This window comes from Streptomyces sp. NPDC033136 (genome assembly GCF_055578235.1).
In genome coordinates, this window is the sequence record NZ_JBVIPD010000029.1 from 1 (window position 1) to 42,155 (window position 42,155).

Sequence of the window (42,155 nt, forward strand, 5' to 3'; positions counted from 1 at the left end):
TACTCATGTTGCTCTTGCTACTCACTACCTGTGACTGCTTCCTCCGGGACCATCCGTCCCAGTATCAAGCTGTCCGGCTGGCAGGGGGAGCCTCACCCTGACCTGCGGGGCCGGGTGATTCGCGGGTGAGGCTTTCCAGGGTTTGGAAGATCACTTCCCGCAGGCTGCCCGTCCACGGTCAACTGCCGTGCCGTAGGGCGAGACCTAGCTCGACGCCTGCTTCACCAGCGCGGCGATCCGCTCCTCAACCTCTGGCGTCACCTCGGTCAGGGCGAAGGCTGTCGGCCACATCGGGCCGTCGTCCAGCTGCGCCGGATCGTTGAACCCGAGCGTGGCGTAGCGGGCCTTGAACTTGGCCGCGCTCTGGAAGAAGCAGACGACCTTGCCGTCCAGCGCGTAGGCAGGCATCCCGTACCAGGTCTTGGGTGTGAGGTTCGGGGCGTTGGCGGTGACGATGTGGTGGACGCGCTCGGCGAGGACCCGGTCCTCGTCGGGCATCTGGGCGATCTTGTCGAGCAGGTCCTTGAGCGCCAGCGCCGCTTTGTCCGCGCGTGAGCTTCGACGCGCGGCCTTCTTCTCTTCCTGGGCGTGCTCCTTCATCGCGGCCCGCTCGTCGGTGGTGAATCCCTCGTAACCGCTGTTGGTCCTGCTGCTCATCTGTCGGTCTCCCTCAGGTGTGTGTGGGTGTGCTGGGTTTTGGCGGGTCAGGCGGCTGCGGTCTCCCAGGTGAAGCCGTCCAGGTCGGTGAAGGTCTCGGCGGCGCCGCCGAGCACGATCCGGTGCGATCCGTCGCCCTCCTTGGTCACACCGCTGTCCTTGGCGAGGGCGTGCCGGGGGTAGAGGGCCAGCGTGATGTGGGACGACGGGGTGTCGAACTCGACGTACTTGCCGCCGAAGCTCTTGGCCACGGCCAGGCCGCGGTCGACGTAGAAGCGCTTGCTCGCCTTGACGTCGTCCACGCCGAGCAGCAGGGCGAGTTGCTCGATCTCCCGGACGGCCGGGCCGGAATTCTTCTTCTTCGAGGAGGCGATCTTGCAGATCGTTCCGTCCGGGGCCTGGACGACGCCGCCGTAGCCCCAGAAGCTCTTGGCCGCGGGCTTCAGCGTGGTCGCCCCGGCCTCGACCGCGGCGACCATGAACGCGTCGACGTCGGCGGGCTGGGATGTCACGAGCGACAGGGCGAAGCCGCGGAAGCCTGTGGTCGGCTCCTGCGAGGCACGGACATTCACGTGCTGGCTCACGCCGAACGCCTGATAGAAGGCGGCTGCGGCCGTGGGGTCGGAAACTTCCAGGGTGACGGTCTCGAACGCGGTCATGATGGGTTCCTTTCGTGTGGGAGTGCGCCGGCTGGGAGGCGTGGGGGTTCAGTGGTCCTGGATCAGGCCCAGGACGTTGCCGTCGGGGTCGGTGACGGTGGCGACCACCCGGCCGGCGCCGACTTCGTGCGCGGCCTCCTTCACCACGGCGCCAGCGGCGGTGAGGTCGGCGAGCTTCGCCTCGATGTCCGGCACGTGCCAGTAGGCCACCGGCGAGGTCATGCCCTGCGGCCCGCCGTCCGGCACCAGGCCAATGTGCTGGCCGCCGGTGTCGAAGCCGACGTAGTAGGGGGTGTCGGTCTGCGGTGGGCCACCGAGGAGGGCGGCGTAGACCCCCTTGGCCTTCGCCAGGTCGGACACGGGGTGCAGCACGGTCCTGATGCTCTGGTGGGAAACGTCGCTCATCGTCACTCCTGGGGCCGGTGCCTGTCGTCGAAGTGCTCTCAGCTTCGCTCTCCTGCTGGTAGGACCACATCCGTGGTGACCACGGAGCCGACCACGGAACGCGGCACGGAGCCGGTAGTCTGCCGGTCTCCAAGGGGTACGCAGGGGGCGTACCGCAGGGCGGGGGGCAGCGGTGACGACGATGGTGGACACGGAGATCTCGCCTCGGGAGGCCGATGTCCTGGAGCTGATCGGCGAGCACCTCAGCAATGCCGAGATCGGGGCGCGTCTGTTCATCTCCGTGCGGACGGTGGAGAGCCATGTCTCCTCGATGCTGCGGAAGTTGGACGTGCCGGATCGGCGGGCGCTCGCCGCACGGGCCGCGGCCAAGCCGGTCGCGGCCGGGGGGATGGCCGGGGCCGGGCACGCCATGCCGGTCCTGCCGGCGCCGTTGACCTCGTTCGTCGGCCGGGTCGGCGAGTTGGACGAGCTGACCGAGCTGATCAGGACCTCGCGGCAGGTGACCGCGGTCGGCCCCGGCGGGGTGGGTAAGACCCGGCTCGCGCTATCGGTGGCGGCGGATGCGGCCGGGACGTACACCGACGGCGTGTGGTTCGTCGACCTCGTCCCGGTCACCGGCCCGGAACTGGTCGCGCCCGCGGTCGCCGGTGCGCTCGGTCTCGGCGAGCAGCCCGGTCAGGACCTGACCGAGTCACTGATCTCCGCGCTGGCCGACCGGCACGCCCTGCTGGTCCTGGACAACTGTGAGCAGGTCCGGGACGGGGTGGCGCTGTTCCTGGAGCGGTTGCTGGCAGCGTGCCCGCGGCTGGCGGTGCTGGCGACCAGCCGGGCACGGCTGATGGTGCCGTTCGAGCGGGTGTACCAGGTGCCGCCGCTGTCACTGACCGCCGGCGGCGAGTCGGACGCGGTCGCGCTGTTCATGGAACGGGCGGCGGCAGTCGGCCGGCCGCTGGACCCTGCGCAGCGGGCCCAGGCAGCCGTGATCTGCGACCGGCTGGACGGGATGGCGCTGGCGATCGAACTGGCCGCCGCCCGGTACCCGACCCTCGGCCTTGACGGCCTCACCGCCGCCCTGTCCCACCCGCTGCGGATGCTGACCGGCGGCTCCCGCGCCGAGGACCGGCACCGCTCGGTGCGGGCCGCGCTGGACTGGAGCCACGCCCTGCTGGAACCGGCCGACAGTGCGCTGCTGCGCCATGTGTCGGTGTTCGTGGCGCCGTTCACTGTCCCGGCAGCGGCGGAGGTGGCCGGGGTGGACGAGGGAATCGTCGCCGACGGGCTGGCCCGGCTCGCCGAACAGAGCCTGCTGGTGGTGACGGCCACTCCCGGCGGGACCGGCTACCGGGCGCTGGAGACCATCCGGCAGTACGGAGCCGAGCGGCTCGCTGAGGCCGGTGGGTCCGCCGAGACGCGGTCCCGGCATCTGCGCTGGTGCCTGGCCAGGGCCGCCGGGCTCGCGGCGGTGGGCCCGGACTGGCGGGCCGACTTCGACGCGGTCGCCGATGACCTGCGCGCCGCCTTGGCGTGGGCGGCCGGCCAGGCGGAGCACCGCGCGGGCGCGCACCGCCTCGCCCGTTCGCTGGCGGAGATGGCCTTCACCCGTCACCTGGTCGGCGAGTCGCAGGCCCGCTTCGAACAGGCCGCCATGCTCGCCGAAGACCCGACCGCCACAGCGTCGATGCTCCGGCAGGCAGCCGCGGTGGCCGGGTGCCGGATGCGCGGCGAGGACATGTACCGCCTGCATCGCCAGGCCGCACAAGCCGCCCGCCGCACAGGTGACACAGCGGGTGCCGCCGTGGACCTGGCGACGGTCGCGACGACGGCGTTCCGGTTCTCCAGCAAGTTCGTCCGCACCCCACCCCGCGAGGAGACCACCGCCCTGATTGCCGAGGCCCGCGACCTGGCCGGGGAATCCCAGGCCGGCCAGGCGGCAGTGGCCCTGGCCGAGGCCGGAATGGCCCTGTTCGACGCCTTCGACAGCGCCCAGAGCGGTGCCGAAGTTCCACGCGGCGCCGCGCTCACGGAGACGATGGCGCGAGCCGAGCGGGCGATGGAGCTCGCACGGCGGACCAATGATCCGCTCGTCGAATCCGCCGCTCTGGACACCTTCGCCGCCGTCCAGAGCTGGGCCGGGGATACGTTCGGCGCGGCCGAGACGGTCCGGCGCCGGGTGACGCTACTGGCCGCCGTTCCGAACACCCCGGCCGGCACCCACGAACTGCTCGACGCCCTCGCCGAGGCCGGCGAGGCGGCGCTCGGCACCGGCGATCTACCCGGTGCACGCCGGTGGGCCCAGCAGCTGGCGGATCATCCGCTGCTGGCAGAGGTCGGGCACCGTGCGACGAGTCTGCTGCTGGTGGCCGACACACTGGCGGGCAATGTCGAGGACGTACTCACCAACAGTGTCCGGTTCCTGGACGCCTGGCGGCGCGGTGGCGGTCGGGACACCCCGGTTCTCGGCGCTGCCGCGGCCGGGGTCACGATGCTCCACGGCCTCCGCCAGGACGACGAGGCCCGACGCGAATGGCAGGAGATCCTGAGCTGGCCCGGGGCCTCATCGGAGCACGCCCACGGCTACGCCGCGGTCTTCGACGCGATCCGCCTGCTCCACAACGGCCAGGCCGCGCAGGCGCTGGAGCGGATGGCGCCCGAGCCCGCCGAGGTCTGGCGCTGGATCACGTGGACCTGGCTCCACTGGTACGTAGCTCTACGTGCCGAGGCCGCCGTCCTCGCCGAAACCCCCGGGGCACGCGATCGGCTCGCCGACGCGCGGACCGTCGTGAGCGGCAACCCGGTCGCCACCGCCATAGTGGAACGAGCCGAGGCCCTGCTCGACAAGGACCACGAGCGCGTGCTCCTCACGGCGCAGGCGTTCGAGGCTGCCGGTTGCCGCTACCAGTCCGCCCGAAGCCTGATACTCGCCGGCGGCGAGCACACCGCCCACGGCGCGGTCGCGGTCGCCGGCCTTGGCCTGGCGCCTATGTCCGAGCCGACGGACCGAACATGGTGAGCGATCGTTTGGGCTCCGTAGCGGCGGCGAAATCGACCGGGGCACCGCTTACACCATCAGGTAAGAGCAGGTTGAGGGGTCCCGCCGGTGATGTTGCTGGGTTGAACGCTAAGGGATGGCCATGAGCATGGGGCAGCTCGTGCCCACGATCCGGAGTGTCGTCAAACGACCGTCTGCCGACACTCAGACCCGTGATGACAAACCCACAGGTGGGCACTGTCGGCAGCTCGCGCCGGAAATCAACGTCGGTGAACCGTCCCGCCGATACCCGAGTTCGACAGTTGGCGGGCACACAGCAGGGCTGAATCTGTGGGTTGACCTGCGGCGATGGGCATGAGGAGGCTCCGGGGTCGTGTGCCCACGGCTCCGGAGTGCGTTTTCCCAGGTCAGCGGCTATTCGGGGGGCTTGAGGCCGCTCATCTTTGGCGGGAGCGGGATGCCGCAGTCCTTGAAGAGTTTGGTCTGGGTGTCGGTGAGCCGGGTGGTCTGCTGGAGACTGCCGGCGGGGCCGGTGAGGGTGACCTGGTGGATCCGGCCGAGCTCGGCGGCGATCTTGGGCCAGATCTGCTCGGTGCGGCGCTCGGCGACGCGGATCAGCAGCAGGGCGAGCCAGCACAGCAGCACGTGGGCGCGTATCCGCTCGTCGAGGCGGTGGTAGACAGGCCGCAGGTCCAGCGTCGACTTCATCGTGCGGAAGGCACGTTCGGCTTCCAGCAAGTTCTTGTAGCCGAGCGCGATGTTCTCGGCGGACAGATCCGGGTCGCTGGTGGCCAGCAGGTACTTGCCGTCCAGGCGGGCCTCGGCGGTGACCTTGGCGGCGTCGATGGACAGCCGCCCGGTGGTGGGGTGCTGCTTGAGCCAGCGGCCCAGCGCCGGATGGTCGCGCAGCGCGCACTCGGCCTTGCGGTGCGGCGCGTCGGATGGTGCCGCGGGGCGCTTGCCGGTCTTGGCGGCCTTGGCGGCCTTGGCCTTCGCCTTCTTCGCGTCCGCCTCCCGTGCTGCCTTGATGCGTGCCAACTCGGCTCGGACCGCCACGAGTTGGTCTTCCCGGCGGGCGGCGTCGCGTTCGGCTTCGGCTGGGTTGTGGCAGATGATGAAGCGCCTGCCCTCGTCGCCGTCGAGGCGGACCTCCTTGACGCGCAGGTTGTCGCGCACTTCCTGGTAGCGGCCCTGGCGGGCCAGGGCCTGTTCGGCTCGGTGGGAGCCTTCGCGCATCTTGATGCCGGTGATGTAGTGGCCGCCGGCCCGGCGCAGGTATGCCTGGTTGGCTTCGGAGGAGAAGCCGGTGTCGCAGACGGTGATCACCCGGCCGAGCCGCCAGTCGCGCAGGCCGTCCTTGACCTCGGTGATCACAGTCTGGTCGTTGGTGCCGCCGGGCCAGGTCCAGCAGCGGACCGGGATGCCCTCGCGGGTGACGGCCAGCCCGATGACGATCTGCGGCAGGTCCTTGCGGTGGTCCTTCGAATGCCCGTACTGGCGCAGGCTGGTGCCCTCGCCGGCGGGGTCGTCGGCTTCGTCGCGCTCGAAGTAGGTGGAGGTGGTGTCGACCGACTACGTGCGGCTGACGCCGGGCGACGTGGTGGCGCAGGCCGCCAATCCCGCCTTCGACGCGGTCACCTTCGAGATCTGGTCGACGCTGGCCGCCGGTGCCCGGCTGGTCGGGCTGACGAAGGACACCGTGGTCGATCCGGCCCGCTTCGAGGGCGCGGTCGCCGAGCACGGCCTTTCGGTGATCTTCCTGACGACCGCGTTGTTCAACCTGATCGCGCGGGAGCGCCCGGCCGCGTTCGCCCCGCTGCGCACGGTGCTCTTCGGCGGCGAGGCGTGTGATCCGCGGCGGGTGCGGGAGGTGTTCCGGGCGGGTCCGCCCGAGCGGCTGCTGCACGTGTACGGGCCGACCGAGACGACGACGTTCGCGACCTGGCACGAGGTCGCGGAACCGGCCGAGGGCGACCGTACGATCCCCATCGGCCGTCTCATCGGCGCGACCGTCGCCGTCGTGGTCGGCGAGGACGGTGTCCCGGTCGCTCCCGGCGGCACGGGTGAGCTGCTGCTCGGCGGGCCGGGGCTGGCCACCGGGTACCTGGACCGGCCGGAGCTGACCGCGCAGCGGTTCGTGCGGGACGAGTTCACCGGCGGTGAGGGCCGGCTGTACCGGACCGGTGATCTGGTGGTGCTGCGCGAGGACGGCGCGATCGAGTTCACGGGGCGGGTCGACGACCAGGTCAAGCTGCGCGGTTTCCGCATCGAGCTCGGCGAGATCGAGTCGGTGCTGACCGCCCACCCCGCCGTGTCCGCGGCCACGGTGTCCGTGCACACGGCCGCGGACGGCGACCGCCGCCTGGTCGCCCATGTCGTACCGGCCGCGCAGCCCGCGGCGGCGGAGGGTGAGCAGATCACCGAGTGGAAGGAGATCTACGAGGCGCTCTACGACGACGCCGGGGCCGCCGAGTTCGGCGCCAACTTCGCGGGTTGGAACAGCAGTTACGACGCGCAGCCGATCCCGTTGGAGCAGATGCGGGAGTGGCAGGCGGCGACGCTGGAGCGCATCCGTGAGCTGGGGCAGCGGCGTGTCCTGGAGATCGGGGTGGGCACCGGGCTGCTGATGGCGCACCTGGCCCGGGCCGAGGAGTGCGAGGAGTACTGGGCCACCGATTTCTCGCCGTCCGTCGTCGCGGCGCTGCGCGCCCAGACGCAGGGCGACGCGGTGCTGCGGGAGAAGGTGCGGCTGAGCTGCCAGGGCGCGGACGACACCGGCGGGCTGCCCGTGGGGTACTTCGACACGATCGTCGTCAACTCGGTCGTCCAGTACTTCCCGGGCCTGTCCTATCTGCGGACCGTGATCGAGCGGGCGCTGCCGCTGCTGGCGCCGGGGGGCTCGCTGCTCCTGGGCGACCTGCGCAACCTCGACCTGGCGCGCTGCTTCCAGACCGGCGTGGAGCTGGCCCAGCCGGGCGCGGACACCGAGGACCGCGAGGCGGTGCGCCGCGGCGTCGACCGGCGGGTGGCGGGCGAGACCGAACTGCTGCTGTCGCCCGCGCTGTTCGCTGCCCTTGCCCGGGAGCTGCCCGGGGTGCGTACGGTCGATGTACGGGTCAAGCTGGGCGTCCACCACAACGAGCTGACCCGTTTCCGGTACGAGGCCGTCCTGTCCACCGCGGCACCCGTCGCCGATCTCACCGACGCGCCCGTGGTGACCTGGGGCGAGGTGCCCGCCGCGCTGGAGACGCTGCTGCGGCCGCTGGCCCGCACCTGGGCGGCGGAGCCGGGGCGGCTGCCCGGAACGGGGTCCGTGCTGCTGGCCGGGACCTACGCGCAGTTGCACGGGGACGAGGTGCAGCAGGTCGTGGCGGACGCGTATGCCGCGGGGCGGCCGCTGTTCCTGCTGACCGGTCGTGACGTGCACAGTCTGAGCTGGGTGGTGGCCAAGCAGTACGCCCGGGTGGTGCCGGGCGCGGCGGTGGGGGTCGTCTCCGAGCTGGACGCGGCCGAGCCGGTGCCGGGCGCGGACGTGTGGTGCGGCGCCGACGACGTGCGCCGCCTCGACATCAAGGAGGTGGCCCTCGGCCGGGTGTGGCGGCGGGTGCTCTTCCACGGCAACGGCAAGGACGACCAGCTCAACCTGGGCCAGTTCACGCTGTGCGGGGCGAGTCCGGTCGCGGCCCTGCCCGGTGCCGCCGGCCCCAAGTGCGCCTACGGGCTGGGCTGCACCAAGCCGATGGACAAGCTGATCCCGGCGCGCGGCATCCGCGCCGCCGAACTGGTCCTCGCCAACTGCTTCAGCGGCGCGCTGGCCGGGCACGCCATGTACGACCCGAAGTACCTGATCCTGCTGGACGCGCTCGACGGTCCCGCGCAGACCGTCGTCGCCACGCTCACCGCGTGCGACGGGCAGCGCCCCGAGAACCTGGCGTGGCTGACGTCGGCGGCCGCCGCGGGCAGCGCGGCCGGCGCCGTCAACGACGTGCTGCGCGACATCAACCCCTATCCGTCGTTCGCCCAGTTCGGCCTGTAGTCCTCGGGCCTGGAGGAGGAGGCGGCGGAGGCGGGAACGCAGCCGTCCACGGCGGAGCCGGTCCCGGCTCCCGAGCCGCACACGCTCGGTGCGCGGCTGGCGGGTCTGCTCGACAGCGGGCTGCTCGGGCCGGACTACCCGCTGCGGCCCCGGCTGCGGGCCCTGGCGGACACGCTGCTGCACGACGTGGTGCGCACGGTGGCGCTGGCACCGCCGGACGCGCGGCGGTCACTGGCGGCGATCGCCAAGGAGACCACCTCCCTGGATCTGGCGCTCGCCCACCGCTTCGCCAAGCACCACGACGATCCGGTGCTGCGGTTCCCCACCTACTTCGGTGAACGCAGCGTCGCCGACGCGCCGGTTGCCCTGGACTCCTCGTGCGCCTGCGGCCGGCCGCTCACCGCGTACCGGCGCCGCGGCCGGGTCCCCGTGATCACCGACACCGTCCAGGTGGTGTGCGCACGCTGCGGCGATGTCGCCAACTCCCTCGCCGGCGCGGCCGGGCTGACCGTGAAGGCGCCGGCCGAGACCGCCGTCGGCAGTGCCCTGCACGTGGTGGTGGAGGCGCGGGCGCGACGGGCGGGGACGGTGAACCTGGGTATCGTGCTGCCGCTGTACCTCGACGCGCGGGTCGGCCCCGTGCTGCGCCGCGTCGAGGCCACGCGCCCCGGCGAGCGGGTGCACGCGGAGTTCACCGTCGCCATCGCCCCCGGGGCGACCCCCCAGGCGTACTACTTCTGCCCGTACGCCGTTCAGGACCTGGGCATCTCGGTGTCCCGGGTGCACTTCACCCTGCGGCCCCCGGGCCCGGACGAGAGGGAGCGGCCGGCACCATGACGGACACCGACGCGCACGGCACGGCCGGCGCACAGACGTGGGCACCGCTGCGCCACCGCTCCTTCCGGCGGCTGGCAGGGGGGCGTCTGCTGGTGTACTTCGCCAACGCGATGGCGCCGGTGGCGCTGGCCTTCGCGGTGCTCGACGCGACGGGTTCGCTGACCGATCTGGGGATCGTCGTCGGTGCGCGTTCGCTGGCCAACGTGGCGCTGCTGCTGGTGGGCGGGGTGGTCGCGGACCGGGTGCGGCGCACGGTGGTGCTGCAGGGTTCGGCGCTCGCGGCGGCGGGTGTGCAGGGCGCGATCGCGGTGAGCGTGCTGCTGGAGGCGGTGTCGATCCCGCTGCTGGTGCTGCTCAGCGTCCTCAACGGGGCGCTGGCCGCGCTGTCGTTGCCGGCGTCGGCGGCGCTCACCCCGCAGACCGTGCCCGCGTCCCTGATCCGCCCGGCCAACGCGCTGATGCGCATGGGCACCAACCTCGGCGCGATCGCGGGCTCGTCCCTCGCCGGGATCGTCGCCGCCGTGTTCGGGCCCGGATGGGGGCTCGCCGGGAACGCGGTGGCGTTCTGCGGGGCGGCGGTGTGCTTCCTCGGGGTGACGGCGGCGCCGGTGGCCGCGACCGGGGAGCGGACCCGGCCGCTGCGCGAACTGCGGGAAGGATGGCGGGAGTTCACCGCCCGCAGCTGGGTGTGGATCGTGGTGGTGCAGTTCGCGGTGGTCAACGCCGTGGTGGCGGGGGGCATCCATGTGCTGGGGCCGGTCGTCGCCGACGACACGTTCGGACGCGGGGTGTGGGGCGTGGTGCTGGCGGCGCAGATGGCGGGGGCGGTGGCCGGCGGTGTCCTCGCCGCGCGGTCGCGGGCCCGGCGCGCGCTGCTGATCGGGGTGGCGATGGTGGCGGTGGAGTCGCTGCCGCTGGTGGTCCTCGCCCAGGCGCCTGGGGTGCTGCTGCTGGGGGTGGCGATGTTCCTGAACGGGGTCGCCCTGGAGCAGTTCGGGGTGGCCTGGGACGTGTCGCTGCAGCAGAACATCCCGCCGGACAAGCTGGCCCGCGTGTACTCGTACGACGCGCTGGGGTCGTTCGCCGCGCTGCCGCTGGGCGAGATGGCCGCCGGTCCGCTCGCCGCGCACTTCGGGGTGCGGGGCACCCTGCTGGGCGGCGCGGCGCTGGTGGTGTGCGCGACGGCGGCGGCGCTGTGCAGCGGTCAGGTGCGTGCGCTGACGACCGTGGCACCGGCGCGGGAGCCGAAGCCGGTGCCGGCGGCGGGGTGACCCTGCCGGGGCCGCCCCGCCGTCCGGCCGGCTCCTGGGTGCCCGGCAGGCAGCGTGTGCCCGTCGAGGAGCGGGTCCGGGCGGACGGCGGGACTTTGCGGAACGGCCCAGCGGGCTCCCGGGCTCCCGGGCCGCGGGCCGCGGGCCGCGGCGAACCGCGCGTCGATTCTGTTCCAGCGTGAACGGCCGAGTGGGGCTGGGCCCCGGGTGGGGGCCGCCGGGGCCGGTCGCGGCGGCGGTCAGGGCCGGGCGGCGGTGCCGTCCGGGGCCGTTTCGGGTTTGGTGTGCAGGACCTCGCGGGCCTGTTCCGCGGCGCGAATGGTGCTCTCCTGGACGAAGTCGAGGAAGCGGGCGGCGTTCTCCAGGCGGGTGGCGGCCGGGGTGCCGGGGCCGAGGACGCCGACGCCCTGCCGGGAGACCTCGACGACCTGGGTGAGGGACCGGGCGCTGGCGATCATCGCCTGGTACCAGACGTCGTCGTCGACGGCATAGCGCTCGCGGCGGCGTTCGTCGCGCGCCCGGCGGACCATGCCCTGGCTCTCCAGAAACGTGACCGCTTTGGAGATGGACGCCGGGCTGACCTGGAGGCGCTGGACGAGTTCGGATGCGGTGAGGCTGCCCTCGTCGGTGGTGTAGAGGCAGACCAGCACCCTGGACATCATCTTGGGCATGCCCGAGGCCATGAAGACGGTGGTGAGGGTCTCCTCGTACTCGCGCACGGCCTCGGCGTCGCGTCCGTGGGGCTGCTGGGGCGTCCGCTGTCCGCCCCGGGGCGCGGCCTGCCGGCGGCGGTGGGCGCGGCGTTCGGTGGCGCGGTGTGCCAGGTCGGCACGGTAGGCGGTGGGGCCGCCGTTGCGCATCACCTCGCGCGTGATGGTGGAGGTCGGGCGGTCGAGGCGCCTGGCGATCTCCGCGTAGGGGAGGCCGTCGGCCAGTCCCAGCGCGATCTGCTGGCGTTCCTGCTGGGTGAGTCTGCCTCCCGGCATCGCGATCTCCTTCGTGGTCCGTGATGCGGGCCAGCATAGCGTTCACCCCCACTCCATTGCAACGAGTCGACGTGCGGAATGTTGCGTTAATTTTGGATCCAGTGCAACGATTTCTCGGCTCTGAGCTGCGTTTTTAGGCATTGAGCGCAACGAGTTCGTTGCTAGATCTGTGAATGCAACGTAGCGTTTCTGTCATCGGAAACAACAAGCCGAGTCTAGGAGCCCGCGATGCAGAAGACCCAGAGCACGACGCGCACGTTCGACGCCCACGCCCCCATCGCTGCCGTCGTGGACGTCTCGGCGGGGCGCATCCGGTTCATCGCCGCCGACCGGGCCGACACCACCGTCGAGGTGCTGCCCGCCGACCCCGCCAAGAGCCGGGACGTGAAGGCGGCCGAGCAGACCACGGTCGACTGTCGCGACGGTGTCCTGCGGATCGAGACCCCGGTGAAGAACCAGTACTTCGGCCCCTCCGGCGCCGTCGAGGTCACCGTCCAGCTCCCCGCCGGCTCCCGCGTCGAGGCCAAGGCCGCCAGCGCCGAACTGCGCGGCGTGGGGCGGCTCGGCGACGTGACCTTCGAGGGCGCGCAGGGCACGGTCAAGCTCGACGAGACCGCGAGCGTCCGTCTGGCCGTCCAAGCCGGTGACATCACCGTGGGCCGCCTGAACGGCTCCGCCGAGATCAGCACGCGCAAGGGCGACCTGAACGTCGCCGAGGCCGTGCGCGGCACGGTCACCCTGCGCGCCGAGCACGGCGACATCACCGTCGGCACCGCCCGTGGGACCTCCGCCACCCTCGACGCCGGCACCAGCTACGGCCGGATCCACAACTCCCTCACCAACGCCGACGGCCCCGCGGCCGGCCTGACCATCCACGCGACCACCTCCTACGGCGACATCACCGCCCGCAGCCTGTAAAACACCCCGCCAGCACCCGGCCCTCGAGGAAGGACGCCGCCATGAAGTCGCCGCTCGCACACCAGCCCGATGTGGCGACCGAAGCCGGCCCCGGCCCCCTCGCGTCCTTCCTCCGGTTCGCGGCCCTCGGCGGCGGCGTCGGAGTCCTCTCCAGCCTCGCGGTGCCGCTGCTGGCCGTGACGATGCCCTGGGCGCTGGCGAACGCGGTCGTCACCGTCGTCTCCACCCTGCTGTGCACCGAACTCCACGCCCGCATCACCTTCGCCAAGGGACGCGGCGCCGGATGGCGTGAGCACTGGCAGTCGGCGGGCTCGGCGACGGCCGCCTACCTGGCCACCGGCATCGCCGTGTGGGTGCTGCACCTGCTGCAGCCCTCCCCCGCCATGCTGACCGAGCAGATCGTCTACCTCGGCGCCTCCGGACTCGCCGGCGCGGCCCGCTTCCTCGTTCTGCGCTGCTACGTCTTCGCCACCCGCAGCGGCTGGCCGGAACTGATTCCTCCACTCGACGTTCGCTTCAGGATCAGTCTCGCTCCGCCGGAGAATCCGGCCGTTTGACGGGCCTTTGGGCCACCGTGTGTGCATGTCAGAAGCCACCGCCCTGTTCTGATGCCGGGGCGGCCGGCCCCCTACGTTCCTCTGCCCCCCCACTCGATGGAAGTGCGGTTTTCCGTGGCTACCTTCCTGTACAAACTCGGCCGCTTCGCCTTCCGGCGACGTGGCCTCGTGACCCTGCTGTGGGTGCTGATCGTCTGCGGCGTCGGTGCCGCTGCCTCCAGTGCTCCCACCCCCCCGACCGAGCAGTTCTCCATGCCGGGCACCGAATCGCAGAAGGCGTTCGACCTCCTGGAGGAGAAGTTCCCGGACGCCGGCGCCGACGGTGCCACCGCCCGCGTCGTGATCCGCGCGCCCGAGGGCAAGAAGATCGCCGATGAGAAGGCGGCGATCGGCGAGCTCCTCGGCGAGCTCGGCAAGGCGCCCCAGGTGTCAGGCGTCGCCGACCCGTTCACCGCCGGCTCGATCAGCGAGGACGGCCGTACCGCCTACGCCGTGGTGACCTACGGCGTCGCCGCACCCGACCTCACCGACGAGGCGCACGACGCGCTCACCAAGGCCACGGACCGGGCCCGCGACGGCGGCCTGACCGTCGAGGCCGGCGGTGACGCCGTCGCGATCGAACAGACCATGTCCGGCACCGGTGAGCAGATCGGTGTGCTGATCTCGGCCATCGTCCTGTTCCTCACCTTCGGCTCGGTGCTCGCCGCCGGTATGCCGCTGCTCACCGCCCTGATCGGCGTGGGGGTCGGCGTCTCCGCCATCACCGCGCTCGGCTCCACCTTCGGGCTGTCGGCCACGACGTCGACGCTGGCGATGATGATCGGCCTCGCGGTCGGCATCGACTACGCCCTGTTCATTGTCTCCCGCTACCGCGCCGAGGTCGGCGAGGGGCGCACCCCGCAGGAGGCCGCGGGCATCGCGACCGGCACCGCCGGTTCGGCCGTCGTCTTCGCCGGGCTCACCGTCATCATCGCGCTGGGCGGCCTCGCCGTCGTCAACATCCCGATCCTCACCAAGATGGCTCTCGCCGCGGCGGGTACGGTCGCCGTCGCCGTACTGATCGCGGTCACCTTGGTGCCCGCCCTGCTCGGCTTCGCGCCGCGCCGGGTGCTGCGGGTCGCGGACCGCCGTCTCGTGCAGACCAAGAAGCCGTTGTCGGCGCGCAAGCTGCGCAAGTCGGAGAAGAAGGCCGCGAAGCTGGCCGCGCGGACCAAGCCGAGCCTGTCCACCCGCTGGGCCTCCTTCGTGGTGCGCCGCCCGCTCGGCGTGCTCTTCCTCGCGGTGGTCGGTCTCGGCGCGATCGCCCTGCCCGCCACCAAGCTGGAACTCGGCCTGCCCGGCGAGGGCACGATGGCGACCGACACCACCCAGCGCAAGGCGTACGACCTGCTGTCCGACTCCTTCGGGCCCGGCTTCAACGGCCCGCTGACGGTGACCGTCGAGGGCAAGGACGCGGCCGCCGCCGGTGACAAGGTCGGCGAGAGCCTGAAGAAGACCGCGGGCATCGCCTCGGTCTCCAAGGCCACCGCCAACAAGGCCGGCGACACCGCCATCTTCAGCATCGTCCCGAAGACCGGCCCGACCGACGGCGAGACCGAGCAGCTGGTCAAGGACATCCGCGCGAAGGCCACTTCGCTCGCGGCGTCCGCGGGGGCCACCGAGATCCTGGTGACCGGCCAGACCGCGCTGTTCATCGACTTCTCCCAGACCCTGTCCGACGCGCTGCTGCCCTACCTGGCCCTGGTGGTGGGCCTGGCCTTCCTGCTGCTGCTCCTGGTGTTCCGCTCCGTCCTGGTCCCGCTGAAGGCGGCGCTCGGCTTCCTGCTCTCGGTCAGCGCGGCGCTCGGCGCGCTGGTCGCGGTGTTCCAGCTCGGCTGGGCCGCCGGCTTCTTCGGCATCGAGCAGACCGGCCCCATCATGACCACGCTGCCGATCTTCATGATCGGTGTGGTCTTCGGCCTCGCCATGGACTACGAGGTCTTCCTGGTCACCCGCATGCGTGAGGCGTACGTCCATGGCGCCTCGCCGAAGGACGCGGTCGTCACCGGCTTCCGCCACAGCGGCCGGGTGGTCGTGGCCGCCGCGATCATCATGATCAGCGTCTTCTCGGGCTTCATCTTCGAGACCGACGACCTGGTCGCGATGATGGGCTTCGGCCTCGCCTCCGCAGTCCTGTTCGACGCCTTCGTGGTCCGGATGGCGATCGTGCCCGCCGTGCACTCGCTGCTCGGCGACGCCGCCTGGTGGCTGCCGAAGTGGCTCGGCCGGCTGCTGCCCAACGTGGACGTCGAGGGCGAGCGGTTGCGGCGACTGCAGGCCGCTCCGCCGTCGCCCGCGCCGCGGAAGACGCCGGATCACGAGGGGGACCTCGTGCACTGAGGCATGCGCGGTCTGAACTGCCGCGGCCCGGTGCGACCTTGTCCAGGTCGCGCCGGGCCGCCGTCCGTGTACGGGCCCGGGGGACACCGCAGCGCCGCGAACGCCGGGGCACCGCGAACGCCGGGGCCCGCAAGACCGCTTGAGAGCTGGTCGAGGTCCGGCCGAGGTCGATGGTCCCGGCCGCGGGCCTCCGGTTCACTGATCCCATGGCGACCCCGACTTCCGGCACCGGTCGCGTCCCGCAGCCGCGCGGCGCGAAGGGCCCGCGCCGCGCGGCACCGTCCCCCACCGGTACGCCGATCCCCCCACCGCCCGGCCGTCCGGCGTCCTCGCCCCGGGTCGGCACCTGCCACGCATGGTCCCTGCCCTGCCGCACGCCGCCCGCCCCGGCCGGATCGCCGCCCGGTGCGCCGGACCTCACCCGCACGCCACGGCCGCCGCGCACGCCGACGCCCTGCTCCGGCTCGACGCCCGCACCCGCCCGGTCCGGTTCCCGCCGGGTGGGTCCTCCTGCCCGCATCGCGGTTCCCCGCGCGCTCCGAGTGTCCCCGGTATAGCGTTCACTCTCTGTTCATTGCAACGGATAGGACGGATGTCATTGCATTAAGCCTAGACTCATTGCAATGATTTATCGAATCTACCTGCATTTATGGCGCAAATAAGCAACAACCGTGTTGCTAGTTCCGTGAATGCAACGTAGCGTTTCCATCATCAGAAACATCGGGACGCAGGAGCGCACACGATGCAGAAGAAGGAGTGCACGATGCAGAAGTTCGACACCCCCGCCCCCGTCGCGGCCGTCCTCGACATCCCCGCGGGACGCATCCGGTTCGTCGCCGCCGACCGGACCGACACCACCGTCGAGGTCCTGCCCGCCGACGCCTCCAAGAGCCGCGACGTGAAGGCCGCCGAACAGACCACGGTCACCTGCGCCGACGGCACCCTGCGCATCGAGGCCCCCACCGGCAAGAACCAGGCCCTCGGCTCCTCCGGCACCCTCGACGTGACCCTCCACCTGCCCACCGGCTCCCGCGTCGAGGCGAAGACGGCCGACGCCCAGCTCCACAGCACCGGACGGCTCGGTCACGTCTCCCTCGACAGCGCCCAGGCCACCGTCGAGCTCGACGAGACCGAAGGCGCCCGCCTCACCCTCGCCGCCGGCGACGTCACCGTCCACCGCCTGGACGGCTCCGCCGAGATCAGCACCCAGAAGGGCGACCTCCGCGTCACCGAGGCCGTGCGCGGCACCGTCACCCTGCGCACGGAGCACGGCGACATCACCGTCGGCGCCGCCCGCGGCACCTCCGCCACCCTCGACGCCGGCACCACCCACGGTCGTATCGAGAACACCCTCACCAACACCGACGGACCCGACGCCGCTCTCACCATCCACGCCACCACCGCCTACGGCGACATCGCCGCCCGCAGCCTGTAGAAGGAGCTCTCCTCATGACCAAGCCGGCCATCGCAGCGAACGGGCTGCGCAAGTCCTACGGCGACAAGACCGTCCTTGACGGCGTCGACCTGATCGTCCCCGAGGGAACGATCTTCTCCCTGCTCGGCCCGAACGGGGCCGGCAAGACCACCACCGTGCAGATCCTGTCCACGCTGATCTCCGCCGGCGGCGGGCAGGCGCAGGTCGCCGGTCACGACATCGCCGCGGACCCGCAGGCGGTGCGTGCCGCGATCGGTGTCACGGGGCAGTTCTCCGCCGTGGACGGTCTGATCACCGGTGAGGAGAACATGCTCCTCATGGCGGACCTGCACCACCTGTCCAAGCAGGAGGGGCGGCGGGTGGCCGCCGAGCTGCTGGAGCGTTTCGACCTGGTGGAGGCGGCGAAGAAGCCCGCCTCGACGTACTCGGGTGGCATGAAGCGGCGTCTGGACATCGCCATGACGCTGGTCGGCAAGCCGCGGATCATCTTCCTGGACGAGCCCACCACCGGCCTGGACCCGCGCTCGCGGCACAACATGTGGGGCATCATCCGCGAGCTGGTCTCCGACGGTGTCACCGTCTTCCTCACCACGCAGTACCTGGAGGAGGCCGACGAACTCGCCGACCGTATCGCGGTGCTGAACGACGGCAGGATCGCCGCCGAGGGCACCGCCGCCGAGCTCAAGCGCCTCGTCCCCGGCGGCCACGTCCGGCTCCGCTTCACCGACCCGGTCGCCTACCAGGCCGCCGCCCTCGCGCTAGAGCAGGCGGCTCGGGACGACGACGCGCTCGCCCTCCAGATCCCCAGTGACGGCAGCCAGCGTGAGCTGCGCTCCATCCTCGACTGGCTGGACTCCGCCGGCATCGAGGCCGACGAACTGACCGTCCACACCCCCGACCTCGATGACGTGTTCTTCGCCCTGACCGGCGGCGCCGGCGTCCCCACCCAGCCCAAGGAGGCTGTCCGATGAGTTCCGTGTCCCTCGCCGTGCGCGACTCGAACACGATGCTGCGCCGCAACCTGCTGCACGCGCGCCGCTACCCGTCCCTCACGCTCAACCTGCTGCTCACGCCGATCATGCTGCTCCTGCTGTTCGTCTACATCTTCGGCGACACCATGAGCGCGGGCATCGGCGGTGGCGGCCGCTCCGCCTACATCGCCTACATCGTGCCCGGCCTGCTGCTGATGACCATCGGTTCCACCGTCATCGGCACCGCGGTCTCCGTCTCCAACGACATGACCGAGGGCATCATCGCCCGCTTCCGCACCATGGCCATCCACCGGCCCTCGATCCTCGTCGGGCACGTCGCCGGCAGCGTCCTGCAGTCGATCCTGAGCGTGGTCCTCGTCGGCGCCGTCGGCGTGGCCATCGGCTTCCGGTCCACCGACGCCACCGCCCTGGAGTGGCTCGCGGCCTTCGGGCTGCTCGCCCTCTTCACCCTGGCGCTCACCTGGATCGCCGTCGGGATGGGTCTGGTCAGCCCCAACGCCGAGGCCGCCAGCAACAACGCCATGCCCCTGATCCTGCTGCCGCTCCTGTCCAGCGCGTTCGTGCCGGTCGACTCGATGCCGGGCTGGTTCCAGCCGATCGCCGAGTACCAGCCCTTCACGCCGGCCATCGAGACCCTGCGTGGCCTGCTGCTGGGCACCGAGATCGGCCACAACGGCTGGCTCGCCGTCGTCTGGTGCCTGGCCCTGACGGTCCTCGGCTACTTCTGGTCCACCTCGACCTTCAACCGCGACGCGAAGTAGTCCGCCCCGTGACAGCGCGGGCCACCGCCCGCGCCCCGGCCGACAACGTCACACGACGAACGCCCGATCCACGAAGGCCCGTCGCCGCTGTCTCCCTGACAGCCGCGACGGGCCTGCCTTCGCTCGGCGTCGTCAGTAGCGGTAGTGGTCCGGCTTGTACGGGCCCTCGGCCTTGACCCCGATGTACTCGGCCTGTTCCGGGCGGAGCGTGGTCAGCCTGACGCCGAGGGCGTCGAGGTGGAGGCGGGCGACCTTCTCGTCCAGGTGCTTGGGCAGCACGTGGACGCCCGTCTCGTACGCGTCGGGCTTGGTGAACAGCTCGATCTGGGCCAGGGTCTGGTCCGCGAAGGAGTTGGACATCACGAACGACGGGTGGCCGGTGGCGTTGCCCAGGTTCAGCAGGCGGCCCTCGGACAGCACGATGATCTTCTTGCCGTCGGGGAAGGTCCAGGTGTGGACCTGCGGCTTGACCTCGTCCTTGACGATGCCGGGGACCTTCGCGAGGCCGGCCATGTCGATCTCGTTGTCGAAGTGGCCGATGTTGCCGATGATCGCCTGGTTTTTCATCCTGGCCATGTCCGACGCCATGATGACGTCCTTGTTGCCGGTGGTCGTGATGAAGATGTCGGCTTGGTCGACGACCTCGTCCAGCGTGGTGACCTGGTAGCCGTCCATCGCCGCCTGGAGGGCGCAGATCGGGTCGATCTCGGTGACGATCACGCGGGCACCCTGGCCGCGCAGCGACTCCGCGCAGCCCTTGCCCACGTCGCCGTAGCCGCAGACGACCGCGGTCTTGCCGCCGATCAGCACGTCCGTGGCACGGTTGATGCCGTCGATCAGCGAGTGGCGGCAGCCGTACTTGTTGTCGAACTTCGACTTCGTCACCGCGTCGTTCACGTTGATCACGGGGAACAGGAGAGAGCCCTCGCGGTGCATCTCGTACAGGCGGTGGACACCGGTCGTGGTCTCCTCCGTCACCCCGCGGATCTGCGCGGCGATGCCGGTCCAGTCGAGCGTGCTCGTCTTCAGCAGGGCGGCCACGGCCGCCAGTTCCTCGTTGTCGGCCGAGGGCAGCTCGCCGGTCTTGAGGTACGCGACGCCCTGGTGGACGAGGGTGGTGGCGTCACCGCCGTCGTCCAGGATCATGTTCGGGCCGCCGGTGGGGCTGTCCGGCCAGGTCAGCGCCTGCTCCGTGCACCACCAGTACTCCTGGAGGGTCTCGCCCTTCCAGGCGAAGACCGGTATGCCGGCCGCGGCTATGGCGGCGGCCGCGTGGTCCTGGGTGGAGAAGATGTTGCATGACGCCCAGCGGACCTGGGCGCCCAGGGCAACCAGGGTCTCGATCAGGACGGCGGTCTGCACCGTCATGTGCAGGGAGCCGGTGATGCGGGCACCGGCCAGCGGCCGGGCCTCGGCGTACTCCTCACGGATCGCCATCAGCCCGGGCATCTCGTGCTCGGCGAGGGTGATCTCCTTGCGGCCGAACGCGGCCAGCGAGAGGTCGGCGACTTTGAAATCCACGAACTCAGGCGACACGAATGCTCCTTGGAATGATGACGTTACGGTGGATGTCCAGGGCCGCGGTGGACCTGTTCAGGGTGATGTAGTGCAGTCCGGGCGCGCCCTCCGCCAGGAGGCGTCCTGCCATGGCGGTGGCGTACTCGACGCCGATGCGGTGGCCCGCGGCGCGATCGTCGCGGGCGGCCTCCAGACGGTGGGCCAGGTCCTCGGGGAAGGCGGCGTCGCTCAGTTCGGCGAAGCGGCGGATCTGGCGTACGTCGGTGGCGGGCATGATCTCGGGGACGATCGGGATGTCGCAGCCGGCCGCGGCCACACGGTCGCGCAGCCGCAGGTAGTCCTCGACGTGGAAGAACATCTGCGTGATGGCGTAGTCGGCGCCGGCGCGGCACTTGGCCACGAAGTGCCGGATGTCGGTGTCCCAGTCGGGCGAGCGCGGATGCCGCTCGGGGAAGGCGGCGACGCCGATGGTGAAGTTGCCCAGGGAGCGGACGAGTTCGACCAGCTGGTAGGCGTGGGTGAAGCCGTCCGGGTGCGGCACCCACGGTCCTCGGGGGTCGCCGGGGGGATCGCCGCGCAGGACGAGGACGTCCTTGATGCCGGCGTCCGCGTAGGCGCCGATGATCTGCCGCAGCTCGGCGACCGAGTGGCCCACGGCGGTGAGGTGCGCGACGGGACGCAGGGTGGTCTCCGCCGCGATGCGCCGGGTGATCTCGATGGTCCGGTCCCGGGAGGAGCCGCCCGCGCCGTAGGTCACGGAGACGAAGTCCGGGCGCAGGGGCTCCACCCGGCGGATCGCCTGCCACAGCGTCCGCTCGCCGGCGGCGGTCTTCGGCGGGAAGAACTCGAAGGAGAAGGTCGTCATGCGCGGCCTCCCGCGTTGAAGTAGTTCGCCTCGGGGTGGTGGACGACGATGGCGTCGGTGGACTGCTCGGGATGGAGCTGGAACTCCTCGGACAGGTGCACGCCGATGCGTTCCGGCCGGAGCAGGTGGGCGATCTTCGCGCGGTCCGCCAGGTCGGGGCAGGCCGGATAGCCCAGCGAGTAGCGGCAACCCTGGTACTCGGTGCGGAGCATGCCGTCCAGCGAGCCCGGGTCGTCCGCCGCGATGCCGAGTTCGGTGCGGACGCGGGCGTGCCAGTACTCGGCGAGGGCTTCGGCGAGCTGGACGGACAGGCCGTGGAGTTCGAGGTAGTCGCGGTAGGCGTCGGCCTCGAAGAGGCGGGCGGTCTCCTCGCCGATGTGGGAGCCGACGGTGACGACCTGGAAGCCGACGACATCGGTCTCGCCGGACTCCTCCGGGCGGAAGAAGTCCGCCAGGCACAGCCGCCGCCCGCGGCGCTGGCGCGGGAAGGTGAACCGGGTGCGCTCATGGCCCGCCTCGTCGAGGACGATCAGGTCGTCGTCCTTGGACACGCAGGGGAAGTAGCCGTGGACCACGGCCGCCTCCAGGAGGTTGTCCGTCTGGAGGCGGTCCAGCAGGCCACGCAGACGGGGCCGGCCCTCGGACTCGACCAGCTCCTCGTACGAGGGCCCCTCGCCGGTGCGGGCCTGCTTCAGCCCCCACTGGCCCTTGAACAGCGCGCCCTCGTCCAGCCAGGACGCGTACTCCTTGAGCTGGATGCCCTTCACGACCCGCGTGCCCCTAAACGGCGGGGCGGGGACCGGGACGTCCGTGGCGACCTCGGACCGGACGTGGCCCTTTTCGGGCCGTTCCTCGATCTCGACGGTGGTGGCACGGACCCGGCGTTGACGCAGTTCGGGCAACTGGGCGCCGGGGACGCCGCGCTTGATGCCGATCAGGGCGTCCATCAGGCGCAGGCCCTCGAAGGCGTCGCGGGCGTAGCGGACTTCGCCGTCGTAGAGCTCGTGGAGGTCTTGTTCGACGTAGGCGCGGGTGAGGGCGGCGCCGCCGAGGATGACGGGGTAGTCGGCGGCCATGCCGCGCTGGTTGAGCTCTTCCAGGTTCTCCTTCATGATCACGGTGGACTTGACCAGGAGTCCGGACATGCCGATGACGTCGGCGCGGTGTTCCTCGGCGGCTTCCAGGATCGCGGAGACGGGCTGTTTGATGCCGAGGTTGACGACGGTGTAGCCGTTGTTGGACAGGATGATGTCGACGAGGTTCTTGCCGATGTCGTGGACATCACCGCGGACGGTGGCCAGGACGATGGTGCCCTTGCCGTCGTCGTCGGTCTTCTCCATGTGCGGTTCGAGGTGGGCGACGGCCGTCTTCATGACCTCGGCGGACTGCAGGACGAACGGCAACTGCATCTGGCCGGAGCCGAACAGTTCGCCGACGACCTTCATGCCGTCCAGCAACGTCTCGTTGACGATGTCCAGGGCCGGCCGCTCGGTCAGCGCCTCGTCCAGGTCGGCCTCCAGGCCGTTCTTCTCGCCGTCGATGATGCGGCGCTTGAGACGCTCGTCGAGCGGCAGCGCGGCCAGCTCCTGCGCCTTGGACGCCTTCAACGACTTCGCGGTGGCGCCCTCGAAGAGCTGCATCAGCTTCTGCAGGGGGTCGTAGCCCTCGCCGCGGCGGTCGTAGATCAGGTCCAGGGCCGTGGTGACCTGCTCCTCGTCGAAGCGGGCGATCGGCAGGATCTTCGAGGCGTGCACGATCGCCGAGTCCAGGCCCGCCTTGACGCACTCGTCCAGGAAGACACTGTTCAGCAGGATGCGGGCGGCCGGGTTCAGGCCGAAGGAGATGTTCGACAGACCCAGAGTCGTCTGCACATCGGGGTGGCGGCGCTTGAGCTCGCGGATGCCCTCGATCGTGGCGATTCCGTCCCTCCGGGACTCCTCCTGGCCGGTGCAGATGGTGAAGGTCAGGCAGTCCACCAGGATGTCCGACTCGTGGATCCCCCAGTTCCCGGTCAGATCGGCGATCAGCCGCTCCGCGATCTCGACCTTCTTTTCGGCGGTGCGGGCCTGGCCCTCCTCGTCGATGGTCAGCGCGATCAGCGCCGCACCGTGCTCCCGCGCCAGCCGCGCGACCTTCGCGAACCGTGACTCCGGGCCGTCACCGTCCTCGTAGTTCACCGAGTTGATCACCGCCCGGCCGCCCAGCCTCTCCAGCCCGGCCCGGATGACCTCCACCTCCGTGGAGTCCAGCACCACCGGAAGCGTCGAAGCGGTCGCGAAGCGGCCGGCCAGTTCCTCCATGTCCGCCACCCCATCGCGGCCGACGTAGTCCACGCACAGGTCCAGCATGTGCGCGCCCTCGCGGATCTGGTCCCGGGCCATCTCCACGCAGTCGTCCCAGCGGCCCTCCAGCATCGCCTCACGGAACTTCTTCGACCCGTTCGCGTTGGTCCGCTCACCGATCGCCAGATACGACGTGTCCTGCCGGAACGGCACCGTCTGATACAGCGACGCCGCACCCGGCTCGGGCCGGGGGGCGCGCTCGGTGGGGCTCAGACCGCGAACGCGCTCGACGAGCCGGCGCAGGTGCTCGGGCGTCGTACCGCAGCAGCCGCCCACCAGGGACAGGCCGTACTCCCGGACGAACGTCTCCTGCGCGTCGGCCAGTCCTTCCGGGCCGAGCGGGAAGTGCGCGCCGTCCTTGGTGAGGACCGGGAGGCCCGCGTTGGGCATGCACAGCAGGGGGATGCGGGAGTGGCGGGCGAGATAGCGCAGGTGCTCGGTCATCTCGGCCGGACCGGTGGAGCAGTTCAGGCCGATCATGTCGATGCCCAGCGGCTCCAACGCCGTCAGCGCGGCACCGATCTCGGAGCCCAGCAGCATCGTGCCGGTCGTCTCGAAGGCCATCGAGACCAGGAGCGGGACCTCGGTGCCGAGGGTCTCCATGGCACGGCGGGCGCCCAGGACCGCGGCCTTGGTCTGGAGCAGGTCCTGCGTGGTCTCCACCAGCAGCGCGTCCGCGCCGCCGGTGAGCAGTCCCTCGGCGTTGGCCTGGAAGCCGTCGCGGACGGTGGCGTAGCCGATGTGGCCGAGGGTGGGGAGCTTGGTGCCGGGGCCCATGGAGCCCAGGACCCAGCGTCGCTGTCCGGTGCGTCGTGTGACCGCGTCGGCTGCCTGGCGGGCGATGCGGGCGCCCGCTTCCGACAGTTCGTGCGCGCGGGCGGCGATGTCGTACTCGGCCAGTGCCGTGTGGTTCGCGCCGAAGGTGTTGGTCTCCACGCAGTCCACGCCCGCCGCGAGGTAGGCGTCGTGGACGGAGCGCACGATGTCCGGGCGGGTGGCGTTGAGGACCTCGTTGCAGCCCTCCAGCTGCTGGAAGTCCTCCATGCTCGGGTCGTGGGCCTGGAGCATGGTGCCCATGGCGCCGTCGGCCACCACCACGCGCGTGGCGAGCGCCTCGCGGAGGGTCTCGCCGCCTGTCGTCACCGCCGGCATGGCGTACCTCCCAGGTGTACGGCGATGGCCTCGGCCGCTGCCGTGCCGTAGGTCTCGGCGAGGACGGCGGTGAGCCGGGCGGGGTCGGGCGTGTAGGCCTGGGATCCCACCTCGGCGAGTGCCAGGGAGGCCACCGCGCAGCCGAGCCGGGCCGCGTGCGGGCTGTCCAGGCCCCACGCGAGGGCCGCGAGGAAGCCCGCGCGGAAGGCGTCGCCGGCTCCGGTCGGGTCGGCGGTGCGGACACCGGCGACGGCGGGCACGGTGAACGCCGGACGGCCGGCGGCCTCGATCCGGACGCCGTCGGCGCCGAGCGTGGTGATCCACGCGCCGACGTGTGCGAGGACGTCGTCGCGGCTCCAGCCGGTACGTTCCAGCAGCAAGGTCGCCTCGTACTCGTTGGTGAACAGCCGGCGCGCCCCGGTGAGCAGCGTGCGGGCCTGGTCGCCGTCGAGGCGGGCCAGTTGCTGCGAGGGGTCGGCGGCGAAGGGGATGCCGAGCGCCCGGCAGCGCGCGGTGTGGCGCAGCATCGCCTCGGGGTCGTCGGGTGCCACGACCACGAGGCCGGGCAGCGGGTCGAGGCGCCCGAGGTCGATGTCGCGGGCCTCGGTCATGGCTCCGGCGTAGAACGCGGCGATCTGATTGGCGTCCTGGTCCGTGAGGCACACGAAGCGGGCCGTCTGCCGCCGGGCGGAGACGTGTACGGCGCCGGTGTCGACGCCGTGTTCCTTCAGCCAGACCTCGTACTCACCGAAGTCGCTGCCGACCGCGCCGACGAGCACGGGGGCCAGTCCCAGCCCGCCGAGCCCGTAGGAGATGTTGGCGGCGACCCCGCCGCGGCGCACCTCCAGGTCGTCGGCGAGGAACGACAGCGACACCCGGTCGAGCCGGTCGGGTATCAGCTGGTCCACGATCCGGCCGGGGAAGGTCATGAGGTGGTCGGTGGCGATGGAACCGGTCACGGCGATGCGCATGGCAACTCCCGTCCCTGTCGGCGCGGCCGGTTCAGTGGCCCGCGACGGCGCGGAGGCGGTCGGCGCGGTCGGTGCGCTCCCAGGTGAAGTCGGGCAGCTCACGGCCGAAGTGCCCGTAAGCCGCGGTCTGGGAGTAGATCGGGCGCAGCAGGTCGAGGTCGCGGATGACGGCGGCCGGGCGCAGGTCGAACACCTCGTGGATGGCCCGCTCGATCACGGCGCGCGGTACCTGTTCGGTGCCGAAGGTCTCGACGAACAGGCCGACCGGCTCGGCCTTGCCGATGGCGTACGCGACCTGCACCTCGCAGCGTTCGGCGAGTTTTGCCGCGACGACGTTCTTGGCGACCCAGCGCATCGCGTAGGCGGCCGAACGGTCCACCTTGGAGGGGTCCTTGCCGGAGAAGGCGCCGCCGCCGTGGCGGGCCATGCCGCCGTACGTGTCGATGATGATCTTGCGGCCGGTGAGGCCGGCGTCGCCCATCGGGCCGCCGATCTCGAACTTGCCGGTGGGGTTGACCAGCAGCCGGTGGCCTTCGGTCTCCAGCTTGATGCCGTCCTCGGCCAGCTGGGCGAGGACGGGTTCCACGACCTGGCGGCGGATGTCCGGGGTCAGCATGTGGTCGAGGTCGATGTCGGCCGCATGCTGGGAGGAGACGACGACCGTGTCCAGGCGTACCGGGAGGTCGTCGCGGTACTCGATGGTGACCTGTGTCTTGCCGTCGGGGCGGAGGTAGGGCATCAGCCCGTCCTTGCGGACCTCGGCCAGCCGGCGCGACAGCCGGTGCGCGAGTTCGATGGGCAGGGGCATCAGGGTGGGCGTCTCACGGGTGGCGTACCCGAACATCAGCCCCTGGTCCCCGGCGCCCTGCGCGGCGAGGTCGTCGTCGGTCCCGCCGAGCCGCTTCTCGTACGCGGTGTCCACGCCCTGGGCGATGTCCGGCGACTGGGCGCCGATGGACACGGACACCCCGCAGGAGGCGCCGTCGAAGCCCTTGGCCGACGAGTCGTAGCCGATGCCGAGGACCGTCTCGCGGACGATCGCGGGGATGTCGGCGTAGGCGGAGGTGGTCACCTCCCCGGCGATGTGGACCTGACCGGTGGTGATCAGGGTCTCCACCGCCACCCTGGAGGCCGGGTCCTGGCTCAGGAGGGCGTCCAGGACGGCGTCGCTGATCTGGTCGGCGATCTTGTCGGGGTGGCCCTCGGTGACGGACTCCGAGGTGAACAGCCGGGTTGCCATGTCTCTCCTAGGCGTGAGCAGTCGTGGTCCAACGTGCCGCCCGTGCCCGCCGTCCGGCGTCGCTCGCCGGGCCGACGGGCAGGCTGAGTGACCGGCGGGCCGCGCCGCCCGGCGCGTACTCGGCGGCACGGTCGTCGCGCGGTACCGGGATCACCGCGCGGCACCGGGGCCACCGCGCGGTACCGGCGTCGGCCCGAGGCAGCGCCGGGCGGCAGCATGTGATGCGAAGAGCGGAGCGAGTGGTTCGCCGTCGGGGGCGGTCTACGTCTTTCCCTGGCGATCTGCGGCGCCACCAGGGTGGGTCTCGCCCGTCGAGGGCGGGTGGAAGACCGCTCGCGCAGTCCGGCGGCGCCCCACGAGCGGCGGTTCGTCGGGTGCCCCCTCCGGTTGTGGGTCCCTTCCTTTTCGGACCGGTTGCGAGGCGGACTTGAGCGGATCCCGAGCGGACCTGCCCATGCTGTCCGGCGAAGCTGGACACGGCGGGAACCGGTGCGGGCGACTGTCCGGGCCCCGGGTTCCGCCGCGACCGCTGGGCGACAAGTACGCGCGACTCCCGTGTCCGGGCCGGCTCACCGGGCTGAGGATCACCGGGCCGAAGACGCGAACGCGGGCCGCGATCGCCGGGCCCCTCGGGGAGCGACCGGGCCGAAGGGTGGAGGGAACATGGGCGGGCTGGCAGGACTGGCGGTGCTCGGATCGGCCGCATCCTGGGCCACGGGCCGTGAGACGGCGGCGGTGGACTCGATACTCGACGCGCTGAACCGCCGGGGCCCCGGCGGACGCGCCGTGGTGCGGGACGGCCCGGCGGTGATGGGATGCGCGTACAGTGCCCACGCGTTCGTGTCGGCGGACGGAAAGATCGTGCTGATGGCGAGCGGCACGGTGCGCAACCACCGGGAGCTGGCCGCCGCACTGCCCGGCGTACGGCTGCGGACGCAGTCGGACCGCGAAATCCTGCTGCACCTCTACGAGGCCGAGGGGCTCGACTTCCTCGACGCCGTGCGCGGGACGTTCGCGCTGGTGGTCCTCGACCGGCGACGGGACGAGATCCTCTTCGCGCGGGACCGGTCCGGCACCGAGGCGGTCCACCACGCGGTGGCGGACGGGCGGCTGGTGTTCGCCTCGGAACCGGAGGCGCTCGCCCACTGCGGCCTGGCGGACGTGGGGGCCGGCTGTGCCACACCCGCCGCGACGGTCGAGCGGGTCGACCTGCGCGAGGGCACGACGTCGTCCCGGCGCTACCGGGACCTGTCCGATCTCGGCGGTGCGGACGGGTGTCCGGACCGGGAGGCCGTCGCCGAGCGGCCCGAGCGCTCCCCGTACGGCAGTGTCCTTGTCCACCGAGCCCAGGGTGTCGCTCCATGACCGAGAACAGCGCCGCGAAGCCGTACAGCCCTCCTACCGTCCTGGACCCGCACCGCGCCCGGTACGCCGCGCGCACCGCGGGCATGACGGCCTCCGAGATCCGGGCGTTGTTCTCGGTCGCGAGCAGACCGGAGGTGGTCTCGCTGGCCGGGGGGATGCCGAACCTGGCCGCGCTGCCGCTCCAGACGCTCGCGGAGCAGACCGCGCGGATCATCGCGGAGGACGGCCTGACGGCGCTCCAGTACGCGTCGGCGCACGGCTCGCCGCTGCTGCGGGAGCAGATCTGCGACGTGATGGCGCTGGAGGGCATCGCGGCGCACCCGGACGACGTCGTGGTGACGGTCGGCTCGCAGATGGGCCTCGACCTGGTGACCCGGCTGTTCTGCGACCCGGGTGACGTGGTGGTGGCCGAGGGCCCGTCGTACGTCGGCGCGCTGGGCTCGTTCACCGCGTACCAGGCGCGGGTCGTGCACGTGGCGATGGACGGGCACGGCCTGGTGCCGGAGGCGCTGCGGGCCGCGCTGCGACAGGCCGCGGACGCCGGGCAGCGCGTGAAACTGCTCTACACGATCCCGAACTTCCACAACCCGTCCGGCGTGACGCTGGCGGTCGAGCGGCGGGCGGAGATCCTGGAGATCTGCCGCACGTACGACGTGCTGGTCGTCGAGGACAACCCGTACGGCCTGCTCGGCTTCGACGGGCAGATCTATCCGGCGCTGCGCTCGCTGGACCCGGACAACGTGGTGTACCTGGGCTCGTTCTCGAAGACGTTCGCCTCCGGGCTGCGGGTCGGCTGGGTGCTGGCGCCGTCGGCGGTGCGGGAGAAGCTGGTCCTGGCCACGGAGTCGGCGACCCTGTGCCCGCCCACCCTGAACCAGACGATCGTGTCGCGCTATCTGGCCACGCACGACTGGCAGGGCCAGATCGAGGTGTTCCGGGAGAACTACCGCGAGCGCCGCGACGCGATGCTGTCCGCGCTGGAGCGGTACCTGCCGCCGGGCTGTACGTGGACGACGCCGGACGGCGGGTTCTACGTGTGGGTGACGGTGCCGGAGGGCGTGGACACCAAGGCGATGCTGCCGCGCGCGGTGGCCGCCCGGGTGGCGTACGCCTCGGGCACGGGGTTCCACACGGACGGGTCCGGCGGCCGGCAGATGCGGCTGTCCTACTGCTACCCGGCACCGGACCGGATCCGCGAGGGGGTCCGCCGGCTGGCCGCGGTGCTGGAGGCCGAGCCGGCGGCCGGGAGGAACGCCGGCCGCGCCGGCCTGGGTGCGCACCGGGCGCGGGAACGGTACGTCCCCGCGCCGGAGGTGGCCTGAGCCTTGCCGGACGGTCCTCGGTCAGTAGGCGTCCGTCGGCACGTACGTGCCCCAGATCTCGCGCAGGGCGTTGCAGACCTCGCCGACGGTGGCGCGGGCGCGCAGGGCGTCCTTCATCGGGTAGAGGACGTTGTCCTCGCCCTCGGCGGCCTTCCTCAGGGCGGCCAGCGCCGTGTCCACCGCCTGCTGGTCGCGCTCGGCGCGGAGCCTGGCGAGGCGTTCGGCCTGCTGGGCCTCGATGGCCGGGTCGACTCGGAGGGGTTCGTACGGCTCCTCCTCGTCGAGCTGGAAGCGGTTGACGCCGACCACGACCCGCTCGCCGGAGTCGGTCTCCTGCGAGATGCGATAGGCGTTGCGTTCGATCTCGGACTTCTGGAAACCGTGCTCGATGGCGCGGACGGCCCCTCCGAGCTGCTCCGTCCTGTCGATGAGTGCGACGATCTCCGCCTCCAGGTCGTCGGTCATCTTCTCGACGACGTAGGAACCGGCGAAGGGGTCGACGGTCGCGGTCACGTCCGTCTCGTACGCGAGGACCTGCTGCGTCCGCAGCGCGAGGCGGGCGGACTTGTCGGTGGGCAGCGCGATGGCCTCGTCGAAGGAGTTCGTGTGCAGCGACTGCGTGCCACCCAGGACGGCCCCGAGACCCTGCACCGCGACGCGGACCAGGTTCACCTCCGGCTGCTGGGCCGTCAGCTGCACCCCCGCCGTCTGCGTGTGGAACCGCAGCATCAGCGACTTCGGATTCTTCGCCCCGAACTCGTCTCGCATCACCCGCGCCCAGATCCGGCGCGCCGCACGGAACTTCGCGACCTCCTCCAGGATCGTCGTCCGCGCCACGAAGAAGAACGACAGGCGGGGCGCGAAGTCGTCCACGTCCATGCCGGCCGCCACCGCCGTGCGCACGTACTCGATCCCGTCCGCCAGCGTGAACGCGATCTCCTGCGCGGGTGACGCACCCGCCTCCGCCATGTGATAACCCGAGATCGAGATCGTGTTCCACTTCGGGATCTCGGCCTTGCAGTACTTGAAGATGTCCGCGATCAGACGCAGCGACGGTTTCGGCGGGAAGATGTAGGTACCCCGCGCGATGTACTCCTTCAGCACGTCGTTCTGGATCGTGCCCGTCAGCCGGTCCGCACTGACACCCTGCTCCTCCGCGACCAGTTGGTACAGCAGGAGCAGCAACGACGCAGGCGCGTTGATCGTCATCGACGTCGACACCTTGTCCAGCGGAATCCCGCCGAACAGCACCCGCATGTCATCGACCGAGTCGATCGCCACACCGACCTTGCCCACCTCACCACTCGCGATCGGCGCGTCCGAGTCATGGCCCATCTGCGTCGGCAGGTCGAACGCGACCGACAACCCCATCGTCCCGTTCGCGATCAGCTGCTTGTAACGGGCGTTCGACTCCGTCGCCGTACCGAAACCCGCGTACTGACGCATCGTCCACGGCCGGCCCGTGTACATCGACGGATACACACCCCGCGTGAACGGGTACGCCCCCGGCTCACCCAGCTTCTCCGCCGGATCCCAGCCCGCCAGGGCATCGGGCCCGTAGACCGGTTCGATGGGCAGCCCGGACTCGCCTGTTCTGGTGTTGTCCTTCATCGTCTTCCGTTTCCAGGGGGCCGGCGTCAGCCGACGACGGTCCAGGTGTCGTTGCCGGCGAGGAGGGTGGCGAGGTCGCCCTTGCCGTTGTGTTCGACGGCGGTGTCGAGCTGGTCGGCCATGAGGGTGTCGTAGACGGGCCGGCCGACGGAGCGCAGGACGCCGATGGGGGTGTGGTGGAGGGTGTCGGGGTCGGCGAGGCGGGAGAGGGCGAAGGCGGTGGTCGGGGACGCGGCGTGCGCGTCGTGGACCAGGACGTCCGCCTCGTTGTCCGGTGTGACCGTGACGACCTTGAGGTCGCCGGTGGCCTGGTCTCGGACGACGCCCTTGGTGCCGTCGGTGCCGAAGCGGATGGGCTGTCCGTGTTCGAGGCGGATGACGGCTTCCTGGGCCCGCTGTTTGTCCTTGAGGGCGTCGAAGGCGCCGTCGTTGAAGATGTTGCAGTTCTGGTAGATCTCGACGAGGGCGGTGCCGGGGTGGGCGGCGGCCTGGCGCAGGACCTCGGTGAGGTGTTTGCGGTCGGAGTCGACGGTGCGGGCGACGAAGGATGCCTCGGCGCCGATGGCCAGCGAGACCGGGTTGAAGGGTGCGTCGAGGGAGCCCATCGGCGTCGATTTGGTGATCTTGCCGACTTCGGAGGTCGGCGAGTACTGGCCCTTGGTCAGGCCGTAGATCCGGTTGTTGAACAGGAGGATCTTGAGATTGACGTTGCGGCGCAGGGCGTGGATGAGGTGGTTGCCGCCGATGGACAGGGCGTCGCCGTCGCCGGTGACGACCCACACGGACAGGTCGCGGCGGGAGGTGGCCAGGCCGGTGGCGATGGCGGGGGCCCGGCCGTGGATGGAGTGCATCCCGTAGGTGTTCATGTAGTACGGGAAGCGGGAGGAGCAGCCGATACCGGAGACGAAGACGATGTTCTCCTTCGCCAGCCCCAGCTCGGGCATGAAGCCCTGCACGGCCGCCAGGACGGCGTAGTCACCGCACCCCGGGCACCAGCGCACTTCCTGATCGGACTTGAAGTCCTTTGCCGTGAGGGTGAGTTCAGTGGCCATCAGTGGCCTCCTTCAGCGCGGTGGCGAGCTGTTCCGCCTTGAACGGCATGCCGTTGACCTGGGTGTAGGAGTAGGTGTCGATGAGGTACTTCGCACGGATGAGGGTGGCGAGCTGGCCGAGGTTCATCTCCGGGACCACAACGCGCTCGTAGCGGGTGAGTACCTCGCCGAGGTTGGGCGGGAAGGGGTTGAGGTGGCGCAGGTGGGCCTGCGCGATGTGGCCGCCCTCGGTGCGGATGCGGCGTACGGCCGCGGTGATCGGCCCGTACGTCGAGCCCCAGCCCAGCACCAGGGTCCGCGCGCCGTCCGGGTCGTCGACCTCCAGGTCGGGGACGGTGATGCCATCGACCTTGGCCTGGCGGGTGCGGACCATGACGTCGTGGTTGGCCGGGTCGTAGGAGATGTTCCCGCTCCCGTCCTGCTTCTCGATGCCGCCGATGCGGTGCTCCAGACCGGGTGTGCCCGGCACCGCCCACGGCCTGGCCAGGGTGTCCGCGTCCCGCTTGTAGGGCCAGAACACCTCACTGCCGTCGTCCAGGGTGTGGTTGGGGCCCTGCGCGAACCGCACCGCAAGATCCGGCAGCTCGTCCGTCTCGGGGATGCGCCAGGGTTCGGAGCCGTTGGCGAGGTAGCCGTCGGACAGCAGGAAGACGGGGGTGCGGTAGACGAGCGCGATCCGCGCCGCCTCCAGCGCCGCGTCGAAACAGTCCGCCGGGGTCCGCGGCGCCACCACCGGCACCGGTGCCTCACCATTGCGCCCGTACATCGCCTGCAGCAGGTCCGCCTGCTCCGTCTTGGTCGGCAGCCCCGTGGACGGCCCGCCGCGCTGGATGTCGACGACCAGCAGCGGCAGCTCCAGACTCACCGCCAGTCCGATCGTCTCGCTCTTGAGCGCCACCCCCGGCCCGGACGTCGTCGTCACCGCCAGCGAGCCGCCGAACGCCGCGCCCAGCGCCGCGCCGATCCCGGCGATCTCGTCCTCGGCCTGGAACGTGCGCACACCGAAGTTCTTGTGCCGGCTCAGCTCGTGCAGGATGTCCGAGGCCGGCGTGATCGGATACGAACCCAGGAACAGCGGCAGGTCCGCCTGCCGGGACGCCGCGACCAGCCCCAGCGACAGGGCCAGGTTCCCCGAGATGTTGCGGTAGACGCCCGGCGGGAACGCCTTCCCGGCCGGCGCCACCTCGTAGGAGACCGCGAAGTCCTCCGTGGTCTCACCGAAGTTCCAGCCCGCCCGGAACGCGGCGATGTTCGCCGCCGCGATGTCCGGCTTCTTCGCGAACTTCGACCTCAGGAACGCCTCCGTGCCCTCCGTGGGCCGGTGATACATCCACGACAGCAGGCCCAGCGCGAACATGTTCTTGCTCCGCTCGGCCTCCTTGCGGGACAGACCGAACTCCTTCAGCGCCTCCACCGTCAGCGTCGTCAACGGCACCGGATGCACATGAAAGCCCTCCAGCGATCCGTCCTCCAGCGGGGACGCCTCATAACCGACCTTCTGCATCGCCCGTCGCGTGAACTCGTCCGTGTTGACGATCAGCTCCGCACCCCGCGGCAGATCACCCACGTTCGCCTTCAACGCTGCCGGGTTCATCGCCACCAGCACATTCGGCGCGTCCCCCGGCGTCAGGATGTCGTGATCGGCGAAATGCAGCTGGAACGACGACACCCCCGGCAGCGTCCCGGCAGGCGCCCGGATCTCGGCCGGGAAATTCGGCAGCGTCGACAGATCGTTCCCGAACGACGCCGTCTCCGAGGTGAACCGGTCACCCGTGAGCTGCATCCCGTCACCCGAGTCCCCCGCGAACCGGATTACCACCCGGTCCAACCGGCGGACTTCTTTGTCAACCGCACCCGGGACAACGGGGGCGGTGGTTTCCACGGACATGAGTGTGTCGGCTCCTGTCGTTGCCGGCCCGCGGGCGGGGCCGGGGCGTCACTGGGGCTGGTTGCCGTGCTTGCGAGAGGGTCGCGCCACGTGCTTGGTGCGCAGCACGGCGAGCGCGTCGATCAGCCTGACCCGGGTCTCGGCGGGATCGATGACGTCGTCCACCAGGCCGCGTTCGGCGGCGTAGTACGGGTGCATGAGCTGGTCCCGGTACTCCTTGATGTACTGCTCGCGGGCGGCCTCGGGGTCAGCGGCGGCGGCGATCTCGCGCCGGAAGACGACGCCCGCGGCGCCCTCCGCGCCCATCACCGCGATCTCGTTGCCGGGCCAGGCCAGCGACAGATCCGAGCCGATGGAGCGGGAGTCCATGACGATGTAGGCGCCCCCGTAGGCCTTGCGCAGGATCAACTGGACGCGGGGGACGGTGGCGTTGCAGTACGCGTAGAGGAGTTTCGCGCCGTGCCGGATGATGCCGCCGTGCTCCTGGTCGACGCCGGGCAGGAACCCCGGCACGTCCACCAGTGTCACGAGCGGGATGTTGAAGGAGTCGCACATCTGCACGAACCGGGCCGCCTTCTCGCTGCCCTTGATGTCGAGGACCCCGGCGAGGGAGGCGGGCTGGTTGGCGACGATGCCGACGGTGTGGCCGTCCAGGCGGGCCAGGGCACACACCATGTTGGGCGCCCAGGCCTCGTGGACCTCGAAGTAGTCGCCGGCGTCGACGAACTCCTCGATGACCCCCCGCATGTCGTACGCGTGTCTGGGCTCGGTCGGCACCAGGTCGTACAGGGCCGGGGTGAGCCGGTCGGGCCGGTCGCCGCAGGGCTGTGCCGGCGGCAGCTCGCGGTTGTTGGCGGGCAGGTAGGACAACAGGTGACGGACGTCGGCGAGGCAGCTCTCCTCGTCGTCGTAGGCGAAGTGGGCGACCCCGGAGCGGGTGGCGTGGGTGTCGGCGCCGCCCAGTTCGTCCTGGCTTATCCGTTCTCCGGTGACGGCCTTCACCACCTCCGGACCCGTGATGAACATCTGCGAGGTGCCGCGCACCATGAACACGAAGTCGGTCAGGGCCGGGGAGTAGGCCGCCCCGCCCGCGCAGGGGCCCATCATGACGCTGATCTGGGGGACGACCCCGGAGTTGCGGACGTTGCGCTGGAAGATGCCGCCGTAGCCGGCGAGCGCGGTCACGCCTTCCTGAATGCGCGCCCCGGCGCCGTCGCACAGGCCCACGATCGGGGCGCCGGCGGTGGCGGCCATGTCCATGATCTTGTGGATCTTCTCGGCGTGCGCCTCGCCGAGGGAGCCTCCGAAGATCCGGAAGTCGTGGGCGTAGGCGAAGACGGTGCGTCCGGACACCCGGCCCCAGCCGGTGACCACACCGTCGGTGTGGGGGCGCCGGTCCTCCAGGCCGAAGCCGGTCGCCCGGTGCCGGCGCAGCCCCTCGACCTCGGTGAAGCGGCCGTCGTCGAAGAGGAGTGAGAGCCGTTCCCGGGCGGTGAGCTTGCCCTTGGCGTGCTGGGCCTCGGTGGCCTTCTCGCCGGGCCCTTCACGCACGGCGATCCGTACGGCCTCGAGCTCGGCGACCGTGCCGCGCCGCTGCCCGACCGGCTTGTCGTCCAGGGCTGTCATGAGGTCCCCTTCCAGCCGTCGTCATGAACCACCGGGAAGCCTCTGTCATGTCGCTCGAAGCCGGATGGAGTGCGGGATGATGCCGCCGCGCGGGCTCTCCACCGGCCTGCGAGCAGCCGTCGAGGGCGGGGCGCGACGCTCGGGTGGTGAGCTCCGATGCGGACGGGCGCGAGCTCTCGCGGGGCATCCGGTCGCCCGTCGGCGCCCCCCACCCCCGTGGGCACCGGCGGGCCCTCCGCGCAGTGCCGGGCCGGTCGGCCGGCACAGACGAAGGGACACACCAACTGTGAACAGCGAGTGGTTCCGGCGCTTCACCACGACGGCGGGGGACGGGCCGCGGCTCGTGTGCTTCCCGCACGCGGGAGGCTCCGCGACGGCGTACACCCAGCTCGCGCGTACGCTGCCGGCGGACTTCGACGTGGTGGCGGTGCAGTACCCGGGGCGCCAGGACCGGTACAACGAAGCGCCGTTCACGGCCCTGGACCGGCTCGTCGAGGCGGTGGCCGAGGAACTGGCCCGCGACGTGGCCGCGGACCCCGGACGGCCGTACGCCCTGTTCGGCCACAGCATGGGCGCGCTCGTCGCCTTCGAGACGGCCCGGCTGCTCCGCACGGCCGGACTGCCGGCCCCCGAGCGGCTGTTCCTGTCCGGCCGGGGCGCTCCGGACGCCGGGAAGAGCGCCCACTACCTCCTCTACGACGACGCCGACGTGCTGGCCGAGGTGCGCAGGCTGGGCGGCACCGATCAGGCCATGCTCGACAACCCCGAGCTCTTGGAGCTGGTGCTGCCGGCGCTGCGGGCCGACTACCGGGCCCTCGCCTCGTACACCTGGCGTGAGGGAGAGCCGCTCGCCGCTCCGATCACCGCCCTGATCGGGGACCGCGACCCGATGGTGACGGTGCGGGAGGCTCGGACATGGCGGGAGCACACCCGTGGTGACTTCGCCCTGAAGGTCTTCCCCGGCGGCCACTTCTACCTCGCCGACCACATCCATCAGATCGCCGTGGTCGTCACCGAGGGGTGGCTCGCCGGTACCGCCGCTGCCTGAGCGCGCGGACCGACGGTCGGGCTCAGATCCTGGCTCGATGCCGTCGGTTGACCCTGACCCAGGGGCAGGGTGGACGCTGAAGCACATGACCACTTCCACCGCTTCGTCCCGGACCGGCATGCTCCCCGTCGACGACACGGCCCTGTCCGTCACCGACACGCGCGGCCCCGGCCTTCCCGTCGTCTACCTGAACGGCTCCTACTGCGGCCACCGGCCCTGGCGGCCCCTGATCGCCGAACTCGGCACCGGATGGCGGCACATCACGTACGACGAGCGGGCCCGCGGCCGGTCCCGGCGGTCGGCGGACTACTCCTTCGAAGCGTGTGTCCGAGACCTCGACGCCGTTCTCGAGGCGACCGGCGTGGACCGTCCGCTGCTCGTCGGGTGGTCCTACGGTGCGGCGCTGGCCGTCCACTGGGCCGACCGGAACCCCGACCGCGTCCTGGGAGTGGTGCCCGTGGACGGCGCCGTGCCGTACGGCATCACCGGCGAGGAGGCCCGTGAGCGGATCCGGCGCCTGTTCCGCCGGATGCGCCTGCTGCTGCCGCTGTTGCGCCCGTTCGGTCTGTCCGCGCGGATGACCTCCGCCCAGCATGCCGAGATCAACATCGAGATCAACGAGATCTGCGCCGCCCTCGGGCCGGTCCTCGACCGCGCGACCTACCCGGTACGGTACGTCCTGGCCACGGACGGCAACCTCGGCGGGGGCCGGGAGGAGATGGAGCGGATGCGGGCCTCGCTCGACCCGGTGCTCGCCCGGAACCCGCACCTGCGGGTCAGCGCGAAGGTCGCGAGCAACCACTCCCGCATTCTGCGCAAGGACTTCCGGGCCGTCGCCGAGGCCGTCCGCGAGATCGCGGCCACGCACGACCAAGGGGCCCACTGAGCAGATGGTGTACGGACTGACGATCGGTCAGGCGGCCGCGTTCGCCGGCGTCACGGTGAAGGCCGTGCGCCACTACCACCGGCTCGGCCTGGTCGACGAACCGGAGCGCGACAGCTCCGGTTACCGCCGGTACGGATCATCCGACATGCTGCGGCTGGTCCAGGTCCGCACGCTCGCCGGAGCGGGTGTGCCGCTGGCCGAGATCAGGGACCTGCTCGACGCGGGTCCCGAGCGGTTCGCCTCCGCCCTGGAGGATGTCGAGCGGCGGCTCAACGACCGGATCGAGGAGCTGATCGCGCGCCGCGCGGCGCTGCGCCGGCTCGCCGCCGGCGACCGGCTCCTGCTGCCCGAGCGCGCCTGTGCGGCCTTGGACCGGCTCGCCGAGCTCGGCTTCAGTGCCGACTACGTGGCCCTCCAGCAGGAAGCCCTGATGCTGGCCCGTACCCTGGTACCGGAGATCTTCGACAGCCTCGTGGTCCAGCTCGAACGCCAGCTCGCCCATCCCCGGTACATCGAGCTGATGAAGCTCTGCCAGGACGTCGAGTCGTGGGATCCGGACGATCCGCGGCTCGACCAGCTCGCATCCGACCTGTCCACCGAGCTGCTGGCCGACCGCGAACTGCTGACGATGCCGGCCGAGTTCCGGGCCAGGCCCGACGCCGCCACCCGCTACGGGCTGATCAACCACCACCGGGAGGAGCAGGCGCCGGCGGCTGCCCGGCTGACCGAGCGGCTCGAGGCGAACCTGCGCGCGGCCGGCGTCGACATCCCGTACCAGTGACGGCCTGCCCGGCCGGGGTGAGCGGCCCGGACCGCCCGGTAACCGGGATCGCCCGGCACCGGGACCTCCCTGCACCCGGCCGACCCGCGTCGCCGGATGTTCCGGAGGTCCCGGTGCGGACAGCGACTCAGAGGACCGCGCCCGCCTTCGTCCGCCTGCGCAGGGCCGGCCTGCTGGACTGGGCGAGGTCGCGCCACATGTCGGACAGGCCGGTGACGGTGCGCGCCGCGAACAGTCTGCGGATGGACACCTCCTGGTCCAGCTCGGCCCGGATCAGGCCGACCAGGCGGATCGCCCGCAGCGAGTTGCCGCCGAGGTCGAAGAAGTCGTCGTCGATGCCCACCCGGTCCAGTTCGAGCACCTCGGCGAAGGCCTTGGCCAGGGCCCGTTCGGTGTCGTTGCGCGGTGCGCGGTACGTCCCGTCGTCGAACCGGGGTTCCGGCAGCGACGCCCGGTCGACCCTGCCCCCGGCCGTCTCCGGCAGGCGCTCCAGCACCATGAAAAGGGACGGCACCATGGACTCCGGCAGCCATCCCGCGGCGAACCGGCGCAGTTCGTCGGCGGTGACGGTCCGGCCGGCCACCGGGACCACGTAGGCGACGAGGCGCTGCTGGCCGGTGGCGTCCTCCCGGACGACCACGACGGACCGGGCGAGGCCGCTGTACTCGGACAGCACCTCCTCGACCTCGGCCAGCTCGACCCGTACGCCGCGCACATCCGCCTGGGCGTCGGCCCGGGCCACGTAGTCGAGGCGGCCGTCGGTGCCCCAGCGCACCCGGTCGCCGGTCCGGTACATGCGCGCGCCGGCCGGACCGAACGGGCAGGGCACGAAGCGCTCGGCGGTCCGTCCGGGGTGTCCGGCGTAGCCGCGTGCCACGCCGGGCCCGGCCACGTACAGTTCACCGGTCACGCCGGCGGGGACGGGTGCCAGTCCCGGGCCCAGGACGTAGAGGGCGGTGTTGTCCATGGGGCGGCCGACCGCGTCCGCGTGGCGCACCGGTTCGCCGGCGGGCAGGCGGTGGCGGGCGGCGAACACGGTCGTCTCCGTCGGGCCGTGGCCGTGGACGATGGTCAGCTCGGGGCAGGCCTCGCGGACCCGGCGCAGCGCCGCCGCGGACACGCGGTCGCCGCCGGTCCAGACCTCGCGCAGTCCGGCGAGGCGCTCGGGGTGTCCCGCCGCGATCTCCGAGAAGAGGCCGGCGGGCAGCCACACGGTGGTGATGCCGTGCGCGGCTCGCGCCTCGGTCAGCGTGTCGGCGTCGAGCTGTCCCTCGGGGGCGACGACCACGCGGCCGCCGTTCAGCAGCGGCGCCCACACTTCGAGGGCGAGGGCGTCACCGGTGTGCGGCGCGTGCCACAGCACGGTGCCGCGGCCGCCGTCCTTCCAGTGCCGGTCGAGGACGAACCGGAGCAGGTTCCGGTGGGTCAGCGAAACCGCTGTGTCCGCGTCGGTCGATCCGGAGCCGTACAGCACGGCCAGCAGGGCGTCCGGGTGGGCGGGCGACGGGGCGGATGCCTCGGGCGTGCCGCCGTCGGCGGTGTCCGGGCGGAGGTCGTCGCACACGAGCGCGGGCACGTCGAGACCGGCGGGGAGGGTACCGGCGGTCGCCGTGTCGGTGAGCAGGAGGCGTGCCGGGCCGGTGCCGGCCTGGGAGCGGATCCGCTCGGCCGGGGACGCCGGGTCGACGGGCAGGTAGGCTCCGCCCGCCTTCACCACGGCCAGCAGGGCGGTGACCAGGCCGGCCGAGCGGGGCATCGCCACCGCCACGACCGTCTCGGGGCCGACGCCTCGCCGGCGCAGTTCCCCGGCGAGGCGGTCCGACCGCTCGTCCAGTTCCCGGTAGGTGAGGGCCGTGTCGCCGTGGACCAGGGCGACGGCGTCGGGGTCCCGCTCCGTCTGCCGGGCGAGCAGGTCCGCGACCGTCGCCTCGGGCAGCGGTGCCTGGGTGTCGTTGGGCGCCCGGAGCACCTGGTGCCGTTCGGGGCCGGAGACCACGTCCAGCGCGCCGGCCGGCTGCGCGCCGGCGGTGACCGTGGCGCGGATGTGCGCGATCAGCTCCTCGCCGATGAAGCGCAGTTCCGCGCGGTGGTAGAGGTTGGCCGGGGCGTCGAGGCGGATGTAGAGGTCGCTGTCGGCGCTGCCGTCGGTGTAGACGCCGATCGACAGTTCCTCGAAGGTGCCGGTCGTCGCGCCGGAGTAGCGGGCCGGGCTGTCGCCGAAGTGGAGCCGTTCCACGAACTCGACGACGTTGATGACGGTGCCGAAGCTGCCGCGGCCGCTCAGGACGGTGCCGGCGGCGCGCTGGATGTCCGAGTAGTGGCAGGCGGCGTGGTCGAAGATCTCGTACGTCTCGTCGACGAGGGTGTCGGCGATGTCGGTGAAGGTCGCGCCGAGGGGGACGGCGACGCGTACCGGCACCACGTTGACGGCCAGGCCGGGGGTCCTGCTGGCCACGCCGACGCGGTTGCCGACGGCGAGCGACAGGAGGAACTCGGGGCGGTCGCAGCGGTGCCGGAAGTAGACCGCGGCGGACGCGGTGAGCAGCTGCGACATCCACAGGCCCATGGACTTCGCGGTCTCGGTCCACGTGTCCGCCTCGGCCCGCGGGACGGTCAGCGTGCGGCTGACCATGCCGATGGTCTCGGCCACCTCCGACCAGCGGTCGGCGCTGCTGAGCGGTTCGGAGAGCGCCGAGCGCTGCGCGTCGGACAGGGCGACGCGGGGGACCTGCGCGGGCGCCGGCGCGTCCTTGAGGTAGTCGCGCCAGAAGGCCGTGTCCTCGGTGAACCGCTGCGAGCCCCGGTACTCGACGGCCTCGGCCGCGAAGGACTCGACGTCCCACGGGTGGGGCAGCTCGGGGACCGGCTCGCCGCGCACCAGGGCCGTGTAGACCTCGGCGAGGCGCCGGGACAGCATGCCGCCCGCGCCGAACCCGTCGGATATGAGGTGGTGGTAGGCGATCACCAGGAGGGAGCGGTCGGCGGCGAGCCGGACCACACCCAGCCGGAACAGCAGGTCCCGTCCCAGGTCGAACGGCTCGCGCACCAGGTCGGCGAGCGCGTCGCGGGCCGCCTGCTCGGGGTCGGCCTCGGCGCTGAGGTCGAGGTGGAAGGGCCGCCAGTCCCCCAGTTCCCGGGGTACGAGCCGCAGTTCGCCGTCGTGGTCGGCGAAGTTGACGCGGAGCACTTCCGCTTCGCCCATGACGTGCCGGAACGCGGACTCCATGACGGCCGCGTCCAGGTCCCCGTCCACATCCCACATGGTCAGCGCGTGATTCGGCGTGTCGGGAGCCATGTGCTGCGCCCGCCACATCCCTTCATGCGCAGACGACGCACCGAACGAAGGCACACAGATCAACCCCTCAGCAGACAGGCCCGGGTAACGGAAGAATTCACAGATCGCCCCCATCTTCCGGGGGGGTGTTGCGGCCGTACAAGACAACTCGGTGCCCGGCGGGACAGGCCGCCCAGGGCCTCGCGGTGTCCCGCCGGCGGGACAGTCGCGGGGGGGGAAGCTACGGAGAGGACCGCTTTAGTACCTTGTGCCCATGACTTCGTGTTTTCCTTTCTCTCGGTTTCTGTCCATACTTTCATGCCCCCCAAAAT

At 71.4% G+C, this 42,155-nt stretch carries 29 protein-coding genes and 1 pseudogene; 15 read left to right on the plus strand and 15 right to left on the minus strand.

Going from position 1 to position 42,155, the window contains the following annotated elements; all coding sequences use genetic code 11:
- Window positions 1–204: 204 nt before the first annotated feature.
- Genes ACZ5TL_RS34990 through ACZ5TL_RS35000 form a run of 3 tightly spaced genes read right to left on the minus strand, consistent with a single transcriptional unit; the run spans window position 205 to window position 1,721 of the window.
- A complete protein-coding gene (locus ACZ5TL_RS34990) occupies window positions 205–657 on the minus strand; it encodes an iron chaperone (protein WP_468594815.1) in 453 nt (150 codons plus the stop codon).
- 47 nt (window positions 658–704) lie between these two features.
- On the minus strand, window positions 705–1,316 hold the full coding sequence (locus tag ACZ5TL_RS34995; protein ID WP_468594816.1) for a glyoxalase: 612 nt from the start codon (window positions 1,314–1,316) through the stop codon (window positions 705–707).
- A 48-nt stretch (window positions 1,317–1,364) separates the two neighbouring features.
- Complete coding sequence (locus ACZ5TL_RS35000) at window positions 1,365–1,721, minus strand: VOC family protein (protein WP_468594817.1); 357 nt, start codon at window positions 1,719–1,721, stop codon at window positions 1,365–1,367.
- 181 nt (window positions 1,722–1,902) lie between these two features.
- Here ACZ5TL_RS35000 and ACZ5TL_RS35005 point away from each other — a divergent pair, with 181 nt between their 5' ends.
- Window positions 1,903–4,731 (plus strand): LuxR C-terminal-related transcriptional regulator, encoded by a 2,829-nt coding sequence (locus tag ACZ5TL_RS35005; protein WP_468594870.1) that lies wholly within the window; start codon window positions 1,903–1,905, stop codon window positions 4,729–4,731.
- 393 nt (window positions 4,732–5,124) lie between these two features.
- Here ACZ5TL_RS35005 and ACZ5TL_RS35010 read toward each other — a convergent pair.
- A pseudogene (locus ACZ5TL_RS35010) lies at window positions 5,125–6,276 on the minus strand (IS1634 family transposase); the annotation flags it as partial.
- A gap of 10 nt (window positions 6,277–6,286) precedes the next feature.
- On the opposite strand from ACZ5TL_RS35010, the gene ACZ5TL_RS35015 reads away from it, so the two are divergent.
- The 3 genes from ACZ5TL_RS35015 to ACZ5TL_RS35025 all read left to right on the plus strand — a co-directional run bounded on the left by ACZ5TL_RS35015 (window position 6,287) and on the right by ACZ5TL_RS35025 (window position 10,854).
- Complete coding sequence (locus tag ACZ5TL_RS35015) at window positions 6,287–8,746, plus strand: AMP-binding protein (protein ID WP_468594871.1); 2,460 nt, start codon at window positions 6,287–6,289, stop codon at window positions 8,744–8,746.
- Between the two features lie 186 nt (window positions 8,747–8,932).
- Complete coding sequence (locus tag ACZ5TL_RS35020) at window positions 8,933–9,583, plus strand: hypothetical protein (protein WP_468594818.1); 651 nt, start codon at window positions 8,933–8,935, stop codon at window positions 9,581–9,583.
- Window positions 9,580–10,854 carry an MFS transporter gene (locus tag ACZ5TL_RS35025; protein WP_468594819.1) on the plus strand — a complete coding sequence of 425 codons (1,275 nt, stop codon included), beginning with the start codon at window positions 9,580–9,582 and terminating at the stop codon, window positions 10,852–10,854. Before ACZ5TL_RS35020 ends, ACZ5TL_RS35025 begins: the two co-directional genes overlap by 4 nt.
- 239 nt (window positions 10,855–11,093) lie before the next feature.
- Here the strand turns inward: ACZ5TL_RS35025 and ACZ5TL_RS35030 are convergent, their stop codons facing one another.
- The gene (locus ACZ5TL_RS35030; protein WP_468594820.1) at window positions 11,094–11,840 is read right to left on the minus strand and encodes a GbsR/MarR family transcriptional regulator; all 747 of its coding nucleotides are present in this window, start codon (window positions 11,838–11,840) and stop codon (window positions 11,094–11,096) included.
- A 228-nt stretch (window positions 11,841–12,068) separates the two neighbouring features.
- On the opposite strand from ACZ5TL_RS35030, the gene ACZ5TL_RS35035 reads away from it, so the two are divergent.
- From ACZ5TL_RS35035 to ACZ5TL_RS35060, 6 genes are all read left to right on the plus strand, one after another.
- Window positions 12,069–12,758 (plus strand): DUF4097 family beta strand repeat-containing protein, encoded by a 690-nt coding sequence (locus tag ACZ5TL_RS35035; protein WP_468594821.1) that lies wholly within the window; start codon window positions 12,069–12,071, stop codon window positions 12,756–12,758.
- Between the two features lie 41 nt (window positions 12,759–12,799).
- The gene (locus tag ACZ5TL_RS35040; RefSeq protein ID WP_468594822.1) at window positions 12,800–13,315 is read left to right on the plus strand and encodes a GtrA family protein; all 516 of its coding nucleotides are present in this window, start codon (window positions 12,800–12,802) and stop codon (window positions 13,313–13,315) included.
- Between the two features lie 114 nt (window positions 13,316–13,429).
- Window positions 13,430–15,694, plus strand: a complete 2,265-nt coding sequence (locus tag ACZ5TL_RS35045; protein WP_468594823.1) for an MMPL family transporter — start codon at window positions 13,430–13,432, stop codon at window positions 15,692–15,694.
- 763 nt (window positions 15,695–16,457) lie between these two features.
- Window positions 16,458–17,129: a DUF4097 family beta strand repeat-containing protein gene (locus ACZ5TL_RS35050; RefSeq protein ID WP_468594872.1), complete on the plus strand. Its 672-nt coding sequence runs from the start codon at window positions 16,458–16,460 to the stop codon at window positions 17,127–17,129.
- Between the two features lie 14 nt (window positions 17,130–17,143).
- On the plus strand, window positions 17,144–18,100 hold the full coding sequence (locus ACZ5TL_RS35055) for an ATP-binding cassette domain-containing protein (protein ID WP_468594824.1): 957 nt from the start codon (window positions 17,144–17,146) through the stop codon (window positions 18,098–18,100).
- Window positions 18,097–18,882, plus strand: coding sequence for an ABC transporter permease (locus ACZ5TL_RS35060; protein WP_456200304.1), 786 nt, complete (start codon window positions 18,097–18,099; stop codon window positions 18,880–18,882). Before ACZ5TL_RS35055 ends, ACZ5TL_RS35060 begins: the two co-directional genes overlap by 4 nt.
- A gap of 132 nt (window positions 18,883–19,014) precedes the next feature.
- On the opposite strand, the gene ahcY is transcribed toward ACZ5TL_RS35060, so the two are convergent.
- Genes ahcY through metK form a run of 5 tightly spaced genes read right to left on the minus strand, consistent with a single transcriptional unit; the run spans window position 19,015 to window position 26,970 of the window.
- Window positions 19,015–20,418 (minus strand): adenosylhomocysteinase, encoded by a 1,404-nt coding sequence (gene ahcY / locus ACZ5TL_RS35065; protein ID WP_468594825.1) that lies wholly within the window; start codon window positions 20,416–20,418, stop codon window positions 19,015–19,017.
- Complete coding sequence (gene metF, locus ACZ5TL_RS35070) at window positions 20,408–21,265, minus strand: methylenetetrahydrofolate reductase [NAD(P)H] (protein WP_468594826.1); 858 nt, start codon at window positions 21,263–21,265, stop codon at window positions 20,408–20,410. The genes ahcY and metF overlap by 11 nt, the downstream gene beginning before the upstream one ends.
- On the minus strand, window positions 21,262–24,759 hold the full coding sequence (gene metH / locus ACZ5TL_RS35075) for a methionine synthase (RefSeq protein ID WP_468594827.1): 3,498 nt from the start codon (window positions 24,757–24,759) through the stop codon (window positions 21,262–21,264). The genes metF and metH overlap by 4 nt, the downstream gene beginning before the upstream one ends.
- Window positions 24,747–25,730 (minus strand): carbohydrate kinase family protein, encoded by a 984-nt coding sequence (locus ACZ5TL_RS35080; RefSeq protein WP_468594828.1) that lies wholly within the window; start codon window positions 25,728–25,730, stop codon window positions 24,747–24,749. Before ACZ5TL_RS35080 ends, metH begins: the two co-directional genes overlap by 13 nt.
- A gap of 31 nt (window positions 25,731–25,761) precedes the next feature.
- Window positions 25,762–26,970 carry a methionine adenosyltransferase gene (gene metK / locus ACZ5TL_RS35085; RefSeq protein ID WP_468594829.1) on the minus strand — a complete coding sequence of 403 codons (1,209 nt, stop codon included), beginning with the start codon at window positions 26,968–26,970 and terminating at the stop codon, window positions 25,762–25,764.
- 663 nt (window positions 26,971–27,633) lie between these two features.
- Here metK and ACZ5TL_RS35090 point away from each other — a divergent pair.
- Together ACZ5TL_RS35090 and ACZ5TL_RS35095 are read left to right on the plus strand one after the other, a co-directional pair.
- Entirely contained in the window at window positions 27,634–28,335 is a 702-nt protein-coding gene (locus ACZ5TL_RS35090) for a class II glutamine amidotransferase domain-containing protein (RefSeq protein ID WP_468594830.1), read from the plus strand.
- Complete coding sequence (locus ACZ5TL_RS35095) at window positions 28,332–29,657, plus strand: aminotransferase-like domain-containing protein (RefSeq protein WP_468594831.1); 1,326 nt, start codon at window positions 28,332–28,334, stop codon at window positions 29,655–29,657. Before ACZ5TL_RS35090 ends, ACZ5TL_RS35095 begins: the two co-directional genes overlap by 4 nt.
- Window positions 29,658–29,678: 21 nt before the next feature.
- Here ACZ5TL_RS35095 and ACZ5TL_RS35100 read toward each other — a convergent pair whose 3' ends face one another.
- Genes ACZ5TL_RS35100 through ACZ5TL_RS35115 form a run of 4 tightly spaced genes read right to left on the minus strand, consistent with a single transcriptional unit; the run spans window position 29,679 to window position 35,834 of the window.
- Window positions 29,679–31,268: an acyl-CoA mutase large subunit family protein gene (locus ACZ5TL_RS35100; RefSeq protein ID WP_468594832.1), complete on the minus strand. Its 1,590-nt coding sequence runs from the start codon at window positions 31,266–31,268 to the stop codon at window positions 29,679–29,681.
- Window positions 31,269–31,294: 26 nt separating this feature from the next.
- A complete protein-coding gene (locus ACZ5TL_RS35105; RefSeq protein ID WP_468594833.1) occupies window positions 31,295–32,320 on the minus strand; it encodes a 2-oxoacid:ferredoxin oxidoreductase subunit beta in 1,026 nt (341 codons plus the stop codon).
- A complete protein-coding gene (locus tag ACZ5TL_RS35110) occupies window positions 32,310–34,208 on the minus strand; it encodes a 2-oxoacid:acceptor oxidoreductase subunit alpha (RefSeq protein WP_468594834.1) in 1,899 nt (632 codons plus the stop codon). The genes ACZ5TL_RS35105 and ACZ5TL_RS35110 overlap by 11 nt, the downstream gene beginning before the upstream one ends.
- Before the next feature lie 48 nt (window positions 34,209–34,256).
- Window positions 34,257–35,834 (minus strand): acyl-CoA carboxylase subunit beta, encoded by a 1,578-nt coding sequence (locus tag ACZ5TL_RS35115; RefSeq protein WP_468594835.1) that lies wholly within the window; start codon window positions 35,832–35,834, stop codon window positions 34,257–34,259.
- A 286-nt stretch (window positions 35,835–36,120) separates the two neighbouring features.
- Between ACZ5TL_RS35115 and ACZ5TL_RS35120 the strand changes: the two genes are divergently transcribed.
- The 3 genes from ACZ5TL_RS35120 to ACZ5TL_RS35130 all read left to right on the plus strand — a co-directional run bounded on the left by ACZ5TL_RS35120 (window position 36,121) and on the right by ACZ5TL_RS35130 (window position 38,549).
- Window positions 36,121–36,882 carry a thioesterase II family protein gene (locus tag ACZ5TL_RS35120; RefSeq protein WP_468594836.1) on the plus strand — a complete coding sequence of 254 codons (762 nt, stop codon included), beginning with the start codon at window positions 36,121–36,123 and terminating at the stop codon, window positions 36,880–36,882.
- Window positions 36,883–36,967: 85 nt separating this feature from the next.
- Window positions 36,968–37,768 carry an alpha/beta fold hydrolase gene (locus tag ACZ5TL_RS35125; RefSeq protein ID WP_468594837.1) on the plus strand — a complete coding sequence of 267 codons (801 nt, stop codon included), beginning with the start codon at window positions 36,968–36,970 and terminating at the stop codon, window positions 37,766–37,768.
- Between the two features lie 4 nt (window positions 37,769–37,772).
- The gene (locus tag ACZ5TL_RS35130; protein WP_468594838.1) at window positions 37,773–38,549 is read left to right on the plus strand and encodes a MerR family transcriptional regulator; all 777 of its coding nucleotides are present in this window, start codon (window positions 37,773–37,775) and stop codon (window positions 38,547–38,549) included.
- Between the two features lie 127 nt (window positions 38,550–38,676).
- Here ACZ5TL_RS35130 and ACZ5TL_RS35135 read toward each other — a convergent pair whose 3' ends face one another.
- Complete coding sequence (locus tag ACZ5TL_RS35135) at window positions 38,677–41,958, minus strand: non-ribosomal peptide synthetase (protein WP_468594839.1); 3,282 nt, start codon at window positions 41,956–41,958, stop codon at window positions 38,677–38,679.
- Window positions 41,959–42,155 lie beyond the last annotated feature (197 nt).

Coding starts and splice junctions, on each gene's coding strand:
- ACZ5TL_RS34990 (WP_468594815.1), bottom strand. CDS start 657: ATGAGCAGCAGGACCAACAGCGGTTACGAGGGATTCACCACCGACGAG.
- ACZ5TL_RS34995 (WP_468594816.1), bottom strand. CDS start 1,316: ATGACCGCGTTCGAGACCGTCACCCTGGAAGTTTCCGACCCCACGGCC.
- ACZ5TL_RS35000 (WP_468594817.1), bottom strand. CDS start 1,721: ATGAGCGACGTTTCCCACCAGAGCATCAGGACCGTGCTGCACCCCGTG.
- ACZ5TL_RS35005 (WP_468594870.1), top strand. CDS start 1,903: ATGGTGGACACGGAGATCTCGCCTCGGGAGGCCGATGTCCTGGAGCTG.
- ACZ5TL_RS35025 (WP_468594819.1), top strand. CDS start 9,580: ATGACGGACACCGACGCGCACGGCACGGCCGGCGCACAGACGTGGGCA.
- ACZ5TL_RS35030 (WP_468594820.1), bottom strand. CDS start 11,840: ATGCCGGGAGGCAGACTCACCCAGCAGGAACGCCAGCAGATCGCGCTG.
- ACZ5TL_RS35035 (WP_468594821.1), top strand. CDS start 12,069: ATGCAGAAGACCCAGAGCACGACGCGCACGTTCGACGCCCACGCCCCC.
- ACZ5TL_RS35040 (WP_468594822.1), top strand. CDS start 12,800: ATGAAGTCGCCGCTCGCACACCAGCCCGATGTGGCGACCGAAGCCGGC.
- ACZ5TL_RS35050 (WP_468594872.1), top strand. CDS start 16,458: ATGCAGAAGTTCGACACCCCCGCCCCCGTCGCGGCCGTCCTCGACATC.
- ACZ5TL_RS35055 (WP_468594824.1), top strand. CDS start 17,144: ATGACCAAGCCGGCCATCGCAGCGAACGGGCTGCGCAAGTCCTACGGC.
- ACZ5TL_RS35060 (WP_456200304.1), top strand. CDS start 18,097: ATGAGTTCCGTGTCCCTCGCCGTGCGCGACTCGAACACGATGCTGCGC.
- metF (WP_468594826.1), bottom strand. CDS start 21,265: ATGACGACCTTCTCCTTCGAGTTCTTCCCGCCGAAGACCGCCGCCGGC.
- metH (WP_468594827.1), bottom strand. CDS start 24,759: ATGCCGGCGGTGACGACAGGCGGCGAGACCCTCCGCGAGGCGCTCGCC.
- ACZ5TL_RS35080 (WP_468594828.1), bottom strand. CDS start 25,730: ATGCGCATCGCCGTGACCGGTTCCATCGCCACCGACCACCTCATGACC.
- metK (WP_468594829.1), bottom strand. CDS start 26,970: ATGGCAACCCGGCTGTTCACCTCGGAGTCCGTCACCGAGGGCCACCCC.
- ACZ5TL_RS35090 (WP_468594830.1), top strand. CDS start 27,634: ATGGGCGGGCTGGCAGGACTGGCGGTGCTCGGATCGGCCGCATCCTGG.
- ACZ5TL_RS35095 (WP_468594831.1), top strand. CDS start 28,332: ATGACCGAGAACAGCGCCGCGAAGCCGTACAGCCCTCCTACCGTCCTG.
- ACZ5TL_RS35100 (WP_468594832.1), bottom strand. CDS start 31,268: ATGAAGGACAACACCAGAACAGGCGAGTCCGGGCTGCCCATCGAACCG.
- ACZ5TL_RS35105 (WP_468594833.1), bottom strand. CDS start 32,320: ATGGCCACTGAACTCACCCTCACGGCAAAGGACTTCAAGTCCGATCAG.
- ACZ5TL_RS35110 (WP_468594834.1), bottom strand. CDS start 34,208: ATGTCCGTGGAAACCACCGCCCCCGTTGTCCCGGGTGCGGTTGACAAA.
- ACZ5TL_RS35115 (WP_468594835.1), bottom strand. CDS start 35,834: ATGACAGCCCTGGACGACAAGCCGGTCGGGCAGCGGCGCGGCACGGTC.
- ACZ5TL_RS35125 (WP_468594837.1), top strand. CDS start 36,968: ATGACCACTTCCACCGCTTCGTCCCGGACCGGCATGCTCCCCGTCGAC.
- ACZ5TL_RS35130 (WP_468594838.1), top strand. CDS start 37,773: ATGGTGTACGGACTGACGATCGGTCAGGCGGCCGCGTTCGCCGGCGTC.
- ACZ5TL_RS35135 (WP_468594839.1), bottom strand. CDS start 41,958: ATGGGGGCGATCTGTGAATTCTTCCGTTACCCGGGCCTGTCTGCTGAG.